Annotated in this window: 65 protein-coding genes and 1 pseudogene (1 of these 66 only partly in view); 46 read left to right on the top strand and 20 right to left on the bottom strand. The window is 45.1% G+C overall.

Annotated elements, in window-relative coordinates; genetic code table 11:
• The 22 genes and pseudogenes from OGY08_RS15695 to OGY08_RS15590 form a co-directional block, all read left to right on the top strand.
• Positions 1 to 1,466, top strand: partial view of a phosphoadenosine phosphosulfate reductase domain-containing protein gene (locus OGY08_RS15695; RefSeq protein WP_000469469.1) — the 3' portion only. 919 nt of this gene lie to the left of the window's left edge; 1,466 of the gene's 2,385 nt are visible here — the last part of the coding sequence; the start codon falls outside the window, past its left edge; its stop codon occupies positions 1,464 to 1,466.
• A 249-nt stretch (positions 1,467 to 1,715) separates the two neighbouring features.
• Positions 1,716 to 1,955 (top strand): hypothetical protein, encoded by a 240-nt coding sequence (locus OGY08_RS15690; protein WP_001180999.1) that lies wholly within the window; start codon positions 1,716 to 1,718, stop codon positions 1,953 to 1,955.
• Between the two features lie 62 nt (positions 1,956 to 2,017).
• Complete coding sequence (locus OGY08_RS15685; protein WP_000172888.1) at positions 2,018 to 2,329, top strand: hypothetical protein; 312 nt, start codon at positions 2,018 to 2,020, stop codon at positions 2,327 to 2,329.
• A complete protein-coding gene (locus tag OGY08_RS15680; protein ID WP_000159617.1) occupies positions 2,326 to 2,520 on the top strand; it encodes a hypothetical protein in 195 nt (64 codons plus the stop codon). The genes OGY08_RS15685 and OGY08_RS15680 overlap by 4 nt, the downstream gene beginning before the upstream one ends.
• Positions 2,521 to 2,574: 54 nt before the next feature.
• Positions 2,575 to 3,108 (top strand): HNH endonuclease, encoded by a 534-nt coding sequence (locus tag OGY08_RS15675; protein WP_000241452.1) that lies wholly within the window; start codon positions 2,575 to 2,577, stop codon positions 3,106 to 3,108.
• 110 nt (positions 3,109 to 3,218) lie between these two features.
• Positions 3,219 to 3,830: a DUF6012 family protein gene (locus OGY08_RS15670; protein WP_001371923.1), complete on the top strand. Its 612-nt coding sequence runs from the start codon at positions 3,219 to 3,221 to the stop codon at positions 3,828 to 3,830.
• 570 nt (positions 3,831 to 4,400) lie between these two features.
• On the top strand, positions 4,401 to 5,210 hold the full coding sequence (locus OGY08_RS15665; RefSeq protein ID WP_000368643.1) for a toxic anion resistance protein: 810 nt from the start codon (positions 4,401 to 4,403) through the stop codon (positions 5,208 to 5,210).
• On the top strand, positions 5,207 to 6,319 hold the full coding sequence (locus tag OGY08_RS15660) for a toxic anion resistance protein (RefSeq protein ID WP_000609386.1): 1,113 nt from the start codon (positions 5,207 to 5,209) through the stop codon (positions 6,317 to 6,319). The genes OGY08_RS15665 and OGY08_RS15660 overlap by 4 nt, the downstream gene beginning before the upstream one ends.
• Positions 6,309 to 7,202 carry a hypothetical protein gene (locus OGY08_RS15655; protein WP_000252081.1) on the top strand — a complete coding sequence of 298 codons (894 nt, stop codon included), beginning with the start codon at positions 6,309 to 6,311 and terminating at the stop codon, positions 7,200 to 7,202. Before OGY08_RS15660 ends, OGY08_RS15655 begins: the two co-directional genes overlap by 11 nt.
• A 174-nt stretch (positions 7,203 to 7,376) precedes the next feature.
• On the top strand, positions 7,377 to 7,604 hold the full coding sequence (locus OGY08_RS15650; RefSeq protein ID WP_000336109.1) for a hypothetical protein: 228 nt from the start codon (positions 7,377 to 7,379) through the stop codon (positions 7,602 to 7,604).
• Positions 7,605 to 7,782: 178 nt separating this feature from the next.
• On the top strand, positions 7,783 to 8,103 hold the full coding sequence (locus tag OGY08_RS15645) for a hypothetical protein (RefSeq protein ID WP_000071366.1): 321 nt from the start codon (positions 7,783 to 7,785) through the stop codon (positions 8,101 to 8,103).
• A gap of 516 nt (positions 8,104 to 8,619) precedes the next feature.
• Positions 8,620 to 8,931: a DUF957 domain-containing protein gene (locus tag OGY08_RS15640; protein ID WP_001165367.1), complete on the top strand. Its 312-nt coding sequence runs from the start codon at positions 8,620 to 8,622 to the stop codon at positions 8,929 to 8,931.
• A gap of 4 nt (positions 8,932 to 8,935) precedes the next feature.
• Positions 8,936 to 9,427 (top strand): DUF3085 domain-containing protein, encoded by a 492-nt coding sequence (locus OGY08_RS15635; protein WP_001371932.1) that lies wholly within the window; start codon positions 8,936 to 8,938, stop codon positions 9,425 to 9,427.
• A 552-nt stretch (positions 9,428 to 9,979) separates the two neighbouring features.
• Complete coding sequence (locus OGY08_RS15630; protein ID WP_000781547.1) at positions 9,980 to 10,183, top strand: hypothetical protein; 204 nt, start codon at positions 9,980 to 9,982, stop codon at positions 10,181 to 10,183.
• A 54-nt stretch (positions 10,184 to 10,237) separates the two neighbouring features.
• Complete coding sequence (locus tag OGY08_RS15625) at positions 10,238 to 10,462, top strand: hypothetical protein (RefSeq protein ID WP_000551490.1); 225 nt, start codon at positions 10,238 to 10,240, stop codon at positions 10,460 to 10,462.
• Between the two features lie 39 nt (positions 10,463 to 10,501).
• Entirely contained in the window at positions 10,502 to 10,702 is a 201-nt protein-coding gene (locus OGY08_RS15620) for a hypothetical protein (RefSeq protein ID WP_000814953.1), read from the top strand.
• A gap of 222 nt (positions 10,703 to 10,924) precedes the next feature.
• Positions 10,925 to 11,236, top strand: coding sequence for a hypothetical protein (locus tag OGY08_RS15615; RefSeq protein WP_000633161.1), 312 nt, complete (start codon positions 10,925 to 10,927; stop codon positions 11,234 to 11,236).
• A gap of 53 nt (positions 11,237 to 11,289) precedes the next feature.
• Positions 11,290 to 11,466: a hypothetical protein gene (locus OGY08_RS15610; protein WP_000802040.1), complete on the top strand. Its 177-nt coding sequence runs from the start codon at positions 11,290 to 11,292 to the stop codon at positions 11,464 to 11,466.
• A gap of 145 nt (positions 11,467 to 11,611) precedes the next feature.
• Positions 11,612 to 11,893 (top strand): hypothetical protein, encoded by a 282-nt coding sequence (locus OGY08_RS15605; protein WP_000703842.1) that lies wholly within the window; start codon positions 11,612 to 11,614, stop codon positions 11,891 to 11,893.
• Between the two features lie 216 nt (positions 11,894 to 12,109).
• A complete protein-coding gene (locus OGY08_RS15600) occupies positions 12,110 to 12,715 on the top strand; it encodes a hypothetical protein (RefSeq protein ID WP_000137794.1) in 606 nt (201 codons plus the stop codon).
• 335 nt (positions 12,716 to 13,050) lie between these two features.
• Positions 13,051 to 13,161 (top strand): annotated as a pseudogene (locus tag OGY08_RS15595) (DUF5431 family protein); the annotation flags it as partial.
• Positions 13,109 to 13,228, top strand: a complete 120-nt coding sequence (locus tag OGY08_RS15590) for a type I toxin-antitoxin system Hok family toxin (protein WP_223152483.1) — start codon at positions 13,109 to 13,111, stop codon at positions 13,226 to 13,228. The pseudogene OGY08_RS15595 and the gene OGY08_RS15590, both read left to right, overlap by 53 nt.
• A 608-nt stretch (positions 13,229 to 13,836) precedes the next feature.
• On the opposite strand, the gene OGY08_RS15585 is transcribed toward OGY08_RS15590, so the two are convergent.
• The 5 genes from OGY08_RS15585 to OGY08_RS15565 all read right to left on the bottom strand — a co-directional run bounded on the left by OGY08_RS15585 (position 13,837) and on the right by OGY08_RS15565 (position 16,741).
• The gene (locus OGY08_RS15585; RefSeq protein WP_000332796.1) at positions 13,837 to 14,157 is read right to left on the bottom strand and encodes a hypothetical protein; all 321 of its coding nucleotides are present in this window, start codon (positions 14,155 to 14,157) and stop codon (positions 13,837 to 13,839) included.
• A 281-nt stretch (positions 14,158 to 14,438) separates the two neighbouring features.
• Entirely contained in the window at positions 14,439 to 14,642 is a 204-nt protein-coding gene (locus tag OGY08_RS15580; protein WP_001015183.1) for a hypothetical protein, read from the bottom strand.
• Between the two features lie 46 nt (positions 14,643 to 14,688).
• Positions 14,689 to 15,039 (bottom strand): hypothetical protein, encoded by a 351-nt coding sequence (locus tag OGY08_RS15575; protein WP_000743059.1) that lies wholly within the window; start codon positions 15,037 to 15,039, stop codon positions 14,689 to 14,691.
• A gap of 59 nt (positions 15,040 to 15,098) precedes the next feature.
• On the bottom strand, positions 15,099 to 15,701 hold the full coding sequence (locus OGY08_RS15570) for a hypothetical protein (protein WP_001371889.1): 603 nt from the start codon (positions 15,699 to 15,701) through the stop codon (positions 15,099 to 15,101).
• 95 nt (positions 15,702 to 15,796) lie between these two features.
• Positions 15,797 to 16,741: a DUF5417 domain-containing protein gene (locus OGY08_RS15565; protein WP_000778029.1), complete on the bottom strand. Its 945-nt coding sequence runs from the start codon at positions 16,739 to 16,741 to the stop codon at positions 15,797 to 15,799.
• Between the two features lie 510 nt (positions 16,742 to 17,251).
• On the opposite strand from OGY08_RS15565, the gene OGY08_RS15560 reads away from it, so the two are divergent.
• From OGY08_RS15560 to OGY08_RS15510, 11 genes are all read left to right on the top strand, one after another.
• Entirely contained in the window at positions 17,252 to 17,428 is a 177-nt protein-coding gene (locus OGY08_RS15560) for a hypothetical protein (RefSeq protein ID WP_001371930.1), read from the top strand.
• Between the two features lie 416 nt (positions 17,429 to 17,844).
• Complete coding sequence (locus tag OGY08_RS15555) at positions 17,845 to 19,029, top strand: ParB-like helix-turn-helix domain-containing protein (RefSeq protein WP_001272971.1); 1,185 nt, start codon at positions 17,845 to 17,847, stop codon at positions 19,027 to 19,029.
• A 65-nt stretch (positions 19,030 to 19,094) separates the two neighbouring features.
• Complete coding sequence (locus OGY08_RS15550; protein WP_000708863.1) at positions 19,095 to 19,376, top strand: hypothetical protein; 282 nt, start codon at positions 19,095 to 19,097, stop codon at positions 19,374 to 19,376.
• Between the two features lie 314 nt (positions 19,377 to 19,690).
• Positions 19,691 to 20,392 carry a hypothetical protein gene (locus OGY08_RS15545; RefSeq protein WP_000237191.1) on the top strand — a complete coding sequence of 234 codons (702 nt, stop codon included), beginning with the start codon at positions 19,691 to 19,693 and terminating at the stop codon, positions 20,390 to 20,392.
• Between the two features lie 134 nt (positions 20,393 to 20,526).
• Positions 20,527 to 20,823, top strand: coding sequence for a hypothetical protein (locus OGY08_RS15540; RefSeq protein WP_000856246.1), 297 nt, complete (start codon positions 20,527 to 20,529; stop codon positions 20,821 to 20,823).
• A gap of 44 nt (positions 20,824 to 20,867) precedes the next feature.
• Positions 20,868 to 21,305 (top strand): hypothetical protein, encoded by a 438-nt coding sequence (locus OGY08_RS15535; RefSeq protein WP_000286108.1) that lies wholly within the window; start codon positions 20,868 to 20,870, stop codon positions 21,303 to 21,305.
• A gap of 67 nt (positions 21,306 to 21,372) precedes the next feature.
• Positions 21,373 to 21,909, top strand: a complete 537-nt coding sequence (locus OGY08_RS15530; protein WP_000800251.1) for a hypothetical protein — start codon at positions 21,373 to 21,375, stop codon at positions 21,907 to 21,909.
• Positions 21,910 to 22,134: 225 nt separating this feature from the next.
• Positions 22,135 to 22,503: a hypothetical protein gene (locus OGY08_RS15525; protein WP_000537761.1), complete on the top strand. Its 369-nt coding sequence runs from the start codon at positions 22,135 to 22,137 to the stop codon at positions 22,501 to 22,503.
• A 432-nt stretch (positions 22,504 to 22,935) separates the two neighbouring features.
• Positions 22,936 to 23,235, top strand: a complete 300-nt coding sequence (locus OGY08_RS15520; RefSeq protein WP_000442693.1) for a hypothetical protein — start codon at positions 22,936 to 22,938, stop codon at positions 23,233 to 23,235.
• Positions 23,236 to 23,591: 356 nt separating this feature from the next.
• Positions 23,592 to 23,876: a hypothetical protein gene (locus tag OGY08_RS15515; protein WP_001091367.1), complete on the top strand. Its 285-nt coding sequence runs from the start codon at positions 23,592 to 23,594 to the stop codon at positions 23,874 to 23,876.
• A gap of 65 nt (positions 23,877 to 23,941) precedes the next feature.
• The gene (locus tag OGY08_RS15510; RefSeq protein ID WP_000210769.1) at positions 23,942 to 24,295 is read left to right on the top strand and encodes a hypothetical protein; all 354 of its coding nucleotides are present in this window, start codon (positions 23,942 to 23,944) and stop codon (positions 24,293 to 24,295) included.
• A 286-nt stretch (positions 24,296 to 24,581) separates the two neighbouring features.
• On the opposite strand, the gene OGY08_RS15505 is transcribed toward OGY08_RS15510, so the two are convergent.
• From OGY08_RS15505 to mobI, 8 genes are read right to left on the bottom strand one after another with little or no spacing between them, the layout of a single operon-like run.
• Positions 24,582 to 25,313: a nuclease-related domain-containing protein gene (locus tag OGY08_RS15505; RefSeq protein WP_000338612.1), complete on the bottom strand. Its 732-nt coding sequence runs from the start codon at positions 25,311 to 25,313 to the stop codon at positions 24,582 to 24,584.
• A gap of 1 nt (position 25,314) precedes the next feature.
• Positions 25,315 to 26,496 carry a S49 family peptidase gene (locus OGY08_RS15500; protein WP_000952985.1) on the bottom strand — a complete coding sequence of 394 codons (1,182 nt, stop codon included), beginning with the start codon at positions 26,494 to 26,496 and terminating at the stop codon, positions 25,315 to 25,317.
• A gap of 10 nt (positions 26,497 to 26,506) precedes the next feature.
• Positions 26,507 to 27,169 (bottom strand): IncC plasmid conjugative DNA transfer DtrJ family protein, encoded by a 663-nt coding sequence (locus tag OGY08_RS15495; RefSeq protein WP_000718549.1) that lies wholly within the window; start codon positions 27,167 to 27,169, stop codon positions 26,507 to 26,509.
• Positions 27,156 to 28,265, bottom strand: a complete 1,110-nt coding sequence (locus OGY08_RS15490) for a hypothetical protein (RefSeq protein ID WP_000343600.1) — start codon at positions 28,263 to 28,265, stop codon at positions 27,156 to 27,158. The genes OGY08_RS15495 and OGY08_RS15490 overlap by 14 nt, the downstream gene beginning before the upstream one ends.
• A complete protein-coding gene (gene traD / locus OGY08_RS15485) occupies positions 28,265 to 30,349 on the bottom strand; it encodes a conjugative transfer system coupling protein TraD (protein WP_001284073.1) in 2,085 nt (694 codons plus the stop codon). The genes OGY08_RS15490 and traD overlap by 1 nt, the downstream gene beginning before the upstream one ends.
• Positions 30,349 to 33,495: a MobH family relaxase gene (gene mobH / locus OGY08_RS15480; RefSeq protein ID WP_001011152.1), complete on the bottom strand. Its 3,147-nt coding sequence runs from the start codon at positions 33,493 to 33,495 to the stop codon at positions 30,349 to 30,351. The genes traD and mobH overlap by 1 nt, the downstream gene beginning before the upstream one ends.
• A gap of 9 nt (positions 33,496 to 33,504) precedes the next feature.
• Complete coding sequence (locus tag OGY08_RS15475; RefSeq protein WP_000995978.1) at positions 33,505 to 34,242, bottom strand: hypothetical protein; 738 nt, start codon at positions 34,240 to 34,242, stop codon at positions 33,505 to 33,507.
• Positions 34,239 to 34,724: a conjugative transfer protein MobI(A/C) gene (mobI, locus tag OGY08_RS15470; protein WP_000071885.1), complete on the bottom strand. Its 486-nt coding sequence runs from the start codon at positions 34,722 to 34,724 to the stop codon at positions 34,239 to 34,241. Before mobI ends, OGY08_RS15475 begins: the two co-directional genes overlap by 4 nt.
• A gap of 759 nt (positions 34,725 to 35,483) precedes the next feature.
• On the opposite strand from mobI, the gene OGY08_RS15465 reads away from it, so the two are divergent.
• The 5 genes from OGY08_RS15465 to OGY08_RS15445 all read left to right on the top strand — a co-directional run bounded on the left by OGY08_RS15465 (position 35,484) and on the right by OGY08_RS15445 (position 43,800).
• Positions 35,484 to 36,284 carry a hypothetical protein gene (locus OGY08_RS15465; RefSeq protein ID WP_000004208.1) on the top strand — a complete coding sequence of 267 codons (801 nt, stop codon included), beginning with the start codon at positions 35,484 to 35,486 and terminating at the stop codon, positions 36,282 to 36,284.
• Position 36,285: 1 nt separating this feature from the next.
• Entirely contained in the window at positions 36,286 to 36,798 is a 513-nt protein-coding gene (locus tag OGY08_RS15460) for a hypothetical protein (protein WP_001140952.1), read from the top strand.
• Between the two features lie 591 nt (positions 36,799 to 37,389).
• On the top strand, positions 37,390 to 38,436 hold the full coding sequence (locus tag OGY08_RS15455) for a thioredoxin family protein (protein ID WP_000196727.1): 1,047 nt from the start codon (positions 37,390 to 37,392) through the stop codon (positions 38,434 to 38,436).
• A complete protein-coding gene (gene trhH, locus OGY08_RS15450) occupies positions 38,426 to 39,841 on the top strand; it encodes an IncHI-type conjugal transfer protein TrhH (protein WP_001257292.1) in 1,416 nt (471 codons plus the stop codon). The genes OGY08_RS15455 and trhH overlap by 11 nt, the downstream gene beginning before the upstream one ends.
• A gap of 8 nt (positions 39,842 to 39,849) precedes the next feature.
• Complete coding sequence (locus OGY08_RS15445) at positions 39,850 to 43,800, top strand: conjugal transfer protein TraG N-terminal domain-containing protein (RefSeq protein ID WP_000386160.1); 3,951 nt, start codon at positions 39,850 to 39,852, stop codon at positions 43,798 to 43,800.
• A gap of 122 nt (positions 43,801 to 43,922) precedes the next feature.
• Here OGY08_RS15445 and OGY08_RS15440 read toward each other — a convergent pair whose 3' ends face one another.
• From OGY08_RS15440 to OGY08_RS15425, 4 genes are all read right to left on the bottom strand, one after another.
• Entirely contained in the window at positions 43,923 to 44,429 is a 507-nt protein-coding gene (locus OGY08_RS15440) for a YrhA family protein (RefSeq protein ID WP_000654195.1), read from the bottom strand.
• A 9-nt stretch (positions 44,430 to 44,438) separates the two neighbouring features.
• Entirely contained in the window at positions 44,439 to 45,500 is a 1,062-nt protein-coding gene (locus OGY08_RS15435; RefSeq protein ID WP_000902297.1) for an HNH endonuclease signature motif containing protein, read from the bottom strand.
• 123 nt (positions 45,501 to 45,623) lie between these two features.
• Positions 45,624 to 46,181 (bottom strand): HAD domain-containing protein, encoded by a 558-nt coding sequence (locus tag OGY08_RS15430; protein WP_286566029.1) that lies wholly within the window; start codon positions 46,179 to 46,181, stop codon positions 45,624 to 45,626.
• 82 nt (positions 46,182 to 46,263) lie between these two features.
• The gene (locus OGY08_RS15425; RefSeq protein ID WP_000494968.1) at positions 46,264 to 46,803 is read right to left on the bottom strand and encodes a lytic transglycosylase domain-containing protein; all 540 of its coding nucleotides are present in this window, start codon (positions 46,801 to 46,803) and stop codon (positions 46,264 to 46,266) included.
• 147 nt (positions 46,804 to 46,950) lie between these two features.
• Here OGY08_RS15425 and OGY08_RS15420 point away from each other — a divergent pair, with 147 nt between their 5' ends.
• The 3 genes from OGY08_RS15420 (at position 46,951) to OGY08_RS15410 (ending at position 48,573) form a co-directional block, all read left to right on the top strand.
• Complete coding sequence (locus tag OGY08_RS15420) at positions 46,951 to 47,700, top strand: thioredoxin fold domain-containing protein (protein WP_000720274.1); 750 nt, start codon at positions 46,951 to 46,953, stop codon at positions 47,698 to 47,700.
• 24 nt (positions 47,701 to 47,724) lie between these two features.
• Positions 47,725 to 48,117 carry a hypothetical protein gene (locus tag OGY08_RS15415; RefSeq protein WP_000843243.1) on the top strand — a complete coding sequence of 131 codons (393 nt, stop codon included), beginning with the start codon at positions 47,725 to 47,727 and terminating at the stop codon, positions 48,115 to 48,117.
• 195 nt (positions 48,118 to 48,312) lie between these two features.
• Positions 48,313 to 48,573, top strand: coding sequence for a hypothetical protein (locus tag OGY08_RS15410; protein ID WP_001439466.1), 261 nt, complete (start codon positions 48,313 to 48,315; stop codon positions 48,571 to 48,573).
• A 59-nt stretch (positions 48,574 to 48,632) separates the two neighbouring features.
• On the opposite strand, the gene OGY08_RS15405 is transcribed toward OGY08_RS15410, so the two are convergent.
• The gene (locus OGY08_RS15405; protein WP_265217445.1) at positions 48,633 to 48,980 is read right to left on the bottom strand and encodes a hypothetical protein; all 348 of its coding nucleotides are present in this window, start codon (positions 48,978 to 48,980) and stop codon (positions 48,633 to 48,635) included.
• Between the two features lie 370 nt (positions 48,981 to 49,350).
• Between OGY08_RS15405 and OGY08_RS15400 the strand changes: the two genes are divergently transcribed.
• Positions 49,351 to 50,160, top strand: a complete 810-nt coding sequence (locus OGY08_RS15400; protein ID WP_000031378.1) for a DsbA family protein — start codon at positions 49,351 to 49,353, stop codon at positions 50,158 to 50,160.
• A 45-nt stretch (positions 50,161 to 50,205) separates the two neighbouring features.
• On the opposite strand, the gene umuC is transcribed toward OGY08_RS15400, so the two are convergent.
• Positions 50,206 to 51,459 carry a translesion error-prone DNA polymerase V subunit UmuC gene (gene umuC, locus OGY08_RS15395; protein WP_001371894.1) on the bottom strand — a complete coding sequence of 418 codons (1,254 nt, stop codon included), beginning with the start codon at positions 51,457 to 51,459 and terminating at the stop codon, positions 50,206 to 50,208.
• Positions 51,449 to 51,883: a translesion error-prone DNA polymerase V autoproteolytic subunit gene (gene umuD, locus OGY08_RS15390; RefSeq protein ID WP_000111290.1), complete on the bottom strand. Its 435-nt coding sequence runs from the start codon at positions 51,881 to 51,883 to the stop codon at positions 51,449 to 51,451. Before umuD ends, umuC begins: the two co-directional genes overlap by 11 nt.
• Before the next feature lie 193 nt (positions 51,884 to 52,076).
• Between umuD and OGY08_RS15385 the strand changes: the two genes are divergently transcribed.
• From OGY08_RS15385 to OGY08_RS15370, 4 genes are all read left to right on the top strand, one after another.
• Entirely contained in the window at positions 52,077 to 52,685 is a 609-nt protein-coding gene (locus tag OGY08_RS15385) for a hypothetical protein (RefSeq protein WP_000926374.1), read from the top strand.
• 153 nt (positions 52,686 to 52,838) lie between these two features.
• Positions 52,839 to 53,192: a hypothetical protein gene (locus OGY08_RS15380; protein ID WP_000769182.1), complete on the top strand. Its 354-nt coding sequence runs from the start codon at positions 52,839 to 52,841 to the stop codon at positions 53,190 to 53,192.
• A gap of 222 nt (positions 53,193 to 53,414) precedes the next feature.
• Positions 53,415 to 54,443 carry a hypothetical protein gene (locus OGY08_RS15375; protein WP_286566021.1) on the top strand — a complete coding sequence of 343 codons (1,029 nt, stop codon included), beginning with the start codon at positions 53,415 to 53,417 and terminating at the stop codon, positions 54,441 to 54,443.
• A 17-nt stretch (positions 54,444 to 54,460) separates the two neighbouring features.
• The gene (locus OGY08_RS15370; protein WP_031942297.1) at positions 54,461 to 55,429 is read left to right on the top strand and encodes an IS5-like element IS903B family transposase; all 969 of its coding nucleotides are present in this window, start codon (positions 54,461 to 54,463) and stop codon (positions 55,427 to 55,429) included.
• Positions 55,430 to 55,485: the final 56 nt, after the last annotated feature.

Here is a 55,485-nt window from a genome sequence, read left to right as displayed (position 1 = left end):
GTGGGGCTCGATATGGGTGCTCGCTTTGCACAGCAGTAGGGGTTGACCATTCAATGGAAACGCTCCTTCGAACTGACCCGGAGAAATACGGTTATCAGGCTGGCCTGAGTCGTCTTCAGCGATTTCTTTCTAAGATCCAGTACGACTGGAGCCTGCGGGATTATATCGGTCGTAAAGTGTTCGAAGGCGGATATGTGCGTCTTCAACCCAATATCTTTTCTTCGTCCCTGACTGAACGTCTTTTTCATGCCTGTTGCAGCCTTGATTATGTTGAAGCAAGACGTGCGGCAGAGCATCGCAGAAAGCTACTTTCCGGCGAGGTTGACGATACGGCTTATAACCGTCGTATGGCTGAGCCACAATTTCGGCTTGTACAGGAAGCAAACGTGATCCACGTTGATTTCCTCTGGTCGTTGCACTGTTTCAACCCTCGCCCGTTTCGGGCAATTGAGATCTATCGCAGGGTCTGGGAAGAGGCCGATCTGGACCTTCTTGAGGATGAGCCTGACATGCAGCCTGTGCCCCGTACACCAATGCCAGCTCCACTCTGGATGAAACTGCCCGGAGGCCGGTTCGGTACAGCTTATGATGGACTGACTGATACGTTGCCGCTGATGACCTATTTTGACGGGCAGGCTGACCCCAGGGCTTCACGTAGCCTAAAGACCGGAGAGAGCAGTTCTGTCGTCGTGGCATTCGAGGAAGAGGATGAGCTGACTGTTGAAGAAGATACGGCGTCCTGGATTATCTGGCATGAATACGACGGGTTACGCCAGCGCATCGCTGACGGTGAGTTTACTCCAACGACTGCTGCTCAGTATCTTCTTCGTTATGGCGCGGTCCGAATTTCAAAAGGCAAGGGCGCTGTCTATCATCGTCTCGCACAACGGGGACAAACCTTTTCCCGCCTGGGGATAGGCGACAGAGTGTCGCTTCCAGAGCTGGTTGCCAGTCGGCGTTTTAAAATACTCAGTGATTCTGCATACCGTCAGGTTGTAGCCCGGAAATTGCGTGGACAGATAAAAAAGTTCAGATTCTGGGCATGCGTAGCTGCCTGTGTTCAGTTGCACGTACACAACAAGACGGCACTCGGAGAAAGAATTTTAACGTTACTCGAAGGTGAGAGGGAACAGCAACAAGGTGCGATCCAGGCGAAGCTGAAGGCGGGAATGATGGATGCAGTTCTAACTCTGTGTAACCAGCGACTCCGGGTGAAAGAAAATACTAACCAGCCAGAGGAGTTCCGCTATTACCGTGCCGTAAGAGCTCGTTTCATGCGCCATTTATCTGAATGCCTTAAGCCAGAAAATGGCGGCGTTATCCGTGACGTTATCTGGGAACTGAGGGTGCTGAGCAGTGCTCACGGTACGACCAAAACAGGTTTTTACTATGTCGATAGCAATCGCCCGACAGCGAAAGGACTGTTAAACCGCCTTCTGATGAGGATGGTCAAGCAGGTCGTATAAGCGTCTGAAACGCGAAACACACGAAAATGGAGGGGTTATACAAAAAAAACTTAGCTTTGATCGTGATGTAATGTGGACATCATGTCCAAGCGTTGCTGCATCCAGAAAAGTAACTTTAATCCTGTTGATACAGCCCTTGCATTACCTGTTTACGCATAGCGTGGAAACGTTCTAATTAAACCAGACGAATATAAATTTAAATTAATTCACTCACCCCCGGAATCGGGGAACTAAACAAAAGGATCATCAATGCAAAATCAAAATACACCCGCTCAGGAAAAACACACCGTATACCTTTTTAATGCCGAACATGCTGACAAGACAGCCGCCAAGCAAGCCGGGAAACTCTTCACGCTGGACATTGAACACCCAATGACCCTCAACGATCTCTCGCTGCTGTGTGAGTCGGTCGCGGACGCTGTGGGAGCACCTGGCGGAATTAAATATGAAATCACAACAGAGCCTAATGGGGTTCAGGAGGAATACTGAATCAGTGTGGTGTGAGTCCATTTTAATTTGACGTTTCATGAGTTCTATCGAGAGGCTGAAGTATGACTTTGAAAATGGAAAGTTCCCGGACTTCCAAGCCTGAGGGGCCATTTGTATTAATCACTTTTGAGGGGGACGAATTTCTTTTTGATGACAGACATAATGTCGTCAAGATAAATGGCAGGCCTAAAAAAATGGATGTAAAGCGAAATTATTTTGAGTCCGATCTGGGAGAAGGGAAAGCGAAATACTGGACTTTAAATATCGAAGAGGCTCATCGGTTCAATTCGATTGATGAAGCGACAGAACAACTTTGTAAACTGAGTCGCCCTCATCTGATCAAAATTCGCAAAGTTGAGGGGGTATCTGAATGACCAAAGAGATGTTTTTACGCATTTTAAATGAGGCACAGGCTCGTGTGGATAACGATTCGCTTCCGCTTGATGTTCGTATCCGGTCACGCACCACGGTAAATGATTGCGTCATCCGGGCAGATAAAGAGGGGTGGCCTATTGAGTATAAACAGAAGGTCTGGGTAGATGCAGTCAGTGGCTGTTATCTTTAGCGGTTACTTAAGCCAGTTCCTGTGCCCGTGAGCTTAGTAAAGGCGGAAAATGATATGGTCAAGGTGATAAATATCAACGGGAATTTAGTTGAATTACCTGAGCCCTCAGCAAAGTTATCCAAAGCTGAATCACCTGATGGTAGGTTCTCAAAACCTAAAAATAAGATCTCTAAAATACAGCGAGCTGAGCTGCGAATGAAATTTGGGGGGCGTTGTGCCTATTGTGGTTGCAAGCTTCCTGAAAAAGGGTGGCATGCCGATCATGTTGAGCCTGTTCGACGCGACTTTGAACTGGTGAGAGCCCCTGTCGGCAGCGGCGTAACTCATGTTGCCCGAAGTACGGGTAAGGTTATGCACCCTGAACTGCATGCTATAGAAAACTTATTTCCATCATGCGCCCCCTGCAACCTTTTTAAAGGAGCTTTTAGTGTTGAAGGAATGAGAAAAGAAATTACCAAACAGGTTGAACGGGCTCGCGCATATAGCGTGAATTTCCGTACCGCAGAACGTTTTGGGTTGCTTCATATTGTAGAAAAACCGGTCGTCTTCTGGTTTGAGCAGTATAACGAACAGAAACAAAACGAATAATTTCTGTGAAACATAAAAGAAGTTAATCAGCAGTGGTTTACTAATTAAAGAGTGATTTAAATATTTTGATGCTGCTGAGGAGCTGCCTGGTATATCCTTCAAAGGAGAAAATGATGTATCTGCATCTTGTGCCCCGTATTCTTCACCATATGAAAAACAAGTGTACTCTCGTGTCAGTTTCTGTACCTGAATTGTCACTTGAGCTTAAAGCTGATTCGCTGGTGGCAATGAAACCTTATCCCAACAAGTCCTACCACGTTGTCATGTTGAAGGGGCGACGTGCATTAAATGGCTTTCTGGTAAAAAGCCCACGGACTTTAACTGAGTTCACAATGATAACAATCTGGGAAATTGAAGGCTTTGGAAAAATTAGTCATACCGTAAAAACGCTCGTTCAGGACAAAGACTATGACTTGGTCTCCCATGATGTCCTTTTGGCACATGCATACCATCAGAGGGAGGAAGAATTGGGGTACCGTGTACATCCATCCTATGACAGTCTAGCTCCCGTCGATTTTGAACCAACAATGCAGTCAAGGTACATAAAGGAATCCGATCTTTCCCACGACGTATGGGAAACCTATTCATGGGGGGAATTGCTGCGTTCGCGTGAAGAGACATTTCTGGCGATGACCATGTCATCTGCTCGTTTAAGCCATCCAGCATTCATCAGAGGAAACCGACTTCCTCAAACTGACCAGGCCATCATTATCAGTTCGTAACGACCTTTTATTCTTTTTGATGCCAGGCGAGTCTCCTTTTGCCTGGCCACTTTGATTTATTGCCTGGGAGTAACCTATGGATGAGCAAGATATTCTCCGCGTTATAAACGGCCGTGAGATTGATGCTTCTGACCTCCTGGAAGAAGCTATGCCGAACGCAGCCCGACGCTTTTATCGTTTAACTAACAGCATGAACAAATTGCTTTAGGAGGTCAGGGAGCACTTTCCTGACGCGATGTATTACTCTGCCAGCGGAACGGTAAGCCTGCTGTTGGGGAGCAGCCACGACAACAATGACCATCCGGTTAGAGAAATGGTCGCTGTAAGGTCACCAGATCTAAACATTGAAGGCGGTGATTGGTAGGTCAAGCAGGGGATCTATGTGCACTTCATGTCCTAACTTCATCCAGTGCTGAATTCAGTGCACAGACAGTAGGGGACTTCTCCTTTAATCAGAATGGCAAAGGGTTACGTGAGGATCAGATTCTATTTTTTTGCCTCGAAAACGGATAAACCCAGGTTTTGGCGCTTTAACCGAAAAATCAGCAGAACGGTAAATGATAGGCTGTCATGGATAACCATTTTGAGGCAAAAATGAACGTTTCAACTGACAGCAGCAACATATCGATAGCAGAACTCAAAGAAGAATTTATACCCGGTCTTCTGCTTAATGCTGGGGCAATAAGCCATTACGGCGACTCGGCTTTATCTTCGAAGGCTATGGATAAGTATTCAAATCTTCTGGAGAAAGACGCAGTTACCGCTTTATCAGGAGCCTTGAACCGTATCGTAAGTGCCTTAGCGGAGGCAGATCCACGTTCTATCAGTAGCAATCCATCCTGGTTTTCCCGCTTTACGGGCAAACACCTTGAAAAGCGCGTTCGTTACCAACACGCACGTGAGAAGGTGGAAAATCTTATTAATGAGGGGAACGGATATCTGACACATGTGAATGAGACGCTACTGGCTTTAGAAGAGCTGCTTGAAACATATGTGTCAGAAATCAAACGCCTTAAAATTTTTATCCAGGCAGGCCATGAGTTCCTTAGGGATTCTACCGAAGAAAAAAATAGTGACGATCTAAGCCTTGTCTTCGATAAACCGAGGGAAAGATTTGCCAGACGTTTAGCTAACCTGGCAACACTGCTTGCGTCTCATGAAATGGCCGCCATGCAGATGGAAATCACTCGCGGGACTTGTATAGATATTGCTGACCGCTTTAACGAAACTATAAAAGTCCTGGTTCCAGTATGGCGGCAACACACACTTTCGCTGTTATCAGTAAATAACACTGACCCTACGATTGTTAGAAAAGCTAATCAGGCCCACGAGGCTCTTCTAAAAAGCCTGCGACAAAATTTAGAGGGATTCCAAAAATGATTAATAATTTGACCACCAAAACTGAGGTTGTTGCTTTTACTTTGACTTCCGCTGAACTGGAAAAGTTCGGGCTGAATGAGCAAGATGAACAAGAGATTAAAGCCGTCGCGGAATGCATTAATGCCGATGATCCAGGAACAGTTTATCGTTTTGGCCGGGCAATGGGGGAAAACACTGCTAATTATGCGGATAGCCTGCTTGAGCAAATTCGCAATAAAGATTTAGACGAAGCCGGGAGCAAATTAACTGAAATTATCAACCTTGCAAGAAATGTAAACATCTCGAACTTAACTGAAAGTCGTTCAAATCTGCCAGTTATTGGCCCTTTGTTGGATAAAATCCGCACCCGTGGGAAGAATTTCGCCGCACAGTTTGAATCAACTCGTGAACAAATCGATGCTCTGGTTTCAGAGGTTTCAGTTACACAGAATAGCCTCGGTTCTAATAATATTTCGCTCCAGCAAATGTTTGATGAAGTCGTTAAAGAACACCACTTAACAGGTGTACATATTGCTGCCGGTAAATTAAGGCTGGGAGAATTACAATTAAAAGCAGAAAATCTCAGAGCTAATGTTGGTAACAATCCTGCTAAGTTCCAGGAAGTATCTGATCTGGATACGCTAATTGCTAATTTAGAAAAACGTATTGGCGATTTAGTTGTTTCTCAGCAGTCTGCTATGCAAGTATTGCCAATGGTACGGATTATACAGGCAAATAACCAAAGTCTTATCGACAAGTTTCATAGCGTCAAAGAGGTTACTGTCCCTAATTTCAAGCGTCAGTTTCTGTTAGCCATTTCTCTAAATGGACAGCGTAACGCTGTAAATCTTGCCAATGATATCGATAATGCCAACAATGAGTTACTCCGTAGTAATGCAAAATTACTGCATCGCAATGCAGTAGAAACTATGAAAGCAAACCAACGGCTGGTTATTGATATAAGCACCCTTAAAGAGGTGCAGGATACGCTTATCCAGACGGTTGGCGATGTTGTTAAAATCCAGAGAGAAGGGGCTATTAAGCTCAGGGAAACAGAAAAACAGGTTCTTGCCATGCGTGAGAATTTGCGCACCCGACTGACACAAAAAGGGGTAGATCATGGTGCGTAACCTTAAGAGTAGTGACGATTTTTCCCGTGAACTGTCATTTCTTTTTCACCGGTCTATAAAGATTAGAAATTCAGGTTTCGCGATATTTGGTGCGGGCCTGCTGATAATGATTTTTGGTCTTTGCTTGTGGTTGCTGTCATTACACCTCTCACCTTCAGTTCTGGACTTTGATATTGATGTGCCCTTGTCATTCTTCAATTCATCTGAAGGTGAAGATAAGTTAGTGGTTTCGGATTTTGGCGATGCATTTGGAGGCTTCCTAACTACATATTCTAAGTTGCTATTAGGGATTATGGGGCTATTAGTAGTTTCTTCAACTGCCTTTAAAATTTTAAAGGGGGAGGAAATAGGTGAGATATTCCCGATGCTTCTAATTGCTGGCGCTTTTCTTATCGGCTTGTCAGTTTTTACATCTGCTTTAGGTTCGGAAGAGACTGATGCCACTTCAGCTTCGACTGTAAAGGTTATCAAGAAATATGTAAAACATGAAAAATACGATAAACTTGTCGCATATTTAAATGATAGTAATTGGCCCTCAGGCGAAGAGGTATCTGTAAACTATTTAAAGGCGCAACTACATATAAAACTCGGCAAGCCAGATGTGAAGTTAACACAGAATGTTGTTAGGGCGTATATGTCTGGTGTATTACAGTCAAATATTCCCGTGAAAGTTCGTTATGCATTGGAAAAGACAGCTTTAGATAAATCCGTCTCACCACTTGCGATTCGTTATGAGCAAAAACGTATGTCTAAATCACATACCTTTTCAAAAGCGTCGGTTAATTGTCTTAAAGTAGGTAGTCCCGTCGCATTCGTTGGCGTTTTGTTCGCTCTTCTTGGTATAAAAATCAGGCGGCGAGTCAGATTCTTAGAATCAAATTGAATGAAAGCCCGGTACGCTGGGCTTTTTTATTCAGTAACTTTTATCAAATATGTAGTAATTTACCGGAATCTGCTTCTCCAGCTTGTTAGCTGAAAAGCTTACTCAAGTATAATAATCTACTTCTGATTATGTTTTTTATGGTTTTATTTTTACACAACTTATTAAGGATACATGATGTGTAACTTTACTCCTGTTCAAATTATTGCTGATTATATACTGAGGTTTCTTAAAAATAATACTGATGCCAAGCTTTATGAGGCAATGCAGCGTCTTGAAAAGAAAATTGGTCAGTTTGTCGCTGATGGGGTTGATGAACATCAATTACGCTCTTCATTAAGCAAAGTCTGTCGATCTCGTTCCAGGGCGGCTCTTAAAGAGGAGTGTGAACAACTCATTCCATAAAAAGAACATCATACGGGAAAGTTACTTTAACGGTGAATGGCTCGCTTCTGGCGGTTTAAGTTGACGGCCATTCCTACCATAGCCATCATAAAGTATGATTAGCATTCGAGTGTGGCACTACTAATTTTAATGGGCTACGCATTCAGTCTCCACCTCTCTAACTATAAAGGTTCTTTTCATGTCCAATAGCTTCGATAAGCCGCAAACGCTCCCGGTACATAATTCTGATGCCGAACCCTTTTTTCCGAAAAACCTTGGTCCATTTATCGAGCAGGTATCCGGAAGGGATCTGGCAATGCTCACAGAATCAGAGAAGGAAAAACTTGCGCACCTGATCAGAACTGGGCGTAAATATGGAGTTTCTGTCGCTATCGTTCCTGATACAGATTCTGCTGAGCTTCATGAATTACTGTCTAATGCCGATTCCATTGAAAGGCAGTTTTCCATCTATGAACGCATCCAGACGAAGATTGCGTTCACGCGGTGTCAGGAAGCATAAACAAAGTGAGAAATACAACTACGTGGTATGACGTAGAACATATTGAAATCACCACAGGCGAGCGAGGCGGCAGGATATGGGTGCTGAAGCTCTCCTGTGGCCATACAGTATTTCGCCGAATACCTCCTATACGTCTTCATAACCTCACAGCTTTTTCTCTGCGGGAGCCCCCAGAAAAATGTCGGTGCTCTCTTTGCAATTCAAGTCCATAATAAAGCCTTTTTAAAGGCCACAAACTGCATATCACTGGATAAATCATCCTCTACAGCGTTCATTCTTAAACGCAAAATTTATATTTCATTCATTCTATTTTAAAAGCGTTATAAAAGACGGAATCCTATTTAGTCTGTTTGATGCTTAAATCATCTTCAGTGCCTTTTATCTTTTACCCAGCGACTTTAACATTAACCTGAGCAGAAAACTTGTTTTCAAACTAAGTTCGAAAACTTTCTGCTCAGGTTATTAGCCGGGTAAGCCACTTTGTTATATTTGTTTCATGTTAACAGAGGAGGCGATATGCAAATTGAAAAGGTGATGTCATTACTTGAAGTGCTTTCAAGCTGGCTTGAAGATAACATCAATATGGATTCTGAAATTATCTTTGATAATGACGAAGATAATACCAACTCAGAAATTCTGTATCCTGCTGTAGAAAAGGCTAATGCCGTTTTGCGCAAAATGGCATCTTTATCTTCAGATTCTGTTCATGCAATTCGACAGCGCTTGCAGCTTGCCGTAGAAGGCAAAGCTGAATTGTCCCTCAAGGATGTGGGAGAGCTTCTGCTGGCAACAAAGTATCTGATGTTGTCCACTGAAGAGGGAGAGTAAGCCTGTGACCACTCTCGTATTTGAAATGGCAGATATCAATAAACTGATCGAAGAAATTCGCACCGCAAAAACGTTTTCGGTCACCCCAGATCAGATCTATGACCCGGCATGCTATCCGGGGGGAGCCCTCCTTAACGCTGAGGGACAGACTGAAGAAGAGGCGCGTAAAGCTGGTAGGGTTTTCTTTCCCTCATCCTCAAAAATTGCCAGCACACATCTGGTGCCAAAAGTGCTTCTCGCGCACAGTCATGGTGTATACCTGATCACTAATGCTGAGCTTGAGGGCTCTCCCGCATCCCGCGATACTGTGGCTTACGCCCAGGGGATGAATCCAAAACTGGATGAGGACTGGGATTACGCTTGTGATGCCGCTTTGGGTGGGTCTGATTGTAGCTATACCATTCCCGTTGAGTGGCTGGAGTTAGCGGTAGAGCAGGGTTTTCAGGAGTTTCGACTTCGAATGAGTGAAACCAATATCAAACTTGTCAGCAAATAGTATGTCCTTGCTGTTTCCAGTCAAACATTGTCCGCCAGTCGAGCTGCTGGCGGATTGTTTTATATAAGGCCGGGAAGGTATGTCAGGTTTAAGCAGTTCCGCCCAGAAGCTTACAAGGGCGCAGATTTACGTGTTAAGACGGATGGCATCCGGCACGATCTATGATATCTCTGGCAATTTCAGACGGGCCAGAGAACGGCGTACGTTTATGGGGAATCCTGATGATGTGACGTGCAGGAGCTCTCCGGTCCTGTTCCGGCTGGGCCTCGTGGAGTTATGCCAGCCAGTAAGGCATCTGGAGCCAGGTTTATACTATCGGCTCAAGTTGAGCTCCTCAGGGCATGAAGCTCTTAAGGCGAACGCACACCTCTAACATTTGAGATAGTTCGTTCGCAGCCAGGAAAGTAACTTTCATCTCAAGTGTGACCCTTACTACCTCATTTATGAGTAAAACCCCCCTCTGATATGTCGAAAATGCTCATTTATACGAAAATAGTTTCTCTTCAGGTGTGATGTAATTACTGAGAATTCTCCCTGAATGGAAGGCAACCGATGAAAATGTTTTTTACCCCTTATGTTCGTATCGTTTTCTATTTTTGCGCATTGATTTTTATTGTTTACAGTTTCAGTGATTTTTTCCAGGGCGTCCCTGACAGCACCTTCTTCAGTGCGGTCATCACGCTACTTGTTATCGGAACCATTGTTGCCCGGCATCTGGATCGCAAAAAATCTCTCAAATATACTTCACAGATTTAAGTTTCCACTCAGGCCACTCTCGGGTGGCTTTTATAATTTAATAAGGACCGGTTCATGCATAACCACGAAATTCAGACCATTGCTATATTTAGTGCCCAGTATAAAAACATCGAAGATGCTGAAAATGCAGGTGCTTTATATTCAGTAGATATTGAATATCCGATGACACTAAATGATTTATCGCGGCTTTGCGACTCTATTGCCGAAGCAGTAGGTGTGCCTGGCGGCGTCAAATACCAGTTCGTGTCCCAGCCGGAAGCGCATGAAACCAGCTTCTGATAACCAGTAACCAAACTGCCTAAAAGCAGGTGCAAAGCCATGAAACAAACAAAGTCTTCTATGTCACGTATTGTGCAGCTGTACGACGGGAGCCGATACGGAAACTGCGAGCAGGCTGATAACGAAGGAGAGCTTTTTACGGTGGTGTTGAATAAGCCTTCGCAGATCGATGACATCCGTAAAATCGTAGACACAACCGCCGAAGTACTTGGCAAAGCTTTGCCAGTACTCCTCTTTTAAAGCTTACATCCGTGAAGGATAATTACGGTCTTACTACTTTCAGTTTTTCATTCCAGTGCCGTCCATTTTAATTTATCGATTTTAAGCGGTCGGCGCTATTTCATTGTTTCTTTTCCGACTGTAATTCCTTATATATAGGAATATTTCAAAGAATTTATCTCAGGTTATTTGTGGCGTGGTGCCAGTTGTTATAATGATTCCACATAATCTGGAGAGTCAATCATGATCACATCTCTAATGAATTTCCGCGATTTAACCGGAGAGGCAGTCATCCAGGCGCGGCAATGCGTTATTAATGCTGAGATCGAAGCGGCCCGGGAAAAGGTAATTCATGCTCGTTCGTTATTCAAAGCGGGTATACATAATGTTGTAAACGGTAGTTCTGGCATTAAGGCTGCGGCAGCACATTTTCTGGTGATAAAACGTTTACAGACTGACACTCGGTATCTGGACGCGGTTATCACTGATAACCTTTGCATGTTTTCTCCTGAGGGTTATCTGTATCTGTTTATGCAACAACGTTATTTCCTATAAAACAATGGGTTAGGTAAGTATCTTTCCATTAAAAACATTAAAAAGGTGACTTGATGAAACCATTTGGACTTGCCGGAAAACCCCGGCCCGAACCTTGCGGCTGCTGCTGGTATACCCGTGAGGACTGCCCTTACGTCAGCGCAAAACAGATCTATCGCCGCAGGCAGCGCAAGGCAGAACGCCAGCGTCAGCGCAGCACCATTGTGATGGCCGTTTCTGAATTTCGCTGACCTCTTCTGGAAATATCATTTTTTCTCCAGAAGAATTTTAAAATAAAGGGAAATCTTTTCACGGGTATCTGATGTTTATTGTTTATGGTAAATTGCGCCACATTAATTGTTTGTGGCGCAGTTCGTGATGGCTTAAGGATATAATATGAAAATCAGCCAGCTGGAATCCGGGATGCAGGTTTGGTCTGTAACCCGTACCAAAATGGGAAATACCACCATTTCAACGGTCATTGTCCACCCCGTTGTCATTATTGAAATTCATGATAACCATGTGATTGCTCGCTGGAACGGCAATGCACCACGTCGGTTTGGAGAAACGGCTATCAGGGGCTGGAAGAAGGAGAAGCCACTGCTTGTCCGTGAGCCTTTCGGAAATGTTCGTCTGGCCACCCGGGCTGAAAAAACCGCTATGCAGGAAAAAGAGTAATACCCCCTTTTAGCACCCACAATTTCACCGTCCATCTGCCTTTAACCTTGCCTGTTATTAACGGAATCCTTTCTGACTGGGCGGATCCCACGCATAACCTGAACTGTTGGCTAACCGTCTTACAGCCAAATTCCCTCCTTTATCTGGCAGGAGTGCGTCCGTGAGCTCTGTATGATCTACGTGTTTGTTAAGTAGAGCACATAACAGGAGTGGGGTATGACTGAATTAAATAAAAGCCCGTCCGGTTTTTCCGGAGCTGATGTCAGTAAAGAACAGGCTGCCATAAGGGCACTTGTAGAAAGAGTAGTGACCAACTATCGCAGCCGGACAGCACCTGATCGGGTTCAAAAGGCTTCGGTAGCGTTTAATGGGGGATTAATCCTGACCCTGATGCTGGCCTTGACGCTATTGGGCTACCTTGTGGCGGAATTGCTCAGGGGGTATGTTGCGGATAGTTCACCCTATGTGCCCGGTCTAAGTTATTCGCAATTTTCGATGCTTATGGTCGTTGAGCTGTGTCTATGCTTTCTTGCATGGTTTTTGGTTGTCACAGGGGACTATCCCCGGCCGTGGATATTTCAGGTAGTCCCGATGGAGCAGTACTGGTTCTTTGACGAAGTGGATGACGACGATCTTGCCCGGCTTTCCTGTAACCCTTACATCAAGCGCTGGCTACTTGATGAAATGTCCGGTATTCATCGACTGACCTACACGAGGCTGCATGATCGACTGGAGCGCATCTGTAATATTGCATCCCATCTCGAATACAGCCGTATTCAGGCACATAAGATTTCCCTAATCAACGGAAGCAGTGCCTCCTGATCCTACCATTGCATCCGGAAATTAAACGGGCAGGAACTGCACTGTATGTTCCGACCCAGCAGCTGCCCGTTACCCTTTTCTTTAGTATAAAATGACTTTCGCCGACAACCGGAAGTGAATCATGTCAAATAAATGAAAAATCAGTAATTTATGTAGGCGGGGTGTTTGGCTGATCAGGGCAGGGTGGTATAATAACGCTGGTGCTGGAGGCTTTTGCCCCAGCCAGCGGTAACACTGTTTGACTGTGGTAAAAGCAGAAAGCCCCGAGTAATTTTTCAATTAACCCGAGGCCCCTGTATGCTAGTCACATTCAGAGTAGCCTCTTGCCTGCTTAAATGCAAGGAGAAGAAGGCCATGAAAATGCCGAACCAACCCATTGTTTTGTGCATATTAATAGTTTGTTTAACGCTGTTGATATTCACCTGGCTCACACGAAACTCGCTTTGCGAGTTGCGGATGAAAGACGGAACAAGGGAGGTATCTGCTATCCTGGCCTACGAATCCGGTAAGTAGCTGACAAAGAGGGGGGCAACCCCCTCTTTTCGGGGTGTGGATTAGTATGCCATCGGCACCTTTTGAAAGGGTTTCTCCAGTCGGGGAAACCCTTTTTTCCTCCCGTCTTGTGGCATATAGCCTTTTGTATAAATCAAGAACCAGACCCAAAGAGTCCCACTTCACGCAAACCGTTCAAAAGCCTTAGCGTAATCCAGTCGGGAAAAATTTCACCGGTGCTCGTCCGGGCACGTACCGGAAACAATGGACTTCTCACTGGTCGGTAGCTCATAGAACGTAGCCATTGCGGTCAGTCCTTATTCTGTACCCAGTAGAGTTTTATGGCCGTCTGGCAAATCGTTCAAACATTGTCATTTCTGTTCTCGCTGCATCCGGTCAAATGATACGGTGAATTCAGCTCATGGGCATTCGCATCGCAGTCTACGAAGGCACCAGAAGTTTGAGGATGTTACGCAAAGAACAGTTATCAGGTTTGCTGGTGGGCGTAATGCCTACCTCTACTTTACTTCATAGGGATTCTTCTGCGGGGAAGCAAGAATTGACTCAACGTTGTCCGGTCGTACCAGATTTGTCGCGGAAAGCGCCTTTTTGTGAGGGGGGCCGCAGCGCTAAACCTTTTCCTGGAACGACATGAAGGACAGCAGAGCGTCCGCCCTGGAGGACAGCTCAATACAGTCTCCACGCTGCGGTTCTATCTCTTCGTCAATGGTTTCATTGTACCAAATACGCAGCCGCCATCCCTTCGCAGGGAAAGCGCTCTGCATCGCCAGGACCATCCCCTCCGGCGACAGCAGTTCTCGACAGAGGTAGCAGGCCCCGATCCGGGTTGAATCCCGCAGCCACATTACGGGATACTCTTTAACCAGTTGGTCATACACGCATTCTGCCATATGAAAGTAATTTTCGTCAGCCCTGCAAAAATCACACATTCGATTTCCTTAAATGGTGTTCATCGAGATAATTCAGAAAGTTGATTCGCCAAACTACGGGGCATTTCTTTAATGGCGGAGCTTTACATCACTATTTCTGTCATTTTCAAATCCGCCGGATACAGCAATAATTGCACCGAACAGCGGTTTGAACTGCAATGCATCCGTAGGGTATGCGACAATAATAAGGCTCTTCCCGTACTCTTAAAAATGGAAGAGTTTAAAACCCATACTGCTGGGATGAGCGAAGCACGGTACATTATGCCAGCGTATAAGGGCCGTCATAACTTGTTTTTTTCTAGAACACGGCGAAGTTTTCTTACCTGGGAAGCTGTGGAAAGCGTACCGGTTCGGGGATGGCATGCGCTTGCCTTTTCACCTGGTTTGAGTACATAGGCTAATGCCAGCTCGTTCAGAGCCGCCTCAGCTTTCAACAGGGCCTCAATGGCCGTGTTCAGGTATACAGTTCGGCTCTCATGGTTCATCAGGATTTTCCTCACAAGGGTAAAAATGACAGGCGATACCTGCCGTTTACCCTTTGTCTCCGTTAAGAATGGCATCACGGCAGGCTTCCCAGATTACCTGGGCATTAGCATCACACTCCACGAACCCGCCGCACTGATCGTATATCACCTGGTATACCTCAGGGGGAATCTTCCCAGGCGCAACCGGAGTTGAGCGTTTGCCTTTATGAATCTCATCTGCGGTATCACAGACAGCGTCGAGATGCCGCGACATCCACTCAGATAATTTCAGACCCTCTCGATTTGCCTGTTTTACATAGCGAACCTTTCTGGAAACCGTAGATCGCATCTGAATCTGTGTCACAGCTGGCACATCTTCTTTCATGGCATTCTGTAATGCAGCTTTGGGCTTTTTCATGTTCATGGTTGCTTTAAATTATTCTGGAGTTCGTCTGATATAAATGCTGACGTGATCTGTCAGCGTCGCTTAAATAGTTTATCGCCTTCCGCCAGTTCGCCGTTGAGCTGTTCAATCACGCTCCAGATGAGCCGATCATCCGGCGTTGAGCCTGCACACTCTTTCACGACCGCCACGGGTCTAAATTCTTCAGGGTCTGCCTGCCCGGAGGTGAAGAGCCTGCTCTCAATCCAGTGGGCCCCCTCTGTGCAGCAGTGGCAACTGGTTTCAGGTGGTTCATCCAGACCGTCCACTCCACAGGCTGAGCAGGTGAACAGTTTGCGAGACCCACCAGCCAGTGGCGTATCGCAAGCTGCTGGAAGTGCGCCAGCATTGCGCCAGTACAGCACATGATTTGAATCGTAGCAGTGTCCATGAAGCAGAAGCGAAACGCCGCAACTGCGAGTTTCAATGGCTTTGCCTGTGCCAAGGTATTGCCCGATCTCGTCCCATACGTCCACTAAGGTGTCAGGCAGCGGACGCGTAACAGGGAACTTAGCGCAGTCGTCCGGGGTGCCTTTAATGCAGCAGAGGGCCGAATACGCAAGCTCCTGCATTTCGTAGGAGTACTGACCACATACCACGCGTTCCAGTTTGTCGATTAGTTGTTCTTTATTCATCATACTCAGCCTTATTAAACAAATTCATTACGCCACTGGCACCATCTGGCCGGAGCAGACTGCGGCCCGGTAGTAGAGCCGCAGGGGGTGTCGCTGGACTAACAGGTGCTCAGTGAGTCCCGCACTTCCTCATGACTGGTCATTTTCAGAAGAAGCTTTCCAGGGCAGCGTGGTTCCGCCTGTGAACGGGTGACGTCTTCGTTGATTGCCTGGATATGAGCAGATTCAACGGTCCGACGCTGTACGACATGGTTGCTCAGGTTGAATTCGCACTGGAGCCTTCTGGCATCAGAATCCGCGTTCATTGCAATACGTTCATCAAAGCGGCGGTTCATTCGCAGAGCCTCTTCGTGAGCTGCATCAACAAGGGTGCGTCTGGTGACATAGTCGTTACCAGCAAAAAACGATAGCTGAGCGTGTTCCGAAGAGTAGTCGGAGCTTCCCTTACAACGGGCAATCGCGGCTTCAGAGTGCAGGATTAATGAACTCAACCGTGAACAGACGTCATTGATGGTGCCGGTTTTCAGACAGTCGTGGATAAGTGTCCAGGCGGAAATGCTCAGCGGGCGGCTGGTGATCACATAGGGATTGTAATGATCAACCGTTACGATAGTACGCAGTGAATGAAGCGATTCGGACTGCGTACGTAAGTCACGGCGAACAGTACATGCCACCGAGGCAACATCTTTACATTCTTTGTCGGACATCGAGTCCAGTACGCGGATCTCCACCTCTGCCGCCTTTGAGGCGATATGCGCACTAATCTCACCCTTAAGACGTTTGTAGTCAGCCTTGAAGCTTCCCACGCTGTCAATATCGATCCAGTAACCACAGCTGTAACCAGCATTACCAAACTCGTCATCTTTCTCATAGTTCGGACAGCCGTCATTGCTCCAGCCAGCTTTTTCCAGCAGCTCGTCAATAGCGACCAGCTCAGCCATTGGTGCATGTTCGATAATGAAATAATGGACACGGCCCCAGGCATATGCGCGTGAACGGCCATCAACAGAAGTATCAGAAGTCGTCTGACGGGAAAGTTTCATGAGGTACTCCAGTTCTGCCCGGTACCGCCGGGGCGGTGGTGCGAAAGCCGCACCATGAATGACACTATGATCCTCCTAACTTCTATTGTCAATACAATTGAAGTGGCGTTGTATTTATTCATTATTTGGACCCGGCTCGTACGGAACGACCGTCGGGACTTGCCAATTATTCTGCGGTGAGCAGGGGGAAGGGAACATCCCACCGCTTGTTTCAAGATGTACAGCCAAGGAGGGCGCAGAATGCCTGACAGAATCATCGTGCAGCGGTAGCGAAAGACCTGACAAACGGGAAAAGTATCCTTTTATTCCAAAGCCAACCTCAGCTTTTAATGTCGCCAGTACGTTTCTTAAACATGCCAAATCGGTCTCTTATACGGCCGGATGGGCCCGATGAAAACGATAAAATGAGAAACAGAACCCGACACATCGCTGCTCTCTGGGAAAGCCGGTCAGCAGATGGAGCGCCAGGAACTAAATCCGCTGGTTTTAATAATGATTGAGGAGAACAAGATGAAAGATAACAAGACACGTCCTGTAGACTCGTATGCTCATGCTGATTTCATGGAGTCCGTCTTCAGCAACCTCAGGGCTTTCTGTGATGCGGAATGCCAGCGGCTAACTGCCGGTTATCCCCCAACTGTCAAACCAGAACAGCAAAGCACTGACGGCCAGCTGTCGGCGGCATAAATCATTACCTGCCAGTTCGTTCAAATTTCCGCTTCCTTAAGCCCGGGCCAAAAGCCCGGCTCAATCCAAAAACTGAACGTACCGGTTTACCTCTATATCTCCTCAATCCCCTGCGACTTACAAGAGACCCGCACCGGTTTAGCCATTCCTGTCCTGCCACTCTCTCATCACTGGCCCAGACAACCGGAAAAGTAACTTTTCTCTCCGACTCACCTTCTGAACCAGCTATTTTGCTTAAACGTAAAAACGGCCCACTGTTGTGAAGATTTAAAACGGACGGATCGAGTAGTATTGTCTCAGGAATTTTTTTTAAGAAAAGTTACTTTTTCTTCTGTGCAACCTATTAGAAAAAATGTCGAACCTGGTATTGTTGTGTTGTAGCGCAGTTAAACAACCAACCAAAAGAGAGAACAAAAATGTCCGCAATCGAAACTGAAGTAAAAAACAACAGCAACGAAATCAGCCTTCGTGGTTACCTGGAACGCACTGGTAACGGTGCCCGTAAAGGTAACGGCCTTATCATTGACCCTTCGGTTGTTGTAGAGCAGGAAGGCTTTAACACCCGCACGGCCGGTATGGGCGAGCTCTACTATTCAATGCCTCACGTTGTGGAACACCTGAACAGCCTGGCCGATGCCTACATGGAAGACCCGTTCAGCGTGACGCCTATCGTTGTTCAGATGGTTAATGGCGTACCTGTACTGCGTCAGGGGGCTTGCCGTATCCGTTCCATCGCTATTGCAAACCGCCAGCTGGAAGCAGAAGGGCGTGAACGCATTACTCGTATTCGCTGCGAAGAGTTTCGCGGTAGCGCTTCAAAAGCAGAACTCTTCACCCTGACCGGCAACTCCAACCTGGCGCTGTCTGTCGTAGCTGAAGCGCTTTCAATTAAGCGTCTTGTTGAAGATAAAGAAGAGCCTAAGACCTTTGCGGAACTGGCAAAAAAACGTGGTAAATCAGAGCAGCATCTTCGCCAGATGGTTCGCGTACTGGACCTGCCTTCTGAACTACAGACCATGCTTGTGAGCGATCAGGTGAGCATGTACGTTGCGCTGGACGAGTATATGTACAGCGGTGAGGATGCGGTAGATAACATCAACAAGGCGATCTCCATCTATGGTAAAGCGACGAAAAACACGCTGAAATTCGTCAAAGCTGCCAAGGTAGAAGAGCGCATGGCAGATCCGCAGACTCCGGAAAACTCCGGTGATGAGCAACCGGCAGGTAATGCTACCGTTAACACCCCGGTACCGGATCAACTGAATGATGAAAGCAATACAGAGACGCTGGTTACGCCACCGGTACAGGAACCAGCTCCGGCTCCAAAGGACAGCGCTCCTAAACAGAACCCGGCAGGTAAAGCACCATCCATGTCCAGCGTTCTGAACAAAAAGACCGTGACCGTCATTGCCGACACCGCGATCCCGATTTTTGAACGTATTGCTGAAGAAGCCAAGCTTAAAGAAGGTGAATCTGTCAGCACTGATACTTACACGCTTGTTCTGACCAATGATGAAATGAACGATATCATCAATGCTCATGCTGACCTGAAAGAGTACCTGCGTAAGCATGCTGAGAAGATGAATAAGGGACAGGCATGATTTTCTGACCGACCCCTCCATCCGGACGGGTCGGTAACTTTTTCAGGACAAGGGGAAACAGGGCAATGAAGAAGGCTTTTATCAACGTAGACAAGACTAACCCACTGCCAGTCCTGACGGATTCGGTGACCCGGGTAAGTATTCAGTGCACGGCAAAAGATGAAAACGGGGCAGGGATCGAAGTGAACATCCTCGACCTGATTCAGGATCATGATACGGATGAAGTGAAAGTGCAGTTTGGGAGCTCGCCTGTTCAGGCTCTGGCGATGCTCCGCCGGGTTATGACAGCACTGGAAAAGCAGGCAAATGCAGAACTGCAACAGAATTCCTGCTCGCGTATGCAGTAAACGGTAAAAGCAGAATGTTCCCTACTGGATAAACCCGGTGGACCTCACGGAGAGCAAGTCACCGAATGGTTCACTGTTAAGTGATATACATCCGGATTTATAAGGTTTTGCAGCATCCGAATAGGCAATAAATAGAATTATTTTGATTTATCTCAGCAAGGAAATGGAAAGCTACCAGATTTTAGGATAGCGAAATGCCTGTATCGCTACTCTGCTGAATTAGAAATGATTTTAAACGCAATGCATAATGATAGAATAGCAATGCCTTTAATTATTTGTCACGTCTGAATTATATGTAGACTTACGGAGAGGATATGGTAATTACTTATTCATTATCGGAAACGTTTAATATGTTTTTACGCGAGATTATTGCATCTGGACTTGCAGTTTTTTGCGCATGGTGCGTTTTGTGTCTTTTCTCTGATCAGGAACGAGGTAAAGAGGTTCCTGTTTCTATGAAAAAAATAACTTCAAAGTCAGCTTTCTCCTACTTTATCAGTTCTCAAATTGCCGCTTTTATTATCTCCTTGTTGGGTTCAATCTTAAGCACGAAATGGGACAACATCGTCTGGAATGATGAAATAAGACAGTTTTATCTGCATGTAGGATTTGGGCTGGTAGCTTGTGTATTCTGTCTGCTTGTAATCTTGCATGAGAAATTTATCAAAAGAAATTTAAATGTTTATTCTGGTTATTGTGGTTCACTGGCAGTTAGTCTCACAGGAATCTTTGTACTTTGTGCGTTATATCTGACATTTTCATTACCATTTCATTATGAAGAACGTCTACTTAATGATGCATCCTTGGTGGCTTCGGATGGCGTTGAAAATTCAGTCGTTTTTGCAGACGGTCGTTACTGGGTTTTTGAACTGGGCTTACCATATTTCAAACAGTCATTGCTCAAAGAGGTAAGAAGGGGCAGGTACCAGCTAATCTGCACTACAGAAAAAAAACCAACATGCTGGTCTGGCAAAAAACTTCCCGAAAAACCAACCTCTTTGAAAGCTAGTTCATAAAGATTTAAACTGCTCGCTTAAATCCACACTGGTCCAATTTTGAAAATTTATTGTGTTTTTAAAAGAAATTACAGTGTGGGTTATTAGCCAGTAGGTCGGAGTTTTATATAATACCCAAAAACACAGGAGGTATTATGAAAACCAATCTGGCCTATGCATCTAATTGCTCCGATTCTGTCTACTCCTATATTTATCAGGCACTGCAACAACGCTCTGGTGCCGAGAATGAAAGCCTTTATCAGCAGGCCATTTCCAGCTGCTGCACAGATAAACAAAAAAAGAAACTGGCCGGGTATTATGCCGGTCCATGGCAGCTGCTATTCAACGCGTGGTGTAACAATCGCGTCCCTAACACAGCGGTGCTGGCCCTTTTACTCCAGCAGTGCTTATCTCATTTCCAGTGCGAAGAAGTGATCGCAGCCTGGCAGTAACCCTATCAAGCCCCTTCGTATAGCGGAGGGGCAGGAGATATCTCATGTACAGAAACGACAGAAACGTGGATTCCTTCAACCTGGTTAATGCTCTTCAGCCGGTCTTTCGTAACACCGGCTGTGGGATGTTTGAATATGATCGTAAAAAGCAGAATGAAACCGCTGATTCAATCTTACGAGCGTTGGCGTTAAATGCCGATTTCGCGAGGGCCTTAAAACAGTACGTCCGGATTAATTCTGTACGACGGGTTGTTCAGTTCGATGACGGCTCGGTTCGCTATGGTATTCATGCCGAATTTGAAGGGCATAATAAAATTAATTCCTTCCGTATTTTTAAAGATGAAGATACAGACGCATTTGACTCCTATTTTTATTCGGTTTGCGATAATAAAGCTGAGCTGGTGGATTTTAAAATGGACTCTCTCGATATTCAATTGCAGGCAGTTTTTGAAAAGGTGACAGGTATTTTTCTGTCACATTAAATATTCAAATTTTCAATCCTCGGGCTGATAGACAAAAAACGCACTTTAGAATATAGATGAGATGAATATGAAAAACGTAAATATTTTGGATACCGATATTGCGGCCATTAATGCTCTTTCTGGCGTAGAACTGACTGACTTTCTCACTGCCGGGTATCAGGTAAACTGGTTAGGAGAAAGGGAGGTTTCGCTGGTGGGCTTTCCGTGTTTAGCAAGCAACAAGCAGCCGGTAGAAGTTGGTCCCGGCATTTTCATTAATCGCGTGTACAGCAGAGACAGCCAGTCTCTGAGCGGGAAATTGCGCTATGACCTGTCTAATGGTCTGGCAACGAGTGCATTTTCATTTTTCTCCCAGTCAGGCTGGTATGGGGGATTCCGTGTCGTATCTTTCCGTGACAACGGGCCAGCTGCGTTAATCAACATTGGTATTGTCCATGAGAATGTTTTGAATGCATTTTGTGCTGACTTCCCCCGGGCCAATGTGAGCGTAACCCGTTTTCATTGTGGCATGACGCTTGAGCAGATCCGAATGTTCATTTCAGACACTGCTTACGATATGCCGCTTTATAACAACGAGTCTGACTTTCGCAGGCTCGCCAGTTAGCATGGAGGCTGACTTCAGTGCTTACGCCTAAAAGCCGGTGAGCGAGGTGGCGGAACCGGTTGGCTTCGCCCAGTCTTACTTACTTCTCTCAAGGTACTGCGCTGCAAGCGTACGTAAAAAAAGTAAGTAGCTAAATGGCGTGAGCGATTAGTTCTATACGGGAAGAAGTCATAGTATTCTGAAATGATAGTTATCTCATACGAACGATAGTAATGGAGTTTCTTAATGGGCGTTGATATCTGCTGGCGATTTCAAAGGGAAGAAAAGCCTGGTAAATGGATTAATTTATCAAGCAATTATAAAGGGGACCGATCATATCTCCACTTTGCCTGGCTCGGATTTGATGTAGATCGTGAAAGGGCGAGCACATCAGCAGTTTTTATCCACGCATTACGCGGATTACCTGATGATATACCGTCCGAAGATGATGATTTATTCGGTGAACATTCATACTCATGGCTGACTTCGGAAGAAATTTTGTCAGCCATACCACCCGATAACGCCGGAGAGGTGATCCAGGAATTTGTCGAAGAAGTAAAGCGTCTCCACGTGGAGAACGGCAGCGTCCGTTTCGTCTTTGGATTTGAAGGGTAACCCGTAAGAAAGTAGCTATCTTACCCGGCTAGGTCTCCAATCTCTCAGATGCTCAAAGAGGGCCGGGCATGGTGCCCACACATCCCCTACCATTCCGATTTGATATTCGTCTAATACACCCTTTAAAGAAAACAAGCAGACGGCAATGAGACGTCGGATTAGCGTCAGCAAATATGAGACGTCAGTAGTCGATGTTTGTCCTGCGGAACGTGAATCTGTTTACAAGGGGTAAAGCCGTACCATCCATGAGGGCTCAGAGAGCCGGGGTCTCCTCCAGATCACTGGAAGTTATTGACTCTGGCAGGCCTATCCCTATGACTTTTTCCCGGATGGCAAATTAAGAGCGAACAGGGCCAAATTAGTACTCTTTTCTAAACGGAAATACTGAATCACCCTGATATAACTGGTCTCTCACAAGACAGGAGATCATCAATGGAACGTGTAATATTTTCAGTAATCTTTTTTATGATGCTGGGCGTACCTTTTTACCTTCTTTATAAAATTGCCCGGGACATTTTTGGTACCGCCGGTGCTGGTGAGCCTGCACAATTGCCTCAGGGCAAGCAAAGACGCTCAGGAGGCGCTGGTTCGGGTTCGATCTGGCAAGGACACCATCTACAGGGGAGCAGCCATTTGAACCCCCTCGGAGGTGATTGTAATGGTGAAAATAGCATAGCTGGTGGTTGTGATGGTGGCGGTGGAGGAGGTGACGGAGGTGGTGGTGGTGACTGATAGCCTGCAACTTTAACTATCAGGATGAAACCCATGTCCAGCAACCGGAAAAAGAATTCATTTCAACCGAAAAGCCCTGCCTTAAAGTGAAGCGTATTAAACGTGAAGGATGCTGAATTAGAGGGTATCGGTTTTATACTGAAGCGTAACTGGAAGAAGGATCTGAAATTAACTATTACGGAAAAGTAACTTTCTGACTCACCACGTACGCCCCTCGGTTATGCCATACAGTTTGATACGAAAACAGATCAGTAAGTAGATTGCTATACGCCGGAGAGAAGTCTATTTTTCATGCACCGAACCTGTTTGGCCTGCAATGGAAGCAGGTATAATAATCACATACAAAGGAGGGCATTATGAATACATTTTTATACGTGCTTTTGGCCTGGATTGTTGTGCTTTTTATCGCCAACAAACTGCTCGCAAGACGTAAGCCCAATACGGTTAAAATCCTGGTACAGCGCAACGGGAAAGCCGCAGAGGTTGATGCTGTAGTGGTTCAGGGTTCAAAGAGAGCTAACAACAGTTCTGTTGCGGACAGCGACGCGGTAGATAGTTATTTTGAAATGAATCCTTACTCCCGCGAAAACCAGGCGAATGGTTGGGCTATGCTGGCCAGAGACGATGACCAGCTTAAATAATCAGTTGAGTGTGATGTGTAAAGCAGCTTAAAACTCTAAATGGACGAACAGGGGAGGTGACAAAGATGACAACCAATACAACAACGACCACCTACCGCTCAGAAGAAATCGTGCCGTTCAGACGGCCCAAAGGGGATCTGGATAGTCGGTATATGCCTCAGGTGTATGCAATGGTGCGGAACTGGGCAAGTAACCCTGCTCAATATGGTGAGGGTGTACTGGCCTCCTACCGCCAACCGGCAGTAAACCTTGCCTACCAGGTAAAAGGAACTCGTGTTGTTTTAATTCTGGTACCAGTAGAGTGCGAGCCACCTGGAGTGATAATGACGGAAACAGTCCTGTGGCCGTCACTATCACTTGTAGAAGTCTTGCAGACCTTGCAGGAGGCCTGGCAAAATATTCCGGCGTTAAACCCCTGACGACTTCTGTCAATATCACCGGCTAGTGATTTACCTCTCTGCTGGTGGTCAGCCCGCCTAAGTTCAAATTATCTCTTTCTAAATTAGCCCGGATAAAAATCGGTCCCTCTAAAATAGCCTGCCCTGAGTAGGCTACGTCATACAAAGCGTTGGCCAGTCACCAGCTGGCTGGTGGCCATAATGCTCCACAGGATAAACCGTATCAGAACTACGCAAAGAAAAAGCCCCAACAATTTACCGATGGGGCCTTTTGCAGACATTTTACAGCCTTACCAATGATAGAGCGCTAAGGCTTCTGCTTAGTGAACAGACTTGCCCACAGATAATGGATAAAGTTGAGCAGAATGTATGTTACTCGTTGCTCGAATTTCATCGGGGCTTTGTACTTTGTCGTTATGTTATGAATATGAGTAAGGTCCGTATAGAGCCCTGGCGACTTCCTTGTTGACTTCAACACCGAACAGATGTGCTGAACAGACTCCGGTGTGAACAACCGTAGCCCTCGTCGTTGTTTGACTTTATGGATAAAATCGTCCATCCCCATACATAACCATTCCGGCTTGATGCCATCAAACTTACAACGTCCGTTTATGATGACGACATTGATACATTCCAGTTCTCTAGCCTTAAGAGCAGACTGAATAGCCCTGATGTGCCCCTGGTTTTGCTTAAACGGGTTCTGCAACTTGAGGGTTCGGGACTGAGTCCATTTCCGCCAGTGGCTTTCCTCCAGAGTACCGTAGAGCTTGCCTACGTAGTTTTTCTGCTCTATGACGTATATACCATGTGGGGCTACGAGAATGTGATCAACCTGCGTAGTGCTATGAGCCGACAACTGAAAGGTGAGATCACTAAGTAGCCCCTGAGCTTCTTCAGGAAGCCCAGATTCAATTGCCTTTGCAGTCCGCCGTTCCGCTATGGCAGAGGTCATAAATCCCAACAGACACAGCAACACGACGAAAATAAGGATAATGAAAGCTACCCCCGTAATGCTCCACAGCAGATTGAAAGCATCCATGTTACCTCACAGAGGGGTAGCTGGTGGCATTAACAGATTCTACTAAGCGGGTAGTGGTACCGGTAAGGCTCTCAATATTTGAAGACAGGCTCATCAGCATGCCGAGTGCAGAACGGAGATTACGATGAGGCTCATTGTAGTTTTTGAACGTGTCAGTGGAGTACATTTTTGAAAGACGTGTACGGATCTCTACTGACGTAAGATCTCCATCCACCAGGCCGTACTTAACTGCCTGAGGTGTTGGCCATACACGGCCTGAATAGAGAGAAACAGCATCGGCATCATGACGCGAGAGAAGCTTTTTACCCCGTCCAAGTTCAACATCAGTTATAAATTTTTCATGCATCGTGTTCAGGATCTCCTTCTGCATGAACTCCCTCGTTGAATCGGACAATGGGTGGAAGGGGTCAAGAGCATCTTTGAACTCACCGGCCGTAAGGGGCTCATTCTTGACGCCTACTGTGCTCATGATCTCTGACAGATTCCAGTGGTCCATACGCACACCGATAGAACCGATCAGGGCATTACTGTCGGCATAAATTGCATCAGCGGGCGATACCGCGTAATAGCATGCGGATGCGCATATGCCTTTCACACTAACGATGATTGGTTTATATGAGTCTGCGATATCAGAGAAAAAACGACCGGTACCGCTGGAGAGTACTTCGAGGGAGTTTTGCTTCGACCGTGCTTCATCGCCACGTTCTGTGCTCCCGGTTTTGTTACTCTTGTCAGCGGCTACAGATGAAAGAGAGCCACCGGCATCTGATACGCGTTCAATCTGTGGCTGGTGGTTTTTAAGCGCGTTTATCTGGCGGTAAATAATGATGGCGTCAGAGGGACCACCACCACCTGACTCTGCCTCGATAATAACTGCTTTGGCATGGGGATTATTGTAAGCTTTGGCAAGAGCTGTTGCGATCACTGTTCCATCGCCCGTTTCCGAGCCGGTACCCATCTCGCCAGAAATCCGTATTACAGCTATATGGTCTTTCTTCCCTTCAGCGTCCTGCCATTGTTCGTAAAGATTGTAGAAAGAAAACCCTACAGCGGTCATGGCAATTAGCGACATAGCAACTTTTGCCGTGGTATGAATGCGAAACATCTTATAAAAACGGTCAGCGTTATCATTGAGCGATTCTTTGATATTTGTAGGGGACTTCCTTTTTTTACTGCTTAACATCTGACCACCTTTACATGAGTTTTTGAAAGTTAGACCACAAGCGATTCAATGCAATTCCCAGTATCAATAAAGCGACTGGTGGGAAAAGTTGAGCGATATTGTTAAATAGTGACATATTTGGCATGACCAGGTAGACCATCGTTAAAGCACTGATCACCCAAAATGCTCGAAACCAAATACGATAAAACTGAACTGTAACCTTACCAAATACGTACCTCTTCAATTTCCACTGGTACATTCCATCTGCTAGCATGGCAAATAGATAGGGCAGAAAAACGATTAGCCACCCCAGGATTAAGTTCCACCGGAAAATGGACTGATAAAGTAAGAGGGGTATGTTTTTGGCCATAGTGTAATTAATAGAGGTAAATTTTTCAGCAACAATGTTAATACCTCTGGCTGGTTTTTTGGTGTCAGGGATCAGAATAGTATTCAGATAGTCAATTAACTTATAGTCATGTACCAACCAATTTAAAGTCGCTTCACTATTTGCAATGACAGACTTCCAACGGTCATTTGATATGATGGACCGGCTTGCATTAACCTCCTGAGTAATCTGATATTTGAGCTCCTCAGTATTCTGGAAAGCCAAGCTGTAACCAAAATAAATGACCATGCCAAAAAAAAGCATTGTTCTGAGCACTGCTGCCCTGCTTGTATTATCCGCAGCCATTGCTTTCCCTCCATTCACGAAAAAGAGCTAGCCTCTGATCGTGATTGCAATAGTTGTTACGCCACATCGTCGGGATACCCAGGAGCCAGTGGTACTGTTTAGGTATGATTTGGTCGATGAGGCTTAACTCCGCCAGTTCTTTATGCTCTGCGCTTTTCCACTCGATCTGTCCCACATCAGGAACAAATACAGCGGTCCTTGCTTTTGCGGCCTGGCGGGAAAATTCTATAAAGTTGATGCCCCACGGCGTCCAGTATCTGTACTGCTCGTTTAGGCCGATGTTAAACACCGGCAGAGAAAGAGTTGAGTCGGCAAAAGCCGAAATCACATTTTTGCAGACTCTTGGACTATCTATTTTTTCCTGTTCGGTTTTGAGATGAGTCAGCAGTGCACGGTCAATAATGCTGTTAAAGGTGTTTGTATAAAGGCCATTAGGGTCAGGAAGCTGATCTATGGCAGTAATGATTTTAAATTTTAACCGAGAAAGAAAGGGAGAGTCCTCAATAGTAACTATATGACTATGTGTTGTTTCTGGATGAATCTGGGGTTTGATGCGCTGTACTTGTTTAAAAGAGACACTACCTGGCAAATTAATGAATGCGCCCACCGTGCGTGTTAAATCGACGAAATAAGGCAAAAGATAACAACCAAGCATACGGGCATTCTTTTTTACAAGATCACACCGTACGTCATTGTTATCGAAAGAAATACGGAAACTAACGAATTTACGTTCAGGACCTTCGCTGGTGGTCAGTGATTGAATCCATTCATGGCATGATCCTTGTGGTACCGACCAGTAGCTGGTTTCACGGTCCCCAAAGGGATCAGTCGTGATCAACTCTCCCTTTAAAAGGAAAAGCTCAGACAGGGTATTTGCCATGGAGAATAGGGAATCGATATCGTTGCTCTGACAAAATTTTCCCAAATGATGAAACGCGTTTTTTTCTATCATAGTTAGCCGATCTCGAACTTCCTGAGAATCTGCGTACTTTAAACCCAAAGACTGAAAGCGCCTTTTTACGAGCGAGCGACATTTGCTGACTTTTAGTGCAGAGCTTAAAATTTGCTGGCGCGTCAGGACAATTTTTTCATCCATCAATGCAACTTCCTTAGAAATTTATTAAGATTTTTGATATCGAGATTTTGACGCAAAGTAACTTTTCCGGCCTTCTTGAAAAGCATTTCCGACAGAGTTGTGTTTGGCTTCATTTGTTTCTCAGCAACAGCAATAGGGATTTGGCCTACAACCTTCCTGCCATCTTGAAGCCTGGCAACTATGTGAAACATAGGGACCTGACCCAAGAGATCCTTTGGAATACTCTCTTCTAAAGTTGTCTGCTTTCTTTCTGAGATTGAACCTGAGAAGTTATTATGCGGCAAAGATGTTTCTGAACCGGTCGTATAAGTGACCATATTTGTGCTTATCGCACTCTTACCAAAGTTCTCTACAACAAGCGTCTGAGTAGGAGTATCGTTGACTCGCAAGCTTATATAATTGTTGCAGAGCCCCGTAATTCGATTGGCAGTTTCAACACTTGCCGCAGCAATAAAGTCGGAGATGGTTTGGGTGCAAATAAACAGTGCAATTTTCGCTGCACGACCCTGCGCCAGAAGGTTAATCATAGGGTTGTTAATGGCTGAGTGTGCCTCATCAACAAAAATACTTATCCTGGAATTAGCTGACATATCACCATCTTGAGCGTTGTAGCGACTACCGGCACAGGAGGTCAGATCTGACATTATTAATTGAGAAATAGCAGCTGCTGTATCGGGGTTTGAAAGGCCATCAAGCGAAATGTATAGCACCCCGCCAGTGCTGAACATCCCTTCGCTTGTTACAATTTCTCTTGATGATACTGAGTTCGGGTTAGGAGATAAAAGCTCATTTAAAGGTTTTTCAATGAGCATATCGAAAACAGGCATAATACCTGCGGTCATTTTAGCCATATGCTCTGGGTCGGACATTGAGTAATCAATAAGCTGGGAAACAGTATCTAACCAGTCTATTTGTTCGGACCCCTCGTAATTCATGAAATGAGCCGTAAACCATTCAGCGAGACGCTTGAAACGTACCGGCAAGGTATCGTTAGCGACGTACTTAACTTTTTCGGTCCAGACATCGTAACCATAATATCTCGCGTAACATGACTCCATTACCTTGACTGTAAGATTCACAATAGACATGTGGCTTTTCATGTTCTTGTGAATCAGATAAATAGAAGGCTTTTTCTCTATGTAAGAAAGCCCGGAAATCACATTGGAAACGAGAGCCTTGGCATACTGAACGAATGGGTTAACCTCACCGGGAACTGTCACCAAGCTCAAAAGACGAGATGTTAGGTCAGAAACATTAGTATAGGTGTTGCAGACATCAATACAGACCGAAGATGCTGGCTGGCCAGGATGAAATTTATAGAAAGGAAGACCGAGGGTCTTAGCCTCTTCCATTAGAGATTCTCGCCACTCTGCATCGTTCTTTGGATCTATGACAACAACAACATGACCAAGATGAAGCATGCTAATGCTTAGTAAACGCTGTAGCACCGTTTTCCCAGTACCCACGTTTCCGGTTATCAGAGTATGACCAAACCAATTGTCTTCAGTTACAAATATGGGTTCCCTACGTTCCACAGCAAAAATTGCATTGCTGCCGCCCATCTTACGAGCCATTGCGTCAAAATGTCTCTTAATTGGGTTGAAGACGAATGGCAACTCGATCTCACGTTTATCACTGGAGAGGTTAGCTATTTGATATGCCCGATCCGCATGTTCCGGACCCCACTCAAACCCATCACAAAAATAGGACTTTCGCTCGGGTATATCCTTATTTTTATTTTGATAATCCTGAACCAGTTGACGATACTTTCGCTCATTGGAGAAAAAGTTACTTTTGTTAATTACACGCAGTGAATCAAGACTAACGAACATGAAATGTCGCTTGAATACACGCCAATGAGCCATCAAAAATGGCGCTGCTGTTTTGCAACGATAAAGGCACAGCAAAAAAAGCAATATTGAGGTGAACAGAACTATTGGGGCGATGTCCAGTCCGTCTGAAGAAAGTCCCATATAAAGCATAGAAACCGAACAAATCAAAAGTATTGAGGCACTACGATACTCAAGAATAGGCCGATAAAAATTCTCTTGTGCATGGAGGTTAGTCCTCTTCGAATCTGACATTATAGGTTCCCAGCCTCTTTCAGGTTATTGATAATTCGTTCAATGTCCACTTTCGCCCGGTCTGATGCGGCCAGCAAAGTAGGCATGTTAAATGCATGGCATTTTGTATTGATCACAGCACCAGAATTAACGAGGTACTGAGGAAGCTTATTGAAAAGATCTTGAGCCTCTAACTGCGACCCAAATTTTTCCACGCAAGATTGGGTCAGATAGAGAGTATTAGGAGTACTTACCATAAATCTGTTTTTGCGCTTTCTTTTAAACGCCACCTCCATTTTGGACAGAATTTGATGCAGTACTAACGCAATTTCTACAAATTCAAGCTCTGTAACGTCACCTTCGCTTATAAGCGAGAATTCACCATTTTGGTCTGATTCAGTAGATGCAAAGACTTTACTGTTCAGATTGTGACCAGAAACAGGTGATGCTGGTTTTTGTACTTCTGCTTTGTCCGATGATTTATTCCGGTTGCGCTTGGGATTTTGTTTTTCTACCGGTGCTGTTGGGGCGAACAGTCTGGCCAGTGCTGGCGAAAGATGATGCCCCTTAGCGTCTGTGGGCGCATGCTCTCCATTTGATTCTTCAAGTACAGGAGGTAAGGCGGGCTCTTCACTTGCCATCACACTGGTTGCGGCTGCTTCGGTCTGGGAATACACAACTTCAGCTGGTGGTGGGCAGTTACCCTCAGTATCTGGTTCTGAGTTTTCTTGTCCTACAGAAACATCCATAGAGCGTTCATTCGTACCCTGGGGATCAGCGTTCTGTTCTCGGTTAAGTTCTGGTAATTCTGACGGCTCGGAGAGAAGCTTTTCATTATGGACCGAAGAGCTTGTTGCACAACTACCGACTTCTGGCCGAGAAACACTAAGCTGTGAGAAATCGGTATAATCAATGATCTCATGCTCTTCATCTTCTTTCTCAAAAAGATGTTGATAATGTTCATATTCCACAGCCTCAGTTTTCAGCGGACCAGTCGCGGATGCACTATCGGTTCCATGATATTCCACGTCGCCAGAATGTTCTTCGACTGCATTTACACGTGGGGGAGGCAGCTCAAGCGTTTGCTTTGGACGTGGGGCAGAGTTTTCAACAGAAGACTCATCATTAATCACTAATGCCTGATACATAGAAGTATTGAAAAGTGACTTTAAAGTTGTTGGCCTTCTTGGCTCATGATAGGTGAGCTGGAACCCGGCGCAGTTATCGCCGAGCTGGACTAAACGCAGATCGTCAATGTCCCTTACTATCCACATTCCATCGAGAGAGCCTTCTCTGAATGTCAGTTGGAAATAGGGCTCTTCACTGAATGCTTTTTCATCTAATCCCGGCAGCAATGCCATAGTGGTATCTATGTTGAGGTAGGGGACAGCATCAACACACACTATATAGTCATTGGAAAGTGGAGCGCTTAAAAGGAGTTCATGAAGTTGGTTGACCAGGACATGGGATTCCGTGTCCTTTGCCGATTCATCTTCACTTTCTTCTATATCAGGAATGACAGGATCAGCTGCTTCCTCACCCTCAGATTTAACTATCTGCGTGTCATTATCAATTTCATTATCACTTTCGGCTTTCTTCTCAAAATCGTCGGATGAGCCTTCATTTTTCTTAGAATGTATATCAACATCAATAGAGGCAGAGGAGCGGCCTAAATCATTAACCTTAAGAACAGCCGTCTCAACAGTATCAGTAATTTTAGTTATAACGTCCCGACCGGGCACTGGTCTTCTGTATTCAGTAACTGTTTTTTGCTCGTCAATGTAAATAAAGTCTTTATTGGCATTAACGCTAAAAAGACCCGGCACTGAGTCAGGGATTTTATAGGAATCAAAGATTAAACCAATCCACCTTAGCTTAAGAAGGTTATAGAATTCTAGTTTCCCTATCCCATTTCTAAAGATGTTTGATATTTCGTTTTCCGAATAGATACCCGGAATGAAGTAGTGAACGACACGCTCATCATCATAGGGCTCGACGTAACCACGTTGAACTAGGGATTCTACCAATACGGTCTTACCAGCCTCTCCCTGAGGGAAGTTATATTTATGTAATTCGAAATCATTGAGAACAAAATCAAGGAATGCGTTCTCGTTAAGGTATACCTCACCATTTACGATAATGATGTGCATAGGCTTAGCATTGTAATTGTTGATATTGATACTGGTAAAGTTGTGCTTGATGGTACTAATGGCCCTTGCTGCTGCATCATTAGAACGCAGACCCATGATAGGGTCACGTAAAACATTAAGGTCTGTACCAGTAGAATAGAAATCAGCGGTCCTCACGCATTTAGACAAAAAGTCATTCCCATCAGTATAAACGTTTAGGGCGGTGATCATTTTTGAATAAACACGTTCTTTATTTACCCGATCCAAAAATGCAAGACATACCGGGTTTAGGATTCGCTCAAGGAAAACGCTGGACCAGATATTATGTTGATTATGAATACGCTTTCGCCAGTGGATTTCGTATTCAACCACGTCATTTTCACGTGCCCAGTCAAGAAGACTTTGTGAGCTTGGCGTCCAAATGATCGGACTAGCTAAATTCAGGCTTACAATGTCGAGATCGTAAACCTTTCCGGCATCATGGACTAAACCACAGATAAACGCAGCATAGAGATATACTTTTCTACGGACTACTTCTTCATCTTGATATCCGATTGGTCTCAGTTCTGAGTGATGCGCATTTTTTAAAGAGAGTATGGCCACTTCCAGGCTGTGAGAAAGTAACCCACCAATACCATTATGATGATGATTTTCGGAAGCTGGCAAAAGATGTATCCAGCGAACATATTCAACCAAGGGCTTTAAAACTAAATTAGTAAATGTATATGCATCGTCCCTGATGTCGCTATCGCTGATAGCTAACATCATTGAAATTGAGTGCAGCTTTTCCCGATACAGAGACAGGATTGACTGTTCATTAAATGTCTGTATGCCCGTCGGACGAGTTGGATACTCGATGAATTTCAGGACTTCTGGATTTGGATGATCAGGAACAGTGTACTTCTGATCTCCTAGAATCTGCGCAAAAGGAGAGAGGCTTGATATATCCTCAATCATTACAGAGGTTGCATCATTCTCCTGAGATGAGAATATCCCCAAAATCCGTTTAATACATAAATACAGCGCCCTGAAATTCATCATCATACCTTATCGACGTTTGCCTGACAGTTCGGCTGCAATGTATGCCTGCACACTTTTATATTGCATTACTTTGGTGATGAACTCTGCTGGACTGTATGGCCCATCCTTACGGCGAGAAACATTCAGAGTCTTTTTCACATTCTCAACATATAAATTAATACTCTTTATAATGTTGTGAGACATAACCGGATAGTCGCTTACAGCCAGTAAACCCAATGAGTTGTACTCATACATTGTGTTCATGAGCTGGTTCATCTCGAAGATGTACTTGTAAAACCTCATGGTGTTGTGGTTATTGAAGTTGAGTTGTACTGGTTCAAAACTGAAAGGTACAAACTGAGTTGATGACATGAATGAGTCATTCTTGTCGAACTCAATTGACTTAATATAAGCAACAAGATTTTCTTTCATCTTATTGTTTTCTTCATGCAGCTCGTTGAACCAATCCTGAATAGCCTGAACAAGGTCAGGATGTTTAACTGCATCAACCGTTTTAAAGAGAGAGGAAATAGCGATACTCACATCATCAAAACCTCTGATGACTGCTCCATTTCTGGCAGTTAAAAACCGGTTAAAGTCTGGGGTGCCGGGGTTAATAATAACTTTGGCCATACCCTGGTGCTCTGGTCTACGTTGAGTAGAAGTTTGAGCGTTTACGCCTTGCTTTTTATTTGAACCTTTTACCATTACATCTTTTGGTTCAATGTTAATACGCTCATTGTCCGTGATAATTGCGTCGTTCATTGTGCCACCTTAGTTTTTGAGTATTGACGGATTTTTCGTCCAAGTTCGATATATGCTGAATGATAGAGCTCAAGCATTTCTCTGTAAGGCTCCAGCAATGCTTCCGTTTCAGAAATCATTTCGTATTCCCAGCTGGCATGGTTTACAAAACAGTTCTTAGAATATTTTCCACTTTTCATTGGTTGCACCCGTTTTGACATGTGGCTAGGCGCTCTTGTTTTATAAGGGCTGAACTGATGCCAAGTGATCGTTACTTTTCTGGCATTACCAATTAGCTCAACTTTTGGTGCGTAAGAACCCAGGTACTCCCTCTTTGGAACTTTGCTATGTCGGGTAAGGTTAATCTCTTGGTGGTTTCGTTCCTTCCACTTGATCCAGTATTTTGTAATGAGATCTTCAGCCTCAACACGCAAACCTTCAATCTGAGCACGTAAATTTTTACGTGTTAGCTCTATAGAACTTATAAGATTTGAATTACTCATGACGCCTCCTGATGTGAAATTACTATACCGGAGGAAATTTCCGTTTTTTTTCACGAACAGAAGATTTTTGAATGCTCTTTGATGAGGGAATTGAACAGATGTAATGCACTCGCTGTTTCCCCCATTCGGGAGGGGCCTTCAGAAACAGTAACAGCGAGTTTAGCCTCACTTCCATCGCTACCCCCTAAAGTTACTTTTGACAGAATGACCATTGTGGATTATTGCTTTTGATAATGTGCATTGCTCTATTAAAGTTATACATATATCTAGTGCCACTTTTCCAAAAAAAATGACCCTATGGAACTTTGTCCATAGTGACACTTTTATAAAAAGTGACCCTATGACGACATTACATAGGGTCACTTTTCAAACATAAGTGACCCTATGTGAGGCATTCATAGGGTCACTTTTCTTTGTTTAGTGATCCTATGTAAGCATGAGGTTGATGAAAAGTAAAAATGTCAGTTTATGACGGTCAGTGAAAGACGTCGTTATTCTAATCCAACGTTGGGAGGGGCTGGATTTAGGTTTTTTTTTAATCGCTTCACATTTCGTTAGCATGCGCAGGAATTTTTGATAAAATTCTGGTTAGTTTGGTTAAAAAGTGTTACAAGTAAGCGGTGTGGTTGAAGGGATAGATTTAAGGCTTATTCAAGCCTTAAGAAAATACTAAAAGTTACTTTTCACCCTACCGAACACCTAACAAAAAATCCATGTTGAAGATTTGAACAATTGTAATGGCGCAAGGACAATCAGCACATGTCAGAATCTGATAATTTAACTCGTAGCTTACTCGGTAAACTTTTCCGCACTGAGATTTCGCTTATTCGTAGTTACCGTGCATTTTTAATGTTATTGCCTGTGCATGGATCTTCTGCATATCAAACTGGGACTCCTCTTCTCCAGCGTCGCCTATTTGGGAAAGGATTTAGTACAGCCGCTGATTTAGCTTTTGAAGTGGAAACACGTCCAGGTAGTTTTTTGGTTCCGCGTACACTCGGAAAGGAAATTACATGGGAGAGGTTTTTTTCTGCGGTCTTGGACGGTGATTCCAATGTAATTCGTGAATATGATACAAATGATATTGACTATGGTATTTACGATGCCGGTGAAAAAGTGACTTTTCTGAATGGTACAGTGGATATCTATAATCCCAAGAAGATTCATGAGTTGCGTTCTAAATGTGTTGATATACAGAATGACTACTTTATGCAGGTGTTCTTTATCTCAATGCTCGCACCAGAGTTTGTAAGTATTTTCTTTGGTTTAAAACCAACTACAGCTGATGCTATTAAAGACATTGGTTATTCATCGTTAAAAACAATTAACGATGTTGTTCTTTTCCCACGTACAATTGCTTTCTCACAAGGGCATATTGAAGAGAGTGTTTCACTTAAAACGAAAGTTTTTGCCTGGGCTTATGAATTGTCTGCTGACATCCGGTTAGGAAAAGTTAGTGATGATTTGATGGAACTATTACGTTATGACACTATGTTCACCAGTCACCGTCAGGATGTGTTCAACACTTTAACAAATAAAGTTATGTTAAAGGATTATTGATATGGCAAAGGTCGATCAAACAAAAGCTAATGCTCTATTGCGAGCAGCAAGAACTATGTCGCTTGGGGCAAATAAAAATACAATACGAATTTTGTACGGTAATCATGTTGCTGAAAATATCGATTTTGAGCCTGGTGCAAAAACAAAACTCAAAAAAGGTATCCGGGGCTGGAGCAAACGCACAGATAACCGCCGAGCCTTTTCTGCTGTTATTGATGTCGCAGTTAACTATTTTGGTTTTGATCCAATAAATCCGGAAGCGAGTTTTCGGCAAATTGACTTCAACCGAATAATGAGTGTCCTTCATAATCTGGGATACTTTGTATGCGCACCGGAAGTTAATAAAATAATAGAAATCCTTACTTCTATGAAAGAAATTGAAGAACTAGGTGCCTGCGAAAAATGTAAACGCCCATACATTGTGCCAGTGACAAATGATGCTCATTGTCCACGTTGCAGATTATCTTCAACTGCTTCAGCCATAGAGAGGTATTCTCAAGAAGAATTAGATTAAATTTAAAAAAGATATCGCGAAACTTGCCTTGTCTGAATCTAAATATTGACTTAAGTCAAATTCTGTTGTTTGCTTTACAATCAAATATTAGTTACAACTTAAATATCAACTCTTGACAAGTAAAGATATAATTTGATTTTTCTTTATTCAGTTTTTCTTCGTTCCAAAAATGTGCACCTTTTTTTCTGTTGAAAACGTAAAACTACTTAGGTTCTCAAAACCTTCTATGCATGACGACTTCTTAATCGCTTTCAATTAATATATTTTATATTCTTGTCTAAGTTCGCTTCTTTGATCCTTAGCTATTCCTTTTTTGAAATATAGAAACAGCATTACTTGTGATGATTTTTTTCAGCTCTAAATACACCTGTTTTCAAAGCAATATTTGCTTTTAGATATTCGATAAAACCATGTTTTTGTTACACCGGATTTTTGACAACGTGCAAGATGGATGATCTTTCCATCACCGAGACTATCTTCTTAGTCAGCACTCCTTTTCCGTCCTTTTCAACATAAAAACGACCATGCTATACGAGCTCTAACCTTTTTTTTGTATGCCATCATAACCGCATCAGAAAAGGAGAACGGTCTATGACTCGTATTGCATTAGCGCCTTCAAAGATGGTTTTGCTTATGTCTTTGGTAATTACTGGTGCCCACGCCAGCCCTGAGCAACCCCTAATAAAAGATACGCCCTTTGTATCTGGCCAGGCTTATAAGAAGGGTTTCTTCTGGTATGACGATCCTGCTAAAAAAAGCGAAGCTGAAGAAGAAGAGGTTTTGCCACCAACCGGTGCTGCTAGCTCGCCTTCAAAAGAGGAAATGGTAGATTTAAATTCAAAATGGCTAAAAGAGAATATGCCTCGACTGTTAACGCAGGCAATGGATAACCCTACCGCAGAAAATCTATCACGTTATTACACGGCGCAAAGGTTAATGCTGGATATCAGTACGCGTTTTTCTGACAAATCAAAAGATTATTTTCTTAAAAACCCGATGATGTCTGAAAAACGCAGGCAACCAGTGGAAAAGGTGGCACTGGATGCTCACCGCACTGTTGTTGAAAAAAATCAGCAAACGGTAATGAAAGATATCTTTACTAAGTCAGGTTTATTTTTCTTTTTCCAGAGTACTTGCCAGTTTTGCCACGAAGAAAGCCAAATACTTCAATTTATGCAGAACTATTATTCGGTAGATATTCTTCCAATCAGTATGGATGGAAGGCCATTGCATAATGGCCTTTTTCAGGATTTTAACATCCCCAACGCACAAATTATTGATCAATTTAAAATTCGAGAGGTACCTACAATTTTCCTGGTTTCAAAGGATGGGACATCAGCTCAGCGCATTAGTGAAGGCATGATCTCCGCTGATGAATTAAAGAACACTATTATACTTGCCGCGAAGGGCATGAATCTGATCGATGACGCTTCGTTCCAGTCAACTCTAGATATTAAAAGGCAATATACCATCGGCGATGATGGCGTTATTACCGTTAATAAATCCGAAATGGAATCAGACCCATTCCTACTTCAAAAAATAATGGACCAAAAACTCGAAGGCTATGACATGCCTACGGCCGATCCGGTCAATTATCTCAATGCTGGCGGCAGTTTTGGAGGCACTTATGCGCAGTAATGCCGTTTTCAACTTCAAAAAGTTACTTTTGTCTCTTTCTGTTTGTGCTGCAATTTTAGCCCCGACTGCAAATGCAGACAACGCAATGCGTAACATTTTCAATGGCATGATGACGTCTACCAGCCCGGCCACCTTTTCCACAGCAACCCGTACAGGCATAGTTGGCGGGTCAATGTCTTACCGAACAACAAACGTTAATACCAACCTTGTTTCCATGTCGTTTCCAAAAGCTTCTGTCGGTTGTAACGGTATTGACGTTTTTCTTGGGTCCTTCAGCATGATCAACGGGGACCAGCTTGTGCAGGTGGCCCGTGGTATTGCCCAGGGTGCGGCTATCTATGCTTTTAACGTTGCTGTTTCAGCTATTTGTGCTGACTGTGCTGCAACGATTAATGACATCCAAAACAAACTGCAAGCGCTAAATAAATTTGCGAAAGATTCATGCAATGCAACTTACTCTTTCCTTTCTGAAAACGTGGGTACGCCAAGCCAGTTCGCTAACTCAGTTAGCTCTGGACCAGCCTCAATTCTGGGATCGATTAATGGTCTTATTCCTGATTTTGGCTCATCGATGACAAAGTCACCTGAAGCTGTCACTTCTCAGGTTAAAGCAAAGGATCCCGAAGAGTTCGCTGAAAAATTCAGTGGTAACCTCTTCTATATGTCGTTCATGGATATTGATAAGGGAACGATGAACATCGGAGGGGTAACGGAGTTATCCGGTTATAAACTGGCAGAACAACTTATGTCTCTCGTAGGTACTGTCATTATCAACTGGGATAGCAAAGGCGAAAAAGCGGGAATGGAAGTCCGCCCGTCTACCATGACTGTCACGGATTACATCATGGGGCCACCAGCTGGCGGATCAATTAAAATGCTCAAGTGTTCTCCGGCACCAGATCCATCATCCCCACGAAAGGCTCAGTGCCTTGTCATGTCAGAAGTTAATGACGGTGGTTTTAAGGGATTGAAGGATACCATTTCTGATCTTCTTTTAAACGTACAGAAAAAAATCATCAACGACGTTCGTGTTTCAGATGATGAATTACGCATTATCTCCTATATCGGCATCCCGACCATTATCGACTCTTTGCAAACATTCGAAGCACCGGAAGGGTACGCATACATTCAGGACATCAGCACTATTGCTGCGACGAGCCTCGTAATCAACATGTTGCGCCAGGTTGAGGCCAAAATTTCAACCATGAGCATACCGAGTGAGTCGCTGTCGGGTAAAAGGGATGATCTCAACCGATTAACAGACAATCTCTCAAAACAGGTTAAAGCCGCCTATGAGCTATCGCACAGCCAGGTCGGTACCAGCTCGGACGTCATTTCAACCTGGGATAACCGTCGCCTGCAACGGAAGGCTTTCACTGAAAGTATTCGTGGCACACGTAACTGAGGTCTGACATGGATTACAACATATATACCCTGGGTGATATTGATTTTGTCTGGTCGGCTTTTACCGGTATTGCCCTGATCTTTTCTCAATATACTGGTGTAAAAGAGTTCCTGACCACGGCCGCCGTTGTAGCAGGTGTGAGCCTATTCTATAAAACGTGGCTATGGCTTCAGGCTCCGACCAAAAATGAATTACCGTTTTTCTCCTGGTTTTTGGGGTTGATCCTTTTCATGATGGCAATGGTTCGAGTGGATGTAACTATTGAATCTGTAAAGTCGGGAGAGGTCAGAAACGTCGACGGAATTCCAATTTTTATTGCTGCGATGGCAACCGTCACCACTAACTTAAGCCAGGGTTTGCTGAAGGATTATAAAACAGCGTTTGATCCGCTTTCTCCGGTGGACCTGTCTGCAACAACTCTGGACGATGACATCACCCTCGGTCCGATGATCCGATTCGTGAAGTTTTTGCAATGGGGCGGCGATAGCCAGGGCTACTGTTCCGCATTTCCTGAACCGGCCAGCGGGCTAGGGCCAATGAACGTATGTGCTACCGTTCAGTCTCTTGCATACAACTGCCTGAAGGCTACCCAAAACTCAAGCGCAAATATTGCCGGTAAAGAAACTATTTTTAACGATATTTTCTCAGCTAATCTGGCAGATAGCATGGACCGGATTAATCAGGCGATGAAAGGCGCACTGAAGAATGCCTCTGCCAGTATTGTTGGCGCTAACGGTTCAAAATCTGGTACGTGTGATGAGGTCTGGTCAACTGTGAAACAGGTTACCAGTACAGCTGAAGCTCGCCAGACTATTTCCCTTATAGGACAGACAAACGGCATCCTTACTCCAGACGAAGCAAATGGTGCACCTACCGGCGCAAGCTTTACTGATGTTATGGCGTCAGCAAATGGTATGTACGGTAAGGCTATTGGTTCGTATGACGCCACCCTGAACCTGTTCATTATGAATGAGCTCAGAAATGGCGCAAGCAAATATAAGACCCCACTCGGTCTGGCTTCCGATATGCAGTTGTTTGAGGCTTCTCTGAAGCGAACCAACACAATGGCTTCACAGGGCCAGTTGTGGTTACAACTGTCGGGAGCAGCAATCGCATTCCTTGAAATGTTTGCTTATATGGTTGCTCCATTTGCTTTGCTTATGCTGCTGGCGTTAGGTGGTAATGGTGTTGCCGCTGCGGCGAAATATTTGCAACTTATCCTCTTCGTGAATATGTGGCCGCTTACGGCAGTAATGGTCAACGCGTATGTGAAGAAAGTCGCGACGGCCGACTTGGATACCTGGAGCACCCTCAACAGCCAGAATAATGCCGTCACGTGGATGGGACTCCCAGGGCTTGCGGAAACATACAGTTCATACCTGTCTGTTGCTTCCGCCCTCTATGCTCTGATTCCGGTACTCACATTATTCCTGATGACACAGTCGATTCACCCGATGATGAATGCGGTTAAGGGAGTGACCCCCGATGCGCCGGTGGATACTGGTCATGTAACGCCCAAAGTATGGGATGGCCCTAACAGCGGTAAATCTTCATTTGGTGACGTGACACGAACCGCCTTAACCAGTACCGGTCAGGGATACAGCGATGGCGGCGCAGTTGATTCAAGTAATTTCCGTCTTGGAATGTGGAATGCTGGTTCAAGTATCGCTAACAGCCAGGGACAAGGATCAGCTGTAACCTCATCAGTTATGAGTGCGGCAAGTAATTCATTCCAGGCTGGTTACAGTCAGATGAGCGAAATTGGAAGGTCAGGACAGTCGAGCCAGCAGTTCTCAACCAACCTGCAAACAATGAAGCAGATCTCGGATAAGATTGGTGCCTCTGTAGCAGAAGGTATTGCAACGAAACATGGGGTGAGTGCGTCTCAGATGGCCAGCATTGCTTCAAATGTTATTCTCAACGCTGGGCTTAATGGAGGTGTTGGAACTGGCAATGGAGCCGGGCTGAAAGCGGCTGTAGCAGGGCAATTGAGTAGCGGTGCATCTAAGACCAATACAGGCAGTGACTCGCTTTCAAATGACCTTTCAAAAGCAATCACGAATCAGCTTAGCCAGGATTCTGCGTTAACTGACCAGTTCAGTAAAGCGGCGTCTCAGGTAAGCAGCGATCAGATATCCAATACTAATGCGTTTAAAGAAGCATCGTCGAAAATGAACCAGGCGACACAGACGATGGCGCAAAATATTTCTACATCGGTTTCGACTAACGCAAGCTCCAATAGTGGAATGAGCCTTGATTCTAAACAAAGCATTAACCTGGACAGGTTCTCCGATTCTATTCGCAACAAAAACTTCAGTGATGATGATGTAAGGAATTTTGCTCGTAAGAATGGGCTGGATGAGAATGCGTTTATGGAGAAATTCAACTCCTATAACGATACCTTCAAGGCCAGTAATCAGCTTGGATCGCAGCTTCAACGTACTGACGCGCTTGTGGCTGCAACCCGAGATTTCAGTGAGCAAAAAATTGCGATTGATACCGCCCGGGGAGAGACGGCCGAAAGTAATAAACAGGATCTCCGTGAAACCTCCAGCCTGCTTAAAAGTCTGGTTTCCGACTTCGGTGGTAATGCACAGCAGCTGCTACCTATCACCAATCAGCTCGACAGAATTTCAGGTGACGGGTCAGGAATTAATACTATCACTCAGGCACAGGATAGAACTCCTGACAGCGTAAATACGTCTGGCGTGATGAGTGCGTCACGCGTAGGGGAACTGGGTGGAAGTGTAGATTCGCAGGCTAAACTCGGTCTTTCCTCCAACGCTCAGGACGCGACACAGCATGTCCCTGGAAAAAGTGAAGCTGGCTTTACTCCGTATAACCTTGATAACGCGGGCAAAGGCGATATTCAGGGAATACATAACAACAACGTGGGCCGCACTTATTCTGATGAAGAAAGGAATGTGCTTAATTCTCTCGAAAAGAATGGACCTGTACTGAATAATCAGGGTGTAGAGAAAGTCGTCAATTCGGGTCAGGATGTCAGAAATGCAGAAGGCACATTTAACGATCTGGAAAAGGTTGGAGGTCGGGTGGTTGGTGATGGAATGGATCAACGAGCCACTGCTTTGAACAGTATGTATCAGAGCGGGCAAGTTCGTGGCTTATCTAATAACACTGATAACTACTTTAGTCGTGTTGCCAACAACCCGAACTTAAGCCGGGACGATAAGCGAGCTGAATTGGCACAGCAAGCTGTCTTTACCTATGGTGCCAGCACCATGGCTACCGGTGCCGAAAGAGAGCAGCTCAAAGCGGATACCCAGAAGATCCTTAATGAACTGGGTAACTATAACGTTAACTGGAGTATGAATGACGTTAAGAGCATCCATAGCAGTTTCAACACTCATAACAGAGCTGATGGTTCACTTGAGTCAGTCGTACGGGCAAACCTGGGAGAAGGTGGGTCGGGCGGTGGTCTCGTTGGTAACCGCACTCAGACCGTCACAGATCGCTTGGTTGGGGAAAAGATAGAGGCCAACACTGAGCGGGGCGCGATTTCTGGTGCGCTACTCGGGGGCCAGCAATTTGTTTCGGATACGCTAACCAGCGTTGGGGCGAAACCGGTAAATGAGATGCTTACGGGAGCGGGCATCCTTCAAACCCAGACATCGATAGCAAATGATGCCTCTAACCCTGCAAATATGCCTGATTCTCTCCAGGGTAAAGTCCTTAATCACATGCAGATGTCTGATGGCGTCGCAGCTGTAAGTGACCGGTATCAGAGTATTAGCAGCGACGGCGTTTCGACTTATGCGAATGCAGCGCAGAACTCTGAAAGGGCTATCCGGCAGCAATTGACGGATGACCCACGCTTTGGGCCTCAGAAAGCAGATGAATTCATTCAGTACATGAAGTCAGAGCTGAGCAACACAAATGAGCCTTACCAGTCACGTGTCGATAAAGCGGATCAGTGGCTTAATGAAAATAAAAAATAAGGGAGGTTGAATATAACCTCCTGAAATGACTATCAATAGATTGTAAATTACTGCTAAACAATTAAGGCCGCAAAGTATGTGTTTGCGGCCTTTTTTTCAGAAGTACCGCTCTTGCGGAACATTCAACTGACGGTTTGAATCAGTGAAGACAAAAATCTATCAAACTCTGTATGAGATTCAATAACATAATCAGTAGATGCTTTGTCTCTTATCTGAAAGCAGTCGTCTGCAAAACTATAAGCGAAAAGTGACATGCCATCTTCTCCGATTAACACCTTATCAGTGAGATTTGGGTCAACGTAGATTTCATTGTCTCGTGCTTCAAAGTTGCGTATGTAAATATTTGACCACAATAGATTTTCGTTCTCTGCCTGAACAAGGTTATAAAACGTAAGTCCGTTGTACTCAAAACCATCCATAGCATTAAACACTTGGGCATAATCAAGCCTGGTTTTAATGAGTTTCTGTATATCTATATAGGCGCTCTTTTTGTGATCTGCCCACTCCACTGGAGGCGGATTGCAGATTAAGTCTTTCAAGACTTCCGGGGCTACCGGGCTGGCTAAAGGGTAGTGATCTGCAACCATCAACCTCTTTAAGCTGCTGAGTAGTTGAGTTAAATCTTTCATGAGCGCCTCTTACTTTCCTACCGGGTAGATAACACCGTTCGGCGATGGCCATAGAACTTTGGTGCTTGAATTATACGGTAGATCCTTCGTAATGATGGATTGTGCTTTCGACAGTGCTGAATGGTATGGTGAATTCTGAATAAGTACCAGGTTGTCTATAGCGTTTGTGCCACCATCATCAAGAGGGATCTTGTGGTGAACCTGCCACCCAGAGGGGACCTTGCCTGTTGCAAGTTTCATCAAATCGTTAGGTTCAAACGTAGCCAGGGCATCTGGGTGGTCTGAAAGTGATTTAAGGAAGTTAGGGCGTACAGTATTGTTGAATTGTCCACGGAGAGCTAAATATTCAGCTCTGTCTCGGCGCATGTAGTTCAATTCGCTAACATTCATATCATCGAGCAAAACGTGTGCTTTTTTGTACTTGCCGAGATAACTTGTCAATTCATCCGCAGACCTTGGATTTCGGATAACCAGAAGTGAAGCCGCTGCAACCAGCATACCTGAAGTTGTTTCGTTCAATACCTGGTCATAGCCTTCAACAGCTTCGCCGCCAAGTTGTTCAGCCGTATGTCGAAATCCCTCCACATTTCCATTATAAAGCCCGCCAGCTGCGAGAAGACGACCAGCCGCTTTGGAATTAATGGTTTTTGTTGATTGGGCGTGCTGTGCTGGTGTCGTTGATCGAACGTAATACCCCGGGCGTTTCAACTGACGAGAGATGATATCGCGCAGACGGGTAAAGAGGGACAGGGGCAGGTCATTGCGTAGGTTGCCATTTGATATAACCCCCGGCCCGGCATTGCCGGTTATGTCTTTTCTAAGCAGAACGATCTTACCGTATCTGATGTCGTCAAGCGTATCGCGGTAAGCGAGCCAGGGGCGTTGATGGTGGAACTGGTGATACCGGCTGACAAACTGTGTATATCCCTGCGGTAAATTCCATTCCTGAATAATCCGGTTTGGCAGGGCGGTATCTTCGAGGTCATGTACCGCCGTGGCCGGATGTATGATGTGGGGAATATCCTCAAGGTATATGTCATCCAGTGACTTAGCCTGACAGTGATGCAGCATAATGTCCCTTTCTTGTCGAATTCATATGAGACATTATTGCGTATGGTATAAAACAATCAATCCTAAAGTGGATGGGCGTACGAGATCAGCAGTGACAGGGTAAAAGGAAAGTTACTTTGTTCATCAGCGTCCCATGAGCTGATGGTACCTTGCGTTAAGAGCTGCAAGGTCAGATTCGGTGAGGCCCGTGTAATAATCGGTTTTGTGCAAATGCGGATAACCGGCCGGAAATAATGATTCGTCGTCATCAAGGCAGATAAATGCTTTAACTCGATGTGAAAAGACAAAGTCCTCACACTCGGCAGCCCGCACACCAGTCTGTCCGTGTTTTAAATATACCGAACCGGTTGCACCTATGATTTTGTCTCTATAAGGCACCCGGAACAGAGATTTCAGATAACTTGTATTAGCGCACTCACGCCATGAGCTGGAGATAACAATCACCATGGCAGGGCAGTTATCCAGCAATTTATCTAACAGTGGCATTCGCTCAAAGGTTTCATTTTTACACCTGTGGCAAACCCCATCGAAATCTAAGAAAAGCACGACATGCGAATCAGGGAGAGGGGCCCATAAACCAGCTGTTGTTTCTTCATGAACACATACTTCTTCATGATGAGGGTTTTTCTGGATCAAGAAAGAAGAGAGAATCTTAAATAAATTTCTTGCAGAAGAAGACAATATATTACTCCTGAGTCAGTGTGAAATATTTGTGGTGGTTTACCCAAGCCACTCGATGATCTTCTGTAATATCGGGTTGTATTTATTTAACAACAGGAGTCGGGTTTTGCTCCGGGACATTTTTAGCTATATGGCCATTGTATCGAGGAGGTTGCTGGGTCCATTGATAAAGCTCACCCATCCCGTTACGCTGCTGGATCCGGCGATTGTACTTTACCATGAAGTTAAATATGTACTTTGCACGTACCTTTGGGGTTTTGCTGTTGTAATCTGCAATCCCTTCAAACACATTGCCCTTGCGATCAACAATTTTTCTATAGAGCCACCATGTTCCAACCCAGAAACTTGCGCAAGCATCGTAAGCCAGAACCCGCCACGTTACCGTCGGGAAATGCTTTTTTATTTCAGGTAGATTGGATGAGTTGATCTGCATTGGGCCAATATCATAAGTGCCGTTAGTATTCCTGCTGAAAGTACCAACCTTACCGCCTTCATTGTCAAACAACGTAAAAACCAGTTCAGCATCAATTCCGAAGTAGCGGGCGGCATCCGTAATGCACTGAGTGTAAATCTCATCAGGAACGGGAATAGGTTTCACATCATCTGCTGGTGGTGTAAACACAACGATTTCTCCACTGAATCTACGTTTTATCTATTCTCCCATATATCTATCGACTTTCTTTCGGCTTTACCCGTTGATTTAAGCGTTTAAGCAAAATTCTGGAATTTTGGGGCGTGATAATATTAGTGCTCGATTTAAGGAGCGGAAATGAAAAAAATTATTAAGGCATCGGTATTACTTCTTTCATTAAGTACCGCCTTCACGATGAATGCCGAGCCGGTTAATACAATGGTACTGCCAGATGCAGCCCGGGATAAGCTCAAAGCCATTGGGCTTTCAATCGAGCACGTCGAACCCTCGCCAGTAAAAGATATTTTTACGGTGATTTCCAGGGAGGGGGTAAGTTACGTGAGCAAAGACGGAGATTACATTTTTACCGGAAGCTTATTCCACGTGAAAGGTAAAGATGTGGTAAACACCACTGAGCAGGCCATTTTAATGGGCGTCCGGGAATTCGCATCCAAAACAAAATCCATCGACTACAAATCACCAAACGAAAAATACCGGCTTGCTATCTTTACCGATATAACCTGTGGATACTGCCAAAAACTGCATCATGATCTGAAGTCTTATCTTGATGCCGGTATTTCGATTAAGTTTCTTGCATTCCCACGTGCAGGACTGAACTCGGTAGTAGCCGGGAACATGGCCAAAATCTGGTGTTCAGCAAAGCCAAACGAAGCTCTGGATGCAGCGATGAATCCGGTTTCAACTATCCCGGAAGGACGTCCTGATGAGGCTTGCTTAAACATTATCAAATCGCATTTCCAGGTGGCCTCAACAATCCCGCTGCAAGGTACTCCTACCATGGTGACACTAAGCGGCAAACCGCAGTTATTTACGGGGTGGCTGAGCCCGGAAAACCTGGTGACCCAAATGGGCGCTGCGCAAAAGTAACTTTTCCGACTGTAAGAGGTGTGTATGAAATCTACTTTACTGAGTACGTTAATGCTGGTTGCTGTAGGTGTACAGCCCGTTTTCGCTGCACAATGTCAGTACGGAGCCTGTGGAACGGAAAACGATCCCGGAATCGGATTTCTGATGTCATCGGTACAAATGGATAAAGGTGAACATCTAAAGGAACTCTCTGGTGTTGCGACCACAGGTGACACCATCTCTAAAAAGATGGAAAGCTACCTGGGAAATAAAAAGCTCAAGGTAAACACCGACAGTACCCGCAAGGGGCCGGGTAATACCACCATCAGGCCTACAGATGAGCTCGCCCCAACGAGGCAACTAAAAGTTATCCGGCCCGAACTGGTAAAAAATCCCGATTCGCAGCTCGTGGTAGCTTTCAATGAGCGCCTGGCCTGATTTATTGACTGAGAGCGTCCAGAAGGAAAAAAGATGTCGATACTCAGTAGCTTCGTCATCAGAGCAACGGGGATACCTGACAAAAAGTATCTCCGGGATCCCGTAATAAAACGTTGTTATAAACGTCTGAGTCGTAGGGTGCCTGCTCTAATGACGGGGTGGCTTCTGTGCATTCTGGGTTCAGGGTATGTCAGTATGGCACTGGAACAGCCTGATAGCACTGTATTACTCAGTCTGCTGCTGTTGTATGTTATGTCAGGCATTTTACTGATGCAGTTCCAGTATATGTATTCAGAGCGAAGCATAGGCTACAAGTTCTACCTGGAAGTGCTTATGAATGCAGCTGCCAGTACTCAACATAAAGAACAGTTACAGTATCTGTTCATTAATAAGCCCAATTCCATCACGATGGGCGATCTTTACCGACTTTATGATTTTAATGGGGGAGGGCGATAGCCACGTTAATGTGCGTGTCCAAAAGTCACTTTTGAACATTCTCTTCCCGCCGTCTGCTTTCAGTTCCAGGGGATCACTGCAACATAATTTCCGGAACGCAGCGGCGCATCAAATTTATCAGCAAAGGCGTCGATCATTGCTGAATAAGCAATGCTGTCTGACGGCACAGGTGCATTGCTTTGCATACTCACTTTCAGAACCTGCTTTGCTCCTTTCGCTGACGGGTATACCTCGACATCCAGCTGTCGCATATAGTGCATCTGCGACATCGTCTCAGTGCCTATTACCCCATCGACTGGCTTGTAGTCATAGTCAGTATGCAATTCGCCATGCTTGTCAGTTCTCGTTGTCTTTTTATCTACAACGTAGCCTGTCACCCCAGTAAGAAGCTGCTCGCTATACTGCATGTTCTCCTGTGAGCTGCTGATTCGGAACCTGAGCACATAATCTGGCTGGTGAGTGGAAATAATGACTCCTTTTTTTGCTAATCCATCAGCAAAACGGCCTGAAAACATTCTGGACTGAATACTTTCGTCCGGAGGGACTATCTGAAACCTTTTATTTGTAACAGGACGAGGCATTAGATCGTACGCATCTACCTGGTTTGCGAAATGATATCCGCATCCACTCAAAAGCATTGCGGTTGTGAGTATAAAGCCCTGCCTAATCATCCTTTAATCTCCAAAAAGCATTGTTTCACGAATAATTCCGATTTACCGGGCCAGTATAATCCATCGCAGGTTAATAACTAACAGGCTGAAAAGCATAAAGGTAGCTATGTCTAAAGAATTTTATTTAAAACCGATGGCCACGATTTTAATTTCTGCGGTTATTGCTACCGCTGCCTCGGCGTTAATCACGGCAACTTATTTTAAACCGAAGGTGCTCAGTGAGGAAGAAATTGGCAAAATTGCCGCTACTTACCTGGTAAAAAATCCCCATTATTTAGTGGAAGCAGGTAAGGCGCTGGAAAATCAGAACGTGAGTGCCTCAGTGGAACGAATAATTCCATATGCGCCAGCTCTGCTGGATACCAAGGAGACGCCAAACATCGGCCCTGATGACGCCGACGTCGCGGTAATCGAGTTCTTCGACTATCAGTGTATTTACTGCATGCGGGTTACACCTGTTGTTGAATCGGTAATGAATCAGAGCAAAGATGTAAAATTCTTCTTTAAAGAATTCCCGATTTTTGCCGGTTCAAAACCTGTATCTGCCATGGGGGCCGCTACGGGTCTGCACGTCTATCAGAATTTCGGTGCTGAAGCCTATCGTAAGTACCACAACAACCTGATGGCTGTGGCTCATACCTTCATGACCTCTCAACGCAAATTCGAACTCACTGACTTTAATACTGTGGTGGAAAAGTCAGGGTTTAACAGCACGTTTTCTGACAGGGAAAAAAACCGGTATGAAAACGTGATCTCCGGCAATATGCAGCTGGGCGAAGCGCTCGGGATCACCGGCACACCCGGTTTCATCATTATGAATATGAAAAAGCCGAATGCGGCGACTACCACATTTATCCCCGGGGCTATGGACGCAGCAACTTTGCAGGGCGCAATCGAAAAAGCTCGCGGGGCCTAAAGTTACTTTCACATTTGATGAGTACGGCCATGCCGGTCATGGCCGCTACGCTTTTACAACGAGTAATTCATCCCAGCGGGTCGTATATCTCGGTGATAGCATGGCCTGCTTCATACGAAAATCCTGTTGAATGCCTTCCCCCAGTAAAAACAGAGCTCCGCGCTTTTCTTTATTGAACCGGTCCATAACTTTCATCAGTGCCTGACTGCCAGGCCTGGCCGGGCGAGTATCAAACAGGCTGAGTTGCTCTGTGCCGTCAGTCATAGCGGAGAGCATTACCCCTGCTTTCGCATACGCTATCCCGGGTCTGTAAATGCGGTTCAGGATGGTCATGGCTGCATCAACCAGATCGCGGGTGTCCTGTGTAGCGGTAAGCGGCTCGATACCACAATTGCTGTAGCGGTTTTCACCTTGCGCATAATTGCTACTCTGAATGAAGACTGTGATTTGACGGGTCCACGAGCCATCCTTGCGCAGCTGCTCTGCCGCCCGGGCGGTAAAAAATGAAACTGCCTCATGTAGCTTGCCTATCTCATTAAGGCGCTGACCAAAACTTCTGGAAACGATAATCTGTTGCCTGACAGGAGGAGACTCGTGCAGCCGGAAACATGGTTCGCCATGCAGTTCCCGCCAGGTACGCTCGATTTCAACGCCAAAGCTTTTACGTAAAAAGCGAACGTCGCTATTATAAAAATCACCGGCAGTGATGATCCCGAAAGCCGACAGGCGTTCACTAATCTTTCGACCAATACCCCATATTTCTCTGGTACTGATCAGGCTCAGGAGCTTCCTGATCCTGGCCTGATCAGTCAAAACTACAACCCCGCCTGTAGCTGCCCATCGTTTGCTCGCATAGGTGCATAATTTAGCGAGGGTTTTGGTGCTTGAACAACCCACACCACAGGTAAGGGACAGATTATGAAGAAGTGTACTTCTGATCAACCGGCCGTAATCTTCATAATCTATTATCTTGTTCATGTTTTTCAATAACATGAAATTTTCATCTATGCTATATCGACTCGATTGAGGCGCGAAGCTTTCCAGCGTTTCATGGAAGCGATTTGAGTAGTCTTCATACAAAGTAAAGTTAGAGCTCCGGACTTCGATCCGGTGTTGCTGAATCAAATCCCTGCACTTAAAAATTGGGGTCCCACGCTTAATACCAACGCTTTTAGCCAGTTTATTCATTGCAATGACGGACGAATCGTTATTGCTGGCTATGATGAGCGGCTTTTTTGACAGCTTGGGATCCATCGCACACTCAAATGCCGCATAGGCTCCGTTAATATCAACGTGCATGTACATGGCTGAACTGATTCAGTGCAAAGGTGACGACGCCCCATATCTCAAGGGATTCAGGATTTACACGTATCGGCTTATAGGCTGGATTAGAAGGCATCAAAAGCAGCTCAGGATACGTGTGTAAGATCTTTACCGTAAACTCTCCATCCACCAGCGCAACGACGATAGAGCCGTGTCGTGCTGTTAAAGACCGATCCACAACCAGTATTGCTCCATCATTGATACCGGCATTGATCATACTGAGGCCCGCCGCCCTGACAAAGAAGGTTGAGGGGCGGTTGCGGACTACATATTCATGCAAATTTAATTCATTATCTTCATGCCCGGCGCACGGACTCATCACTCCACAGCTTAGTAAATCACTGAAAAAAGGTGCCATTTCGTAAGGCTTGTTGCTAATGTGCTCAAGGATAACAGACATAGCTACACTCGAATTCTTGTACTGTATGTATAAACAGTATTGCGAGTTGAAGAGAAAAGATCAAATCTCTCCGGTAACGCTATCAAGCCTGACGAAAAATTAAGCTTTATCATAAACATCAAAAACCATCTTTTACCGATAATGGCGAGCTGGCCTACGAAGAAGGTATACAAGCTAGGATGAAAGGATTCTGATGCTCCTCCCACCAAATTTTTTATCTCCTGAAGACCAGGCTGAGTACGATGCTTATATGGCAAGGTTCAGCGAGGTAAATCACTATTATGAGCATTGCACTGTCCCCGTGATTGACTGGTTTTTTAAACAAGCAACCGAGGCGCTGCATCATGGTCTATGGTTACCGGCCTGTACGAGCTTTCTGAATGGGATCGAAACATCACTCAGGGTTACGCTGAAGTTGAAATCAACTGTTAACGTTCAGCAGTCAGTTCCTGTACTGGTGGACTTAGATGGTACGTCAGTAATGAGTAACGCTTTAATGCGAAAGGCTAAGCAGGAAGGGATGCCGATAGAATTACTGTCATTTCCAGCCGAGAAGAATATGTTGGCAAAGATAGACGCTGGCAAAAAACCTGAAGCAGATATCGTCAGGCTTAGAAATAGTCTATGCCATGGCAACATTCTGGAGTTCATTATGAGTGTTAAAGTCGGTTCTCCAGATCCCATACGAATTTTTACTCCTGGTAACTGCTGTGGTTTAGCGCTTTTACTTTCGGCCTTATCGAAGAAATGGACGGTAGGCTTGCATCAATACTGGATCGACAACAATCTGACGTCCTGCTGAAACCTCATAAATCATGCCTACTAAAGTCACGTGCAAAAAAACGTTGTAGCATGATATGTTTAAAGTCAAAACAGTGGGTTCTATGTTTTGACGGCAAACATGATATAACTAATACTTCATAAGTAGATATCAATAGTCATAATGGAGTGAACTATGAAATTAAAAAATATTCTGCTGTGTGCGATGATGTCAGTCGCTTTTGGCTCCTCTGCTAATACTACACATAAAGTTGAAAACGAACCTATCCCAAACATTATTCTTGATGGTAAGGTTGATGATATTTGTAAAGATGCAAGCATCCGAACTGAACTTAATCATGATAAAGCAAAGGAACTGGTAACCACCAACCTGAAGCAGGCATTACCATTAAATACGGTACCGGATAAGTTGGATGAAGTTGCAGAAGCCTTTGTAAACCGCGACAAAGGCGCTTCAGAAACAGCAGACCATTGCCTTGTTAATGTACGTAATAAATACTGGGAAATGTATCCCTCTGAAGATAAGTAGCATTTATTATTAAAGGCTTCACTTAAGAAGCCTTTTTTAACCCTTTGCGAAACCTGCTTTAAAAGCAATGCGCTATTCATATCTAAGAATCTATTTAATTAATGAATAATAGTGGACGGATTCATTTCTAGTGAATGCCGAAGTTGGTGTTTTTTGAGTTATTAGACGGTAAGTGCAATCTGGTATGATTCACCTAACATACGAATCTGGAAGGAAAGGTATATGGGTGACCTGGTCAGCAAAAATAACATTGACCGTTTAGAGCGATTTCATTCTTTGCTGGCGGGTCAGTACTGGACGTCCACTGACAGCATCCCTGAAGAGGGTATTGTGGCAGGGGATACGCTGCTCATTACGTCTTTGCGTTACGTTGAAGATAAGCTGCACACAGTGATTCTACGCGCCCATCCCCGCGTTTACGGTCAGACTGTAGCTATTGTCACTGAAGACAGCAGCGGCAACCGTAGGGAACGTGGCAAAGAAATGCGAGAGCATCGCTTCCTGGTTAAGGATTTTCTGTCCAGTTTTGTATTTGAACCCGACCATAAGGTAATCCGGGATGCTGAACTCAGACAAGCTCAGGAAGAAGTGAATAGCCTACAGGCATCGCTTACAGCCCTCGTGAGCGATGCTCAGGGGCTCCGTGACCTTGCGATTGAGCAATTAGGTACAGATGACCGTGAAAACCCTGTGACGGGCCTTAGCGTTGCGTTAGTGCCCCCACAAGAGCAGCAGGCGGTAACCTCACTGGCGATTGGATCAGTTCAAAATGCTCTGTCCTCTGGTATTTCAGATACCCGCATTGAACAAATCAGAGAAGCGGCCTTAAAAGAAGGGCAGATCAGCACAGCCATCAGCAAAATCATCACACAACGAACGCAGGCAATCGCTAATGCCAGCAAAAGAATGCTGCCCTATTTCGAGGAAGTTGCAGCGGCAAGTCTGGCCACTACAGAAGAAGCCATGGAATATGTGAAGAAAATCCACGATGGCGTTGGCAGTCTGGAACTGTATACCGGCAAAGACGTTGAGGTAGTGAATATCGTGAAGGGTGAATCCGCTCCATCACACCTCCCGCTCCAGGTCGTTCAGGCAAAGCTGATGGTGGATGAAGAGCTGGCCGTATGGTGCGATCTCGATAGCTGGTTCGACTTCTCTGATATGGAAAAATTTCATGAAACTTTACGAACCAGCCCCGGGCTGGTGGAGCAGATTTTTCCGTCCGAACGTTCCATCGGCTTTGTTGAATAAATCGAACTTTTGCTGAGTTGAAGGATCAGATCACGCATCTTCCCGACAACGCAGACCGTTCCGTGGCAAAGCAAAAGTTCAAAATCACCAACTGGCCCACCTACAATAAAGCCCTCATCAACCGTGGCTCCATAACTTTCTGGCTGGATGATGAAGCTATTCAGGCCTGGTATGAGTCAGCAACACCTTCTTCACGAGGCAGACCTCAGCGCTATTCTGACCTTGCCATCACGACTGTGCTGGTCATTAAACGCGTATTCAGGCTGACCCTGCGCGCTGCGCAGGGCTTTATTGATTCCATTTTTTCTCTGATGAACGTTCCGCTACGCTGCCCGGATTACAGCTGTGTCAGCAGGCGGGCAAAGTCGGTTAATGTCAGTTTCAAAACGTCCACCCGGGGTGAAATCGCACACCTGGTAATTGATTCCACCGGGCTGAAGGTCTTCGGTGAAGGCGAGTGGAAAGTCAAAAAGCATGGCCAGGAACGCCGCCGTATCTGGCGTAAGCTGCATCTCGCCGTTGACAGTAAAACACATGAAATCATCTGCGCTGACCTGTCGCTGAACAATGTTACGGACTCAGAGGCCTTCCCCGGGTTAATCCGGCAAACCCACCGGAAAATCAGGTCAGCCGCCGCCGATGGCGCTTACGATACCCGGCTATGTCACGATGAACTGCGGCGTAAGAAAATCAGCGCGCTTATCCCTCCCCGAAAAGGTGCGGGTTACTGGCCCGGTGAATATGCAGACCGTAACCGTGCAGTGGCTAATCAGCGAATGACCGGGAGTAATGCGCGGTGGAAATGGACAACAGATTACAACCGTCGCTCGATAGCGGAAACGGCGATGTACCGGGTAAAACAGCTGTTCGGGGGTTCACTGACGCTGCGTGACTACGATGGTCAGGTTGCGGAGGCTATGGCCCTGGTACGAGCGCTGAACAAAATGACGAAAGCAGGTATGCCTGAAAGCGTGCGTATTGCCTGAAAACACAACCCGCTACGGGGGAGACTTACCCGAAATCTGATTTATTCAACAAAGCC

This window comes from Citrobacter sp. Cpo069 (genome assembly GCF_030332785.1).
In the GTDB taxonomy this organism is placed as follows: domain Bacteria; phylum Pseudomonadota; class Gammaproteobacteria; order Enterobacterales; family Enterobacteriaceae; genus Citrobacter; species Citrobacter portucalensis.
This window is presented reverse-complemented; position numbering and strand designations above follow the sequence as displayed.

What these genes read in the sequence shown, in the direction of transcription:
- OGY08_RS15690 (WP_001180999.1), top strand. Translation starts at nt 1,716, where the DNA reads ATGCAAAATCAAAATACACCCGCTCAGGAAAAACACACCGTATACCTT.
- OGY08_RS15685 (WP_000172888.1), top strand. Translation starts at nt 2,018, where the DNA reads ATGACTTTGAAAATGGAAAGTTCCCGGACTTCCAAGCCTGAGGGGCCA.
- OGY08_RS15680 (WP_000159617.1), top strand. Translation starts at nt 2,326, where the DNA reads ATGACCAAAGAGATGTTTTTACGCATTTTAAATGAGGCACAGGCTCGT.
- OGY08_RS15675 (WP_000241452.1), top strand. Translation starts at nt 2,575, where the DNA reads ATGGTCAAGGTGATAAATATCAACGGGAATTTAGTTGAATTACCTGAG.
- OGY08_RS15670 (WP_001371923.1), top strand. Translation starts at nt 3,219, where the DNA reads ATGATGTATCTGCATCTTGTGCCCCGTATTCTTCACCATATGAAAAAC.
- OGY08_RS15665 (WP_000368643.1), top strand. Translation starts at nt 4,401, where the DNA reads ATGGATAACCATTTTGAGGCAAAAATGAACGTTTCAACTGACAGCAGC.
- OGY08_RS15660 (WP_000609386.1), top strand. Translation starts at nt 5,207, where the DNA reads ATGATTAATAATTTGACCACCAAAACTGAGGTTGTTGCTTTTACTTTG.
- OGY08_RS15655 (WP_000252081.1), top strand. Translation starts at nt 6,309, where the DNA reads ATGGTGCGTAACCTTAAGAGTAGTGACGATTTTTCCCGTGAACTGTCA.
- OGY08_RS15650 (WP_000336109.1), top strand. Translation starts at nt 7,377, where the DNA reads ATGTGTAACTTTACTCCTGTTCAAATTATTGCTGATTATATACTGAGG.
- OGY08_RS15645 (WP_000071366.1), top strand. Translation starts at nt 7,783, where the DNA reads ATGTCCAATAGCTTCGATAAGCCGCAAACGCTCCCGGTACATAATTCT.
- OGY08_RS15640 (WP_001165367.1), top strand. Translation starts at nt 8,620, where the DNA reads ATGCAAATTGAAAAGGTGATGTCATTACTTGAAGTGCTTTCAAGCTGG.
- OGY08_RS15630 (WP_000781547.1), top strand. Translation starts at nt 9,980, where the DNA reads ATGAAAATGTTTTTTACCCCTTATGTTCGTATCGTTTTCTATTTTTGC.
- OGY08_RS15625 (WP_000551490.1), top strand. Translation starts at nt 10,238, where the DNA reads ATGCATAACCACGAAATTCAGACCATTGCTATATTTAGTGCCCAGTAT.
- OGY08_RS15620 (WP_000814953.1), top strand. Translation starts at nt 10,502, where the DNA reads ATGAAACAAACAAAGTCTTCTATGTCACGTATTGTGCAGCTGTACGAC.
- OGY08_RS15615 (WP_000633161.1), top strand. Translation starts at nt 10,925, where the DNA reads ATGATCACATCTCTAATGAATTTCCGCGATTTAACCGGAGAGGCAGTC.
- OGY08_RS15610 (WP_000802040.1), top strand. Translation starts at nt 11,290, where the DNA reads ATGAAACCATTTGGACTTGCCGGAAAACCCCGGCCCGAACCTTGCGGC.
- OGY08_RS15605 (WP_000703842.1), top strand. Translation starts at nt 11,612, where the DNA reads ATGAAAATCAGCCAGCTGGAATCCGGGATGCAGGTTTGGTCTGTAACC.
- OGY08_RS15600 (WP_000137794.1), top strand. Translation starts at nt 12,110, where the DNA reads ATGACTGAATTAAATAAAAGCCCGTCCGGTTTTTCCGGAGCTGATGTC.
- OGY08_RS15585 (WP_000332796.1), bottom strand. Translation starts at nt 14,157, where the DNA reads ATGTGTGATTTTTGCAGGGCTGACGAAAATTACTTTCATATGGCAGAA.
- OGY08_RS15580 (WP_001015183.1), bottom strand. Translation starts at nt 14,642, where the DNA reads ATGAACCATGAGAGCCGAACTGTATACCTGAACACGGCCATTGAGGCC.
- OGY08_RS15575 (WP_000743059.1), bottom strand. Translation starts at nt 15,039, where the DNA reads ATGAAAAAGCCCAAAGCTGCATTACAGAATGCCATGAAAGAAGATGTG.
- OGY08_RS15570 (WP_001371889.1), bottom strand. Translation starts at nt 15,701, where the DNA reads ATGATGAATAAAGAACAACTAATCGACAAACTGGAACGCGTGGTATGT.
- OGY08_RS15565 (WP_000778029.1), bottom strand. Translation starts at nt 16,741, where the DNA reads ATGAAACTTTCCCGTCAGACGACTTCTGATACTTCTGTTGATGGCCGT.
- OGY08_RS15560 (WP_001371930.1), top strand. Translation starts at nt 17,252, where the DNA reads ATGAAAGATAACAAGACACGTCCTGTAGACTCGTATGCTCATGCTGAT.
- OGY08_RS15555 (WP_001272971.1), top strand. Translation starts at nt 17,845, where the DNA reads ATGTCCGCAATCGAAACTGAAGTAAAAAACAACAGCAACGAAATCAGC.
- OGY08_RS15550 (WP_000708863.1), top strand. Translation starts at nt 19,095, where the DNA reads ATGAAGAAGGCTTTTATCAACGTAGACAAGACTAACCCACTGCCAGTC.
- OGY08_RS15545 (WP_000237191.1), top strand. Translation starts at nt 19,691, where the DNA reads ATGGTAATTACTTATTCATTATCGGAAACGTTTAATATGTTTTTACGC.
- OGY08_RS15540 (WP_000856246.1), top strand. Translation starts at nt 20,527, where the DNA reads ATGAAAACCAATCTGGCCTATGCATCTAATTGCTCCGATTCTGTCTAC.
- OGY08_RS15535 (WP_000286108.1), top strand. Translation starts at nt 20,868, where the DNA reads ATGTACAGAAACGACAGAAACGTGGATTCCTTCAACCTGGTTAATGCT.
- OGY08_RS15530 (WP_000800251.1), top strand. Translation starts at nt 21,373, where the DNA reads ATGAAAAACGTAAATATTTTGGATACCGATATTGCGGCCATTAATGCT.
- OGY08_RS15525 (WP_000537761.1), top strand. Translation starts at nt 22,135, where the DNA reads ATGGGCGTTGATATCTGCTGGCGATTTCAAAGGGAAGAAAAGCCTGGT.
- OGY08_RS15520 (WP_000442693.1), top strand. Translation starts at nt 22,936, where the DNA reads ATGGAACGTGTAATATTTTCAGTAATCTTTTTTATGATGCTGGGCGTA.
- OGY08_RS15515 (WP_001091367.1), top strand. Translation starts at nt 23,592, where the DNA reads ATGAATACATTTTTATACGTGCTTTTGGCCTGGATTGTTGTGCTTTTT.
- OGY08_RS15510 (WP_000210769.1), top strand. Translation starts at nt 23,942, where the DNA reads ATGACAACCAATACAACAACGACCACCTACCGCTCAGAAGAAATCGTG.
- OGY08_RS15505 (WP_000338612.1), bottom strand. Translation starts at nt 25,313, where the DNA reads ATGGATGCTTTCAATCTGCTGTGGAGCATTACGGGGGTAGCTTTCATT.
- OGY08_RS15500 (WP_000952985.1), bottom strand. Translation starts at nt 26,496, where the DNA reads ATGTTAAGCAGTAAAAAAAGGAAGTCCCCTACAAATATCAAAGAATCG.
- OGY08_RS15495 (WP_000718549.1), bottom strand. Translation starts at nt 27,169, where the DNA reads ATGGCTGCGGATAATACAAGCAGGGCAGCAGTGCTCAGAACAATGCTT.
- OGY08_RS15490 (WP_000343600.1), bottom strand. Translation starts at nt 28,265, where the DNA reads ATGGATGAAAAAATTGTCCTGACGCGCCAGCAAATTTTAAGCTCTGCA.
- traD (WP_001284073.1), bottom strand. Translation starts at nt 30,349, where the DNA reads ATGTCAGATTCGAAGAGGACTAACCTCCATGCACAAGAGAATTTTTAT.
- mobH (WP_001011152.1), bottom strand. Translation starts at nt 33,495, where the DNA reads ATGAATTTCAGGGCGCTGTATTTATGTATTAAACGGATTTTGGGGATA.
- OGY08_RS15475 (WP_000995978.1), bottom strand. Translation starts at nt 34,242, where the DNA reads ATGAACGACGCAATTATCACGGACAATGAGCGTATTAACATTGAACCA.
- mobI (WP_000071885.1), bottom strand. Translation starts at nt 34,724, where the DNA reads ATGAGTAATTCAAATCTTATAAGTTCTATAGAGCTAACACGTAAAAAT.
- OGY08_RS15465 (WP_000004208.1), top strand. Translation starts at nt 35,484, where the DNA reads ATGTCAGAATCTGATAATTTAACTCGTAGCTTACTCGGTAAACTTTTC.
- OGY08_RS15460 (WP_001140952.1), top strand. Translation starts at nt 36,286, where the DNA reads ATGGCAAAGGTCGATCAAACAAAAGCTAATGCTCTATTGCGAGCAGCA.
- OGY08_RS15455 (WP_000196727.1), top strand. Translation starts at nt 37,390, where the DNA reads ATGACTCGTATTGCATTAGCGCCTTCAAAGATGGTTTTGCTTATGTCT.
- trhH (WP_001257292.1), top strand. Translation starts at nt 38,426, where the DNA reads ATGCGCAGTAATGCCGTTTTCAACTTCAAAAAGTTACTTTTGTCTCTT.
- OGY08_RS15445 (WP_000386160.1), top strand. Translation starts at nt 39,850, where the DNA reads ATGGATTACAACATATATACCCTGGGTGATATTGATTTTGTCTGGTCG.
- OGY08_RS15440 (WP_000654195.1), bottom strand. Translation starts at nt 44,429, where the DNA reads ATGAAAGATTTAACTCAACTACTCAGCAGCTTAAAGAGGTTGATGGTT.
- OGY08_RS15435 (WP_000902297.1), bottom strand. Translation starts at nt 45,500, where the DNA reads ATGCTGCATCACTGTCAGGCTAAGTCACTGGATGACATATACCTTGAG.
- OGY08_RS15420 (WP_000720274.1), top strand. Translation starts at nt 46,951, where the DNA reads ATGAAAAAAATTATTAAGGCATCGGTATTACTTCTTTCATTAAGTACC.
- OGY08_RS15415 (WP_000843243.1), top strand. Translation starts at nt 47,725, where the DNA reads ATGAAATCTACTTTACTGAGTACGTTAATGCTGGTTGCTGTAGGTGTA.
- OGY08_RS15410 (WP_001439466.1), top strand. Translation starts at nt 48,313, where the DNA reads ATGGCACTGGAACAGCCTGATAGCACTGTATTACTCAGTCTGCTGCTG.
- OGY08_RS15405 (WP_265217445.1), bottom strand. Translation starts at nt 48,980, where the DNA reads ATGCAGTATAGCGAGCAGCTTCTTACTGGGGTGACAGGCTACGTTGTA.
- OGY08_RS15400 (WP_000031378.1), top strand. Translation starts at nt 49,351, where the DNA reads ATGTCTAAAGAATTTTATTTAAAACCGATGGCCACGATTTTAATTTCT.
- umuC (WP_001371894.1), bottom strand. Translation starts at nt 51,459, where the DNA reads ATGCACGTTGATATTAACGGAGCCTATGCGGCATTTGAGTGTGCGATG.
- umuD (WP_000111290.1), bottom strand. Translation starts at nt 51,883, where the DNA reads ATGTCTGTTATCCTTGAGCACATTAGCAACAAGCCTTACGAAATGGCA.
- OGY08_RS15385 (WP_000926374.1), top strand. Translation starts at nt 52,077, where the DNA reads ATGCTCCTCCCACCAAATTTTTTATCTCCTGAAGACCAGGCTGAGTAC.
- OGY08_RS15380 (WP_000769182.1), top strand. Translation starts at nt 52,839, where the DNA reads ATGAAATTAAAAAATATTCTGCTGTGTGCGATGATGTCAGTCGCTTTT.
- OGY08_RS15375 (WP_286566021.1), top strand. Translation starts at nt 53,415, where the DNA reads ATGGGTGACCTGGTCAGCAAAAATAACATTGACCGTTTAGAGCGATTT.